Origin of the sequence: Roseobacter sp. HKCCD7870 (assembly GCF_037830315.1) — a bacterium.
Lineage (GTDB): Bacteria > Pseudomonadota > Alphaproteobacteria > Rhodobacterales > Rhodobacteraceae > M30B80.
Genome location: NZ_JBBLYO010000001.1, coordinates 1,141,243 through 1,198,311 on the forward strand (window position 1 = coordinate 1,141,243; position 57,069 = coordinate 1,198,311).

At 56.1% G+C, this 57,069-nt stretch carries 56 protein-coding genes, 2 tRNA genes and 1 riboswitch (2 of these 59 cut by a window edge); of the genes, 27 read left to right on the forward strand and 31 right to left on the reverse strand.

Annotation, left to right across the window (positions count from 1 at the left end):
- On the forward strand, positions 1-24 hold the 3' portion of the coding sequence (locus AAC637_RS05755) for an HIT family protein (RefSeq protein WP_340303157.1). Its footprint begins 150 nt before the window's first position; only the last 24 of its 174 coding nucleotides appear in the window; its start codon lies beyond the left edge, outside the window; the stop codon is at positions 22-24.
- Positions 25-225: 201 nt separating this feature from the next.
- On the opposite strand, the gene AAC637_RS05760 is transcribed toward AAC637_RS05755, so the two are convergent.
- Positions 226-315, reverse strand: a tRNA-Ser gene (locus AAC637_RS05760).
- 145 nt (positions 316-460) lie between these two features.
- On the opposite strand from AAC637_RS05760, the gene AAC637_RS05765 reads away from it, so the two are divergent.
- Genes AAC637_RS05765 through AAC637_RS05780 form a run of 4 tightly spaced genes read left to right on the forward strand, consistent with a single transcriptional unit; the run spans position 461 to position 1,841 of the window.
- A complete protein-coding gene (locus tag AAC637_RS05765) occupies positions 461-727 on the forward strand; it encodes a hypothetical protein (protein WP_340302696.1) in 267 nt (88 codons plus the stop codon).
- Positions 706-1,086 (forward strand): hypothetical protein, encoded by a 381-nt coding sequence (locus AAC637_RS05770; RefSeq protein ID WP_340302697.1) that lies wholly within the window; start codon positions 706-708, stop codon positions 1,084-1,086. Before AAC637_RS05765 ends, AAC637_RS05770 begins: the two co-directional genes overlap by 22 nt.
- A 25-nt stretch (positions 1,087-1,111) precedes the next feature.
- Positions 1,112-1,369, forward strand: a complete 258-nt coding sequence (locus AAC637_RS05775) for a hypothetical protein (protein WP_340302698.1) — start codon at positions 1,112-1,114, stop codon at positions 1,367-1,369.
- Positions 1,370-1,394: 25 nt separating this feature from the next.
- Positions 1,395-1,841, forward strand: a complete 447-nt coding sequence (locus tag AAC637_RS05780) for a hypothetical protein (protein WP_340302699.1) — start codon at positions 1,395-1,397, stop codon at positions 1,839-1,841.
- On the opposite strand, the gene ychF is transcribed toward AAC637_RS05780, so the two are convergent.
- Positions 1,838-2,935 (reverse strand): redox-regulated ATPase YchF, encoded by a 1,098-nt coding sequence (gene ychF, locus AAC637_RS05785; protein ID WP_340302700.1) that lies wholly within the window; start codon positions 2,933-2,935, stop codon positions 1,838-1,840. The two genes, AAC637_RS05780 and ychF, sit on opposite strands and share 4 nt — an antisense overlap.
- 142 nt (positions 2,936-3,077) lie before the next feature.
- On the opposite strand from ychF, the gene trpA reads away from it, so the two are divergent.
- Both trpA and AAC637_RS05795 read left to right on the forward strand, forming a co-directional pair.
- Entirely contained in the window at positions 3,078-3,872 is a 795-nt protein-coding gene (gene trpA / locus AAC637_RS05790; protein ID WP_340302701.1) for a tryptophan synthase subunit alpha, read from the forward strand.
- Between the two features lie 60 nt (positions 3,873-3,932).
- The gene (locus AAC637_RS05795; protein WP_340302702.1) at positions 3,933-5,096 is read left to right on the forward strand and encodes an alpha-hydroxy acid oxidase; all 1,164 of its coding nucleotides are present in this window, start codon (positions 3,933-3,935) and stop codon (positions 5,094-5,096) included.
- Here AAC637_RS05795 and AAC637_RS05800 read toward each other — a convergent pair.
- Positions 5,093-6,301, reverse strand: a complete 1,209-nt coding sequence (locus AAC637_RS05800) for an MFS transporter (protein WP_340302703.1) — start codon at positions 6,299-6,301, stop codon at positions 5,093-5,095. The two genes, AAC637_RS05795 and AAC637_RS05800, sit on opposite strands and share 4 nt — an antisense overlap.
- A gap of 155 nt (positions 6,302-6,456) precedes the next feature.
- Between AAC637_RS05800 and AAC637_RS05805 the strand changes: the two genes are divergently transcribed.
- From AAC637_RS05805 to AAC637_RS05815, 3 genes are all read left to right on the forward strand, one after another.
- The gene (locus AAC637_RS05805; protein WP_340243467.1) at positions 6,457-7,083 is read left to right on the forward strand and encodes a 50S ribosomal protein L25/general stress protein Ctc; all 627 of its coding nucleotides are present in this window, start codon (positions 6,457-6,459) and stop codon (positions 7,081-7,083) included.
- Positions 7,084-7,192: 109 nt separating this feature from the next.
- Positions 7,193-7,882: an aminoacyl-tRNA hydrolase gene (pth, locus tag AAC637_RS05810; protein ID WP_340302704.1), complete on the forward strand. Its 690-nt coding sequence runs from the start codon at positions 7,193-7,195 to the stop codon at positions 7,880-7,882.
- 66 nt (positions 7,883-7,948) lie between these two features.
- Positions 7,949-8,314 carry a DUF2237 family protein gene (locus AAC637_RS05815; RefSeq protein ID WP_340297668.1) on the forward strand — a complete coding sequence of 122 codons (366 nt, stop codon included), beginning with the start codon at positions 7,949-7,951 and terminating at the stop codon, positions 8,312-8,314.
- Positions 8,315-8,360: 46 nt separating this feature from the next.
- On the opposite strand, the gene trpB is transcribed toward AAC637_RS05815, so the two are convergent.
- The 6 genes from trpB to AAC637_RS05845 all read right to left on the reverse strand — a co-directional run bounded on the left by trpB (position 8,361) and on the right by AAC637_RS05845 (position 11,657).
- Positions 8,361-9,587, reverse strand: coding sequence for a tryptophan synthase subunit beta (trpB, locus tag AAC637_RS05820; protein ID WP_340302705.1), 1,227 nt, complete (start codon positions 9,585-9,587; stop codon positions 8,361-8,363).
- A gap of 74 nt (positions 9,588-9,661) precedes the next feature.
- On the reverse strand, positions 9,662-10,303 hold the full coding sequence (locus AAC637_RS05825; RefSeq protein ID WP_340302706.1) for a phosphoribosylanthranilate isomerase: 642 nt from the start codon (positions 10,301-10,303) through the stop codon (positions 9,662-9,664).
- A gap of 6 nt (positions 10,304-10,309) precedes the next feature.
- Positions 10,310-10,684, reverse strand: a complete 375-nt coding sequence (locus tag AAC637_RS05830; RefSeq protein WP_340302707.1) for a LapA family protein — start codon at positions 10,682-10,684, stop codon at positions 10,310-10,312.
- Between the two features lie 23 nt (positions 10,685-10,707).
- The gene (gene ihfB / locus AAC637_RS05835; protein WP_317656384.1) at positions 10,708-10,986 is read right to left on the reverse strand and encodes an integration host factor subunit beta; all 279 of its coding nucleotides are present in this window, start codon (positions 10,984-10,986) and stop codon (positions 10,708-10,710) included.
- Positions 10,987-11,208: 222 nt separating this feature from the next.
- A tRNA-Arg gene (locus AAC637_RS05840) sits at positions 11,209-11,285 on the reverse strand.
- Positions 11,286-11,345: 60 nt separating this feature from the next.
- Positions 11,346-11,657 carry an ETC complex I subunit gene (locus AAC637_RS05845; RefSeq protein WP_340303158.1) on the reverse strand — a complete coding sequence of 104 codons (312 nt, stop codon included), beginning with the start codon at positions 11,655-11,657 and terminating at the stop codon, positions 11,346-11,348.
- Between the two features lie 444 nt (positions 11,658-12,101).
- Here AAC637_RS05845 and uvrB point away from each other — a divergent pair, with 444 nt between their 5' ends.
- Both uvrB and AAC637_RS05855 read left to right on the forward strand, forming a co-directional pair.
- Entirely contained in the window at positions 12,102-14,291 is a 2,190-nt protein-coding gene (gene uvrB, locus AAC637_RS05850) for an excinuclease ABC subunit UvrB (protein ID WP_340303159.1), read from the forward strand.
- A gap of 170 nt (positions 14,292-14,461) precedes the next feature.
- Entirely contained in the window at positions 14,462-15,718 is a 1,257-nt protein-coding gene (locus AAC637_RS05855) for a lytic murein transglycosylase (RefSeq protein WP_340302708.1), read from the forward strand.
- Here AAC637_RS05855 and AAC637_RS05860 read toward each other — a convergent pair.
- Positions 15,710-16,198: a tRNA (cytidine(34)-2'-O)-methyltransferase gene (locus AAC637_RS05860; RefSeq protein WP_340302709.1), complete on the reverse strand. Its 489-nt coding sequence runs from the start codon at positions 16,196-16,198 to the stop codon at positions 15,710-15,712. The two genes, AAC637_RS05855 and AAC637_RS05860, sit on opposite strands and share 9 nt — an antisense overlap.
- Entirely contained in the window at positions 16,191-16,787 is a 597-nt protein-coding gene (locus tag AAC637_RS05865) for a carboxymuconolactone decarboxylase family protein (RefSeq protein WP_340302710.1), read from the reverse strand. The genes AAC637_RS05860 and AAC637_RS05865 overlap by 8 nt, the downstream gene beginning before the upstream one ends.
- An 82-nt stretch (positions 16,788-16,869) precedes the next feature.
- Here AAC637_RS05865 and AAC637_RS05870 point away from each other — a divergent pair, with 82 nt between their 5' ends.
- Positions 16,870-17,349 carry a pyridoxamine 5-phosphate oxidase gene (locus tag AAC637_RS05870; RefSeq protein ID WP_340302711.1) on the forward strand — a complete coding sequence of 160 codons (480 nt, stop codon included), beginning with the start codon at positions 16,870-16,872 and terminating at the stop codon, positions 17,347-17,349.
- A gap of 113 nt (positions 17,350-17,462) precedes the next feature.
- Here AAC637_RS05870 and AAC637_RS05875 read toward each other — a convergent pair whose 3' ends face one another.
- The 3 genes from AAC637_RS05875 to AAC637_RS05885 all read right to left on the reverse strand — a co-directional run bounded on the left by AAC637_RS05875 (position 17,463) and on the right by AAC637_RS05885 (position 19,809).
- Positions 17,463-17,627: a hypothetical protein gene (locus tag AAC637_RS05875; RefSeq protein WP_340302712.1), complete on the reverse strand. Its 165-nt coding sequence runs from the start codon at positions 17,625-17,627 to the stop codon at positions 17,463-17,465.
- A gap of 95 nt (positions 17,628-17,722) precedes the next feature.
- Positions 17,723-18,157 (reverse strand): DUF4864 domain-containing protein, encoded by a 435-nt coding sequence (locus AAC637_RS05880; protein ID WP_340302713.1) that lies wholly within the window; start codon positions 18,155-18,157, stop codon positions 17,723-17,725.
- Positions 18,158-18,228: 71 nt separating this feature from the next.
- A complete protein-coding gene (locus AAC637_RS05885; protein ID WP_340302714.1) occupies positions 18,229-19,809 on the reverse strand; it encodes a lysine--tRNA ligase in 1,581 nt (526 codons plus the stop codon).
- A gap of 116 nt (positions 19,810-19,925) precedes the next feature.
- Between AAC637_RS05885 and AAC637_RS05890 the strand changes: the two genes are divergently transcribed.
- On the forward strand, positions 19,926-20,345 hold the full coding sequence (locus AAC637_RS05890) for a tellurite resistance TerB family protein (RefSeq protein WP_340302715.1): 420 nt from the start codon (positions 19,926-19,928) through the stop codon (positions 20,343-20,345).
- 35 nt (positions 20,346-20,380) lie between these two features.
- Positions 20,381-21,646, forward strand: coding sequence for a SulP family inorganic anion transporter (locus tag AAC637_RS05895; protein ID WP_340302716.1), 1,266 nt, complete (start codon positions 20,381-20,383; stop codon positions 21,644-21,646).
- A gap of 3 nt (positions 21,647-21,649) precedes the next feature.
- Here AAC637_RS05895 and dacB read toward each other — a convergent pair whose 3' ends face one another.
- Both dacB and AAC637_RS05905 read right to left on the reverse strand, forming a co-directional pair.
- Positions 21,650-23,131 (reverse strand): D-alanyl-D-alanine carboxypeptidase/D-alanyl-D-alanine endopeptidase, encoded by a 1,482-nt coding sequence (dacB, locus tag AAC637_RS05900; RefSeq protein ID WP_340302717.1) that lies wholly within the window; start codon positions 23,129-23,131, stop codon positions 21,650-21,652.
- A 62-nt stretch (positions 23,132-23,193) separates the two neighbouring features.
- A complete protein-coding gene (locus AAC637_RS05905; RefSeq protein WP_340302718.1) occupies positions 23,194-23,814 on the reverse strand; it encodes a nicotinate-nucleotide adenylyltransferase in 621 nt (206 codons plus the stop codon).
- Positions 23,815-23,943: 129 nt separating this feature from the next.
- On the opposite strand from AAC637_RS05905, the gene ettA reads away from it, so the two are divergent.
- Together ettA and AAC637_RS05915 are read left to right on the forward strand one after the other, a co-directional pair.
- Positions 23,944-25,599, forward strand: coding sequence for an energy-dependent translational throttle protein EttA (ettA, locus tag AAC637_RS05910; protein WP_340302719.1), 1,656 nt, complete (start codon positions 23,944-23,946; stop codon positions 25,597-25,599).
- A 523-nt stretch (positions 25,600-26,122) separates the two neighbouring features.
- Positions 26,123-26,650 carry a DUF4329 domain-containing protein gene (locus tag AAC637_RS05915; RefSeq protein ID WP_340302720.1) on the forward strand — a complete coding sequence of 176 codons (528 nt, stop codon included), beginning with the start codon at positions 26,123-26,125 and terminating at the stop codon, positions 26,648-26,650.
- Positions 26,651-26,653: 3 nt separating this feature from the next.
- Here the strand turns inward: AAC637_RS05915 and gcvP are convergent, their stop codons facing one another.
- The 10 genes from gcvP to AAC637_RS05965 form a co-directional block, all read right to left on the reverse strand.
- Positions 26,654-29,494 (reverse strand): aminomethyl-transferring glycine dehydrogenase, encoded by a 2,841-nt coding sequence (gcvP, locus tag AAC637_RS05920; RefSeq protein ID WP_340302721.1) that lies wholly within the window; start codon positions 29,492-29,494, stop codon positions 26,654-26,656.
- Between the two features lie 22 nt (positions 29,495-29,516).
- Positions 29,517-29,879, reverse strand: a complete 363-nt coding sequence (gcvH, locus tag AAC637_RS05925) for a glycine cleavage system protein GcvH (RefSeq protein ID WP_340302722.1) — start codon at positions 29,877-29,879, stop codon at positions 29,517-29,519.
- Between the two features lie 17 nt (positions 29,880-29,896).
- Positions 29,897-31,000, reverse strand: coding sequence for a glycine cleavage system aminomethyltransferase GcvT (gene gcvT, locus AAC637_RS05930; protein WP_340302723.1), 1,104 nt, complete (start codon positions 30,998-31,000; stop codon positions 29,897-29,899).
- A gap of 135 nt (positions 31,001-31,135) precedes the next feature.
- A riboswitch (glycine riboswitch) is annotated at positions 31,136-31,227 on the reverse strand.
- A gap of 93 nt (positions 31,228-31,320) precedes the next feature.
- Positions 31,321-32,073, reverse strand: coding sequence for a LamB/YcsF family protein (locus AAC637_RS05935; protein ID WP_340302724.1), 753 nt, complete (start codon positions 32,071-32,073; stop codon positions 31,321-31,323).
- Positions 32,070-33,086: a 5-oxoprolinase subunit C family protein gene (locus AAC637_RS05940; protein WP_340302725.1), complete on the reverse strand. Its 1,017-nt coding sequence runs from the start codon at positions 33,084-33,086 to the stop codon at positions 32,070-32,072. The genes AAC637_RS05935 and AAC637_RS05940 overlap by 4 nt, the downstream gene beginning before the upstream one ends.
- Entirely contained in the window at positions 33,083-33,862 is a 780-nt protein-coding gene (locus tag AAC637_RS05945; protein WP_340302726.1) for a 5-oxoprolinase subunit B family protein, read from the reverse strand. Before AAC637_RS05945 ends, AAC637_RS05940 begins: the two co-directional genes overlap by 4 nt.
- Before the next feature lie 50 nt (positions 33,863-33,912).
- The gene (gene gltX, locus AAC637_RS05950; protein WP_340302727.1) at positions 33,913-35,238 is read right to left on the reverse strand and encodes a glutamate--tRNA ligase; all 1,326 of its coding nucleotides are present in this window, start codon (positions 35,236-35,238) and stop codon (positions 33,913-33,915) included.
- A gap of 90 nt (positions 35,239-35,328) precedes the next feature.
- Positions 35,329-35,880 (reverse strand): 2OG-Fe(II) oxygenase, encoded by a 552-nt coding sequence (locus tag AAC637_RS05955; RefSeq protein WP_340244704.1) that lies wholly within the window; start codon positions 35,878-35,880, stop codon positions 35,329-35,331.
- 105 nt (positions 35,881-35,985) lie between these two features.
- Entirely contained in the window at positions 35,986-37,515 is a 1,530-nt protein-coding gene (locus AAC637_RS05960) for a cryptochrome/photolyase family protein (RefSeq protein WP_340302728.1), read from the reverse strand.
- A complete protein-coding gene (locus AAC637_RS05965; protein ID WP_340302729.1) occupies positions 37,509-38,189 on the reverse strand; it encodes an SDR family NAD(P)-dependent oxidoreductase in 681 nt (226 codons plus the stop codon). The genes AAC637_RS05960 and AAC637_RS05965 overlap by 7 nt, the downstream gene beginning before the upstream one ends.
- 323 nt (positions 38,190-38,512) lie before the next feature.
- On the opposite strand from AAC637_RS05965, the gene AAC637_RS05970 reads away from it, so the two are divergent.
- From AAC637_RS05970 to AAC637_RS06000, 7 genes are all read left to right on the forward strand, one after another.
- Positions 38,513-40,078: a 2-isopropylmalate synthase gene (locus AAC637_RS05970; protein WP_340302730.1), complete on the forward strand. Its 1,566-nt coding sequence runs from the start codon at positions 38,513-38,515 to the stop codon at positions 40,076-40,078.
- Between the two features lie 161 nt (positions 40,079-40,239).
- A complete protein-coding gene (locus tag AAC637_RS05975; RefSeq protein WP_445322713.1) occupies positions 40,240-41,304 on the forward strand; it encodes a rod shape-determining protein in 1,065 nt (354 codons plus the stop codon).
- 61 nt (positions 41,305-41,365) lie between these two features.
- Positions 41,366-42,313, forward strand: a complete 948-nt coding sequence (gene mreC, locus AAC637_RS05980) for a rod shape-determining protein MreC (protein ID WP_340302731.1) — start codon at positions 41,366-41,368, stop codon at positions 42,311-42,313.
- Complete coding sequence (locus AAC637_RS05985) at positions 42,310-42,837, forward strand: rod shape-determining protein MreD (RefSeq protein ID WP_340302732.1); 528 nt, start codon at positions 42,310-42,312, stop codon at positions 42,835-42,837. Before mreC ends, AAC637_RS05985 begins: the two co-directional genes overlap by 4 nt.
- Before the next feature lie 2 nt (positions 42,838-42,839).
- The gene (gene mrdA, locus AAC637_RS05990; protein ID WP_340302733.1) at positions 42,840-44,807 is read left to right on the forward strand and encodes a penicillin-binding protein 2; all 1,968 of its coding nucleotides are present in this window, start codon (positions 42,840-42,842) and stop codon (positions 44,805-44,807) included.
- Complete coding sequence (gene rodA, locus AAC637_RS05995) at positions 44,804-45,943, forward strand: rod shape-determining protein RodA (protein WP_340252593.1); 1,140 nt, start codon at positions 44,804-44,806, stop codon at positions 45,941-45,943. The genes mrdA and rodA overlap by 4 nt, the downstream gene beginning before the upstream one ends.
- 74 nt (positions 45,944-46,017) lie before the next feature.
- Positions 46,018-46,959: a 2-hydroxyacid dehydrogenase gene (locus AAC637_RS06000; protein ID WP_340302734.1), complete on the forward strand. Its 942-nt coding sequence runs from the start codon at positions 46,018-46,020 to the stop codon at positions 46,957-46,959.
- Positions 46,960-47,033: 74 nt separating this feature from the next.
- Here AAC637_RS06000 and odhB read toward each other — a convergent pair whose 3' ends face one another.
- The 5 genes from odhB to mdh all read right to left on the reverse strand — a co-directional run bounded on the left by odhB (position 47,034) and on the right by mdh (position 54,854).
- Positions 47,034-48,506, reverse strand: a complete 1,473-nt coding sequence (gene odhB / locus AAC637_RS06005) for a 2-oxoglutarate dehydrogenase complex dihydrolipoyllysine-residue succinyltransferase (RefSeq protein ID WP_340302735.1) — start codon at positions 48,504-48,506, stop codon at positions 47,034-47,036.
- 5 nt (positions 48,507-48,511) lie between these two features.
- Positions 48,512-51,472 carry a 2-oxoglutarate dehydrogenase E1 component gene (locus AAC637_RS06010; protein ID WP_340302736.1) on the reverse strand — a complete coding sequence of 987 codons (2,961 nt, stop codon included), beginning with the start codon at positions 51,470-51,472 and terminating at the stop codon, positions 48,512-48,514.
- 62 nt (positions 51,473-51,534) lie between these two features.
- Entirely contained in the window at positions 51,535-52,416 is an 882-nt protein-coding gene (gene sucD / locus AAC637_RS06015; RefSeq protein ID WP_340302737.1) for a succinate--CoA ligase subunit alpha, read from the reverse strand.
- A 4-nt stretch (positions 52,417-52,420) separates the two neighbouring features.
- The gene (gene sucC, locus AAC637_RS06020; RefSeq protein WP_340302738.1) at positions 52,421-53,614 is read right to left on the reverse strand and encodes an ADP-forming succinate--CoA ligase subunit beta; all 1,194 of its coding nucleotides are present in this window, start codon (positions 53,612-53,614) and stop codon (positions 52,421-52,423) included.
- A 277-nt stretch (positions 53,615-53,891) separates the two neighbouring features.
- On the reverse strand, positions 53,892-54,854 hold the full coding sequence (gene mdh, locus AAC637_RS06025; protein ID WP_340302739.1) for a malate dehydrogenase: 963 nt from the start codon (positions 54,852-54,854) through the stop codon (positions 53,892-53,894).
- Between the two features lie 182 nt (positions 54,855-55,036).
- Between mdh and AAC637_RS06030 the strand changes: the two genes are divergently transcribed.
- From AAC637_RS06030 to AAC637_RS06040, 3 genes are all read left to right on the forward strand, one after another.
- Positions 55,037-55,789, forward strand: a complete 753-nt coding sequence (locus tag AAC637_RS06030; RefSeq protein ID WP_340302740.1) for a sulfite exporter TauE/SafE family protein — start codon at positions 55,037-55,039, stop codon at positions 55,787-55,789.
- Positions 55,790-55,906: 117 nt separating this feature from the next.
- Positions 55,907-56,785 (forward strand): HpcH/HpaI aldolase/citrate lyase family protein, encoded by an 879-nt coding sequence (locus AAC637_RS06035; RefSeq protein ID WP_340302741.1) that lies wholly within the window; start codon positions 55,907-55,909, stop codon positions 56,783-56,785.
- Positions 56,785-57,069, forward strand: the 5' portion of a protein-coding gene (locus AAC637_RS06040; protein WP_340302742.1) for an NnrU family protein. 270 nt of this gene lie beyond the right edge of the window; only the first 285 of its 555 coding nucleotides appear in the window; its start codon is at positions 56,785-56,787; its stop codon lies beyond the right edge, outside the window. The genes AAC637_RS06035 and AAC637_RS06040 overlap by 1 nt, the downstream gene beginning before the upstream one ends.

Below are 57,069 nucleotides of genomic sequence, written 5' to 3' on the forward strand. Positions count from 1 at the left end.
ATTCCGAACAAGCAGAGTTATTGATTGTCGTTAGACGGGTCGGCGGAGACGTGGCCGAGTGGTCGAAGGCGCTCCTGATTCCGAGGTATGTGACCTATACGCAACAACACCGAATAATCCGCCAAAAGACGCTGCCTCAGCAATAGGCATCAGAGGTGGTAAATGTAGGTGGTTTTTCTAACCTTCGGAGCCACAAATAATTTATATTTTAGTTACTTAGGATAGTGGCGGAGACGATGGGATTCGAACCCACGAGACGGTTTCCCGTCTACTCCCTTAGCAGGGGAGCGCCTTCGACCACTCGGCCACGTCTCCGCCGACCCGTCTAACGACATGGGCGCGCAGGGGCAAGGGGGGAAATCGTGAGAAATGCGATAGGGTATTGGCAAAGCCCTTGCCGCGCGCGTGGCGACAGACGTAAGCTGATCCTGCCAAACTAGAATTTATCGGGGTATCGCTTGTGAAGGCTTGGGAAGATTTGGTCGGGGGCGACCTGACGCCCGCAGAGGTGAAGTTGATCCAGGCGTGCCTTGCGGGGCAGCCATGCGGTCTTGGCGAAGACAGGCCTGATGCGCCATCGGATATGACTAAAATCCGCGCACCCGTCCTCAAGGCGCTGATCACAGACAGCCTTCGCGACCAGCCGACCACGGATATCGGGGTGCATCTGGAGGGGCCTATATTAGCGGCCTGCTCAACCTTTGGATGTCCCGCGCCAAGGGCCTGACAGGTCTGTTGAAATGCCGCTTTGACCATGGTCTTGAGGCCATGCAGGCCCAATTTGAGATTCTTAATCTTTCGGGATCCGATCTTCCCGCACTCAACGCCCCAGGCGCGCGGGTGAAGAGCGGTGTTTTCCTCAGCGACAAGTTCCACGCTAAGGGAAAGGTCAGCCTGTCGGGGGCCGAAATCGGCGGGCAGTTGAACTGCGAAGACGGGCGGTTTGAAAACCCCAAAGGGGATGCGCTGAACGCCCAAGGCGCGCAGGTGAGGGATGGGCTTTTCTTTCGCAACGTCGAGGTGACAGGCGGGTTTGTTGATCTGAGCTCTGCCCATGTGGGTACTTTATGTGATGATCTTATCTGATGGCCCGAAGTCGCGCGCGTGATCCTTGAGGGGCGCGTTCCTTGACGGGTTCACCTATGATCGGATCATTGGCGCGCCGACCGATAGCGCGATGCGGTTGCAATGGTTGGAACGCGGGGATCAGATTGGGGGTAATTTCTTCCCCCAACCCTATACCCAACTCGCCAAAACCCTGCGTAATATGGGGCATGAGCGTGGGGCGCGGGATGTTTTGGTGGCGCGAGATCGAAAAATCGCCGCTGCGGAATGGACGCGCGCGCCCAAAATATGGTTGGAGCGGTGACCCTTGGACATTGCTTAAGGCGGTGTTGTCACGCGCTGTCGCCTGTGCCTCTTACCTTCTGATCGACTATGGCCACCGCCCGCTAAAGGCCCTTTGGTCGTTGCTTGCATTGTGGCTGATCGCCACCATGCTTGCCCATTTTGCGTGGAAAGCGGGCGATATGGTGCCCAATTCCGATGTGATCCTGACATCCGAAAATTGGGCGGCGGTGCATGATGCGGATCACCCCGCGATGGCGTGGGAAGCCACCCCCGAAGGGGCGTCTTGGGAAACATTCAACCGCTATGCTTGGGCGGCGTATGTGGTCATCCCGATCCTTGATTTCGGCCAAACGCAGGCTTGGACACCTACCACCGCGCGCGGATGGGCGGGATGCACGCTTTGGTGGGGGAAATGGGTGCTGTCTGCCGCAGGTTGGATCGTCCTTGCCTTCGCCGCCGCAGGGGTCACGGGGGTGGCGAGGCGGGATTAGGCGTTGAAGAGGAAATGCAGCACATCGCCATCTTTAACGATATAGCTTTTGCCCTCGACCCGCATTTTGCCTGCGTCCTTGGCGGCAACCTCGCCGCCCAAGGTGACATAATCCTCATAGGCGATGGTTTCGGCGCGGATGAAGCCGCGCTCGAAATCGCCGTGGATCACGCCAGCGGCCTGTGGCGCGGCGGTGCCGTGGCGGATCGTCCATGCGCGGGCCTCTTTCGGGCCAACGGTGAAAAAGGTTTCCAATGCCAGAAGGTCATATCCCGCACGAATAAGGCGGTCGAGACCTGCCTCCTCTAGCCCCATTTCGCCCAAGAACACGGCGGCATCCTCGGCGGGTAATTGGCTGATTTCTTCCTCAATCGCGGCAGAGATGACGACCGAAGCCGCCCCTTGCGCCTTGGCCATCTCCTCAACCCGCGCGGAGAGGTCATTGCCCGTGGCGGCGGAGGCCTCGTCCACATTGCAAACATATAGCACGGGCTTGGTGGTCAGAAGTTGCAACATCTTCCACGCTTTCGCGTCATCCTCTGCCACCTCGACCATGCGGGCGGGTTTGCCCTGCTCTAGCATGGCCTGCGCCTCTTTCAAAAGGCGCTCTTGCTGCACCGCCTCTTTGTCGCCACCGCGCACTTTTCGGGTCAGGTTTTGCAGGCGTTTCTCGATGCTTTCGAGATCAGCGAGCATCAGTTCGGTTTCGATGGTCTCAGCATCGGCCACGGGGTCAACGCGGCCTTCCACATGGGTCACATCATCATCAATGAAGCAGCGCAACACTTGGGCGATGGCATCGGTCTCGCGAATATTGGCTAAGAATTGGTTGCCCAACCCCTCGCCTTTAGAGGCCCCGCGCACGAGGCCCGCAATATCGACAAAGGTCATGCGGGTTGGAATGATCTGTTTTGAGCCTGATATCGCGGCCAATTTCTCAAGGCGTGGGTCAGGCACGGCAACATCGCCCACATTCGGCTCGATGGTGCAAAAGGGGAAATTCGCGGCCTGTGCGGCTGCGGTTTTGGTCAAGGCATTGAACAGCGTGGATTTCCCAACATTGGGCAGACCCACGATTCCCATTTTGAAACCCATTGCAAGCGACCTCCGTGATGCGCGTTGGCTGCCTTCTAGGGCGAAGTGCGCGGCGGGGCAATGGCCCGAACCCGTCAGGCCCCATTGATTTCCGCCGCTATTTGCCGCAAACCCCAAACGAACGATTTCGCGGGAGGCACCTATGACACGGATCGACACCACTTTTGCGCGGCTGGCCCAAGAGGGCAAGAAGGCCTTTGTCGCCTATGTCATGGCGGGCGATCCTGATTACGACACCTCGCTTGAGTTGATCAAAGCCCTGCCTGCGGCGGGTGTGGATATCATCGAATTGGGCCTGCCCTTTACCGATCCGATGGCGGATGGCTCGACCATTCAGCTTGCGGGACAGCGCGCGCTTGAAGGGGGGCAGACCCTCGACAAAACGCTGCAAATGGCGCGTGAGTTGCGCAAAACCGATAATGACACGCCGATTGTGATGATGGGATATTACAACCCGATTTACAGCCGCGGTGTGGATCGCTTTTTGGAGCAAGCCAAAGAGGCGGGCATTGACGGCTTGATCATCGTTGACTTGCCCCCCGAAGAAGACAGCGAGCTGTGCATTCCCGCGCAAAACGCAGGGTTGAATTTCATCCGTCTGGCGACACCGACCAGTGATGATAAACGGCTGCCCAAGCTGTTGGAAAACACATCGGGCTTTATCTACTATGTTTCGATCACAGGCATCACAGGGGCTGCCAATGCGCAGGCGGGTGATGTTGGGCCAGAGGTGGCACGGATCAAATCGCAGACCGATCTGCCCGTGATTGTAGGCTTTGGGATCAAAACGCCTGAGGCCGCCGAAGCGATTGCCGGCGTTGCCGATGGGGCGGTCGTGGGGTCAGCGATTGTCAGCCTGATTGAGCAGGGAAAATCCGTGCCAGAGATCACCGCCTTTGTGAAATCCTTGGCCGATGGGGCGCATCGCGCCAATTGATTGCGGGCCTTCGCAAGAATTGGTAAGACTTCCTTACCAGCCTTGCGGAGGAGTGCCACCATGCCCGTCATCACCGAAATCGAAGACCTGCGCCGCTTGCATCAAAAGCGCACGCCAAAGATGTTTTACGATTACGCAGAATCAGGCAGTTGGACAGAGCAGACCTTCCGCGAAAACTCATCCGATTTCGACCTGATCCGCCTCCGCCAAAGGGTGGCGGTCGATATGTCAAACCGCAGCACAGCCTCGACCATGATTGGCCATGATGTGGCGATGCCCGTGGCCTTGGCGCCTGTTGGGCTGACGGGTATGCAGCGCGCTGATGGCGAGATCAAAGCGGCGCGTGCCGCAGAAAAATTTGGCGTGCCTTTCACCCTCTCGACTATGTCGATCTGCTCTATCGAAGATGTGGCGGAACATACCAGCAAACCCTTCTGGTTTCAGGTCTACACGCTCAAAGACGATGATTTCATGACGCGGCTGTTTCAGCGCGCGAAAGACGCTAAATGCTCGGCCATCGTAATTACAGTGGATTTGCAGCTTTTGGGTCAACGTCACAAAGACCTCAAAAACGGGCTGTCAGCCCCGCCCAAATTCACTGTGAAATCGGTGGCTGATATGATGACCAAAGTGCAATGGGGCCTTGAGATGCTCGGCACCAAGCGGCGCTTCTTTGGTAATATTGTGGGTCATGTGGCTGGGATTGATGACCCCTCCTCGCTGGGTTCATGGACGGCGCAAGCCTTTGATCAAAGCCTTGATTGGGAACGCATTAAACAATTCCGCAAAATGTGGGATGGCCCTGTGATCATTAAGGGCATTTTGGATGCCGAAGATGCAAAAATGGCCGCAAAGGTCGGCGCGGATGCCATCGTTGTGTCCAACCATGGCGGGCGTCAATTGGATGGGGCCTTATCCTCAATCCGTATGTTGGAGCCGATTTTGGACGCAGTTGGCGACAAGATCGAAGTGCATCTCGACAGTGGCATTCGCTCTGGTCAAGATGTGCTAAAGGCTTTGGCTATGGGGGCAAAGGGCACCTATATCGGGCGCGCCTTCGTCAACGGGCTTGGCGCCATGGGGGAAGCAGGCGTTACCCGCGCCTTGGAAGTGATCCATAAGGAACTGGACAGCACGATGGCGCTCTGCGGCGAGCGTGATGTGAAGGCCCTTGGACGTCACAACCTGCTTGTTCCGAAAAACTTTAATTGCGAGTGGGGCTAAACCCCGGTGATGCGCCCCTCTTGCCCGCCACGCGCAGGTGAGAGGGGGCGGAGAGCACGCGCGCAGATCAGCGGGATGATAAGCAAAATCACCGCAATCATGCCAAAAGCCACCCGCAGGCTGGCCAATTCTGCCATCCATCCCATTGTTACGGGGGCGAGCAAAAACCCCGCAAACCCAATGACCGACACGCGGGCGATGATCCGCGTTCTTCCCCCAGACCCTGCGAGTTGCCCCGCCAAACCAAGCGCCAAAGGAGCGATGATCGACACGCCCAATCCTTGGATGGCAAATCCTGTATAGGCCATCTCGGGCGTCACTGCGAAAGCGGCGATCACCGCCCCCGCCGCCGAAACCAACGCCGCGCGCGAAACCATACGCAGCGTATCATGCTCTTGCGTGAGAAAATGCCCTGCAAGACGGCCAATCCCCATGGTTAAGCCCAACGTGAAGGGGCCAATCGCCCCTTCGACAGCCCGCCCGCCGAGCGAGCGTTCAATATGCAAGGCAGACCAACTTTCCATCGCGGCCTCTGACATAAAGCCAAACATCACCACCAATCCAGGCCAGATCACCAAACCTGGCCAGAAGGGTGCCAAATCAACGCCCTGCTCCGTTGCGCCATCCCGCGAAGCACCGACCAAAAAAGATGGGCTGCGCAAAATGGGCAGTGCCAAAGCAACGATGACCCCTAACCCCAAAAACACCTGCAAGGCTGAGGCATCAAATTCCCGCGCCGTGCCTACACTCAATGCAGCAAGCGCATAGGCGAAAGAAAACATCGCATGATTAAGTGACATAAGCGGACGCTTGTAGGCGGCCTCTGCCTCTGAGACGCGGGCATTGATAATGACATCCGTCAGCCCCGAAGCCGCCCCCGCTAAAACCATCCCAATGCCAAATTCCAATGGTCGGCTTGCCGCACCCAAAACCGCAAACGACAAGGCCAATAGACCCGCGCCGAGGGGCAGCCCCCATTTGCCCAAATGCCGATCCACCCGCGGCGCCAACCACATTGCGGTGACAAGCCCAAAAGCGGACATCAGCAAAAGCGTGCCAAAAAGCCCATCACCTGCCCCAATCTGGGCCTTTATCTGCGGGGCAAGCGCCGCATAAGAGCCCCAAAAGATGCCCAAAACCATAAAGCCAAAGACGGGCCTGATGGTCAGCGAAAGATCCTGTTTGATTTTGGTGAGCGCATGCATGCTGAAATCGCTACCCCGCCGATTGGAATGGCTCAAGCGATATATGAGCAAAATGGCAGATTTAGCTCTGGTCAAAGGCAGAAAATCCTTGTAAGAGCGCGGCTTCACGGGCCCGACACCCTTGGAGGCGGCCCATAACATATGGAGATATAGCTATGGCTGGTGAGATTCCTGATCTTATCGCCGAGGCACGGACGGGGACAGGCAAGGGGGCCGCTCGTCAAGCTCGCCGTGAAGGCAAAGTGCCCGGTATTGTGTATGGCGGTGGGGCTGACCCTCTTGCGATTCAAATCCCCTTTAACCAATTGCTCAAGCGCCTGAAAGAAGGCCGCTTCCTCTCGACTCTGTTCAACCTCAAGGTTGAAGGTCAAGAAGATGTGCGCGTCATTTGCCGTGGCGTGCAGCGCGATGTGGTAAAAGATCTGCCGACCCATGTTGATTTGATGCGCTTGCGCCGCACTTCGCGTGTGAAGCTGTTCATCCCTGTCAACTTCATCAACCACGAAGCCGCACCTGGCATCAAACGCGGTGGCGTTTTGACAGTCGTGCGCGCTGAGGTTGAGCTTTCGGTGATTGCAGGTGACATCCCTGAAGGGATCACTGTTGACCTGACAGGCCGCGGCATTGGCGATGTGATCCACATCTCTGACGTCACCCTGCCAGAAGGCGTTAAGCCAACAATCGACCGCGATTTCGTGATCGCCAATATCACCGCCCCATCGGGTCTGGTAAGTGCAGATAACGAAGCCGCTGCTGAAGGCGAAGAAGAAGCAGCCGAATAATCAGGCCGATCTTCTAACGAATTGATAAAGGCGCGAAGATTTCTTCGCGCCTTTATTTTATCAGACACCACCCTTTCACGGGACGGGCAATCGGGGTATCACAGCAGCTATGAAACTTTGGGTTGGTCTTGGAAATCCCGGCACGAAATATAGCCAGAACCGTCACAATATCGGGTTCATGGCCTTGGATCATATTGCTGCAGATCATGGGTTCTCTCCGTGGCGCAGCAAATTTCAAGGCCAAATCTGCGAAGGGGTTTTGGGCGGCCAAAAGGTGATCTTGCTCAAGCCAGAAACCTATATGAACCGCTCGGGGCAATCCGTGGGCGAGGCAATGCGGTTTTTTAAACTGACCGCGCAAGATGTCACAGTTTTTCATGACGAGCTTGACCTTGCCCCATCGAAACTTCGGCTTAAGTCGTTCGGGGGGCATGCAGGGCATAATGGTCTGCGGTCGCTACACGAGCATATTGGTGAGGCTTATCACCGTGTGCGGCTTGGTATTGGTCATCCAGGCCACAAGGATCGGGTCGCGGCCTATGTTCTGTCTGATTTTTCCAAGGCCGATCAGTCATGGCTAGAGCTGATGTTGCGGGGCATCTCGAATGGGGCCAAAGCCCTTGCCGAGGATAATGGCGCGCAGTTCCAAAATGCAGTGGCCTTACAAACCACCACACCCGCCCGCGAAACAGCGCCGAGGCGCAAATCACGCGACACGGCCCCATCCCCTGCTGAGGCCGTAGAGACACCGCAAGACAGCCGAAGCCCGTTACAAAAGCTGGTTGATCGGTTTCGATAAACATTTAGCGCCTTGGGTGTGCCTATCCCTCTGTCGCAACACCTTTGGCACGTATGAGGATAGACCATGGATGAAAGCGTAAATGTATTTGGTGCGCCGCTGCAAAGCTGCGGCCGCGATCCAATGACGGGCTTCTTTCGCAACGGGTGCTGCGACACCAGCGATGATGATTTCGGCGCGCATACTGTCTGCGCGGTCATGACCCGCGAATTTCTGGCCTTTTCAAAATATGTGGGCAATGACTTAACCACACCCCGCCCCGAATATGGATTTCTTGGCTTAAAGGAGGGCGATCGCTGGTGCCTATGCGCCTCGCGGTTCCTACAGGCTCATGAAGAGGGCGTTGCGCCAAAGGTGAACCTGCACGCAACCCATATGCGCGCGCTCGAAATCATTCCGCTGACCGTATTGGAATTGCACCAGATCGAGTGACACCCGAACCGATGGTTTAGGCGCAGAATGGGGAGAGATGCGGGGATTAGCCCTGCATCTCCCATCCCAAGGCACGGGCCACTGTGAAGATATCCTTATCACCGCGACCACACATATTCATGCAGATCAAATGATCGTTTGGCAGGGTCGGCGCGATTTTCATCACATGAGCCAAAGCATGGCTTGGCTCTAGCGCGGGAATGATGCCCTCTTGATGGCAGCACAGCTGAAATGCCTCCAAAGCTTCGCTATCGGTGATCGAGACATATTCAGCGCGACCAATATCGTGGAGCCATGAATGCTCAGGCCCGATACCAGGGTAATCGAGCCCCGCCGAAATCGAATGACCCTCAAGGATTTGTCCATCTTCGTCTTGCAGCAAATAGGTGCGGTTGCCATGCAGCACACCCGGACGCCCCCCTGTCAGGCTTGCGCAATGCTCCATCTTGTCATTGACGCCTTTGCCACCTGCCTCAACGCCAATGATCTGCACATCCTTGTCATCCAAGAAGGGATAAAACAGCCCCATCGCATTTGAACCGCCGCCAATGGCCGCAATGATCGTATCTGGCAAACGGCCTTCGGCGGCCAACATCTGTTCGCGGGCCTCTTTGCCAATAATCGCTTGGAAATCACGCACCATCGCAGGATATGGGTGGGGGCCTGCGACCGTGCCGATGCAGTAGAATGTATCACGCACATTGGTCACCCAGTCGCGCAAGGCATCGTTCATCGCGTCTTTCAAAGTGCCACGCCCTGACGTCACAGGCACAACCTCGGCCCCAAGCAGTTTCATGCGGAACACATTGGGTGCTTGGCGTTCGACATCATGCGCGCCCATATAGACCACGCATTTCAAGCCAAATTTTGCACAGACTGTCGCCGTGGCCACGCCATGCTGGCCCGCACCTGTTTCCGCAATAATCCGTGTCTTACCCATGCGGCGGGCCAAAATGATCTGACCCAACACATTGTTGATCTTGTGCGCGCCCGTATGGTTTAGCTCATCTCGCTTGAGATAGATTTTTGCGCCGCCCAAATGCTCGGTCAGGCGCTCTGCGAAATAGAGGGGGCTCGGACGGCCGACATAATGCGTCCACAAATCATGCATTTCATCCCAGAAAGATTGATCTGTTTTGGCGCGTTCATATTGGGCTTCCAATTCCAAAATCAGCGGCATCAGGGTTTCTGACACAAACCGCCCGCCGAATTGGCCAAAGCGGCCGCTTTCATCAGGGCCAGTCATAAAGCTGTTCAAGATATCATCGGGCATGGAGGCACCTTTTTTCACATTCGACCCACTGCCTAACGCGGGCGCAAGAATTGAGCAAGAGAAAGGGGCAAGGTTTAGCCCCCGTTCACCACATCGGCAAAAGCATGGATCAGGGTAGGGTCTTTTACCCCTGCCCGACTTTCCACGCCTGATGAAACATCAACCTGCTGCGCGCCTGTCATTTGCACGGCAAGCCGCACATTGTCAGGCGTCAATCCACCAGCCAGCATCCATGGCACAGGCCATCTGCGTCCGGCCAACAACCGCCAGTCAAAAGAAAGACCATTCCCCCCAGGAAGATCAGCATTTTTCGGCGGCTTGGCATCAATCAGCAATTGATCACTGACCGCCGCGTAATCCGCAATCTGCCCCAAATCATCCGCTTCTGCGATACCAATGGCCTTCATCATAGGCAGGCCCGTGCGCGCACGGATTTCCGCCACACGGGTAGGTGTTTCATGGCCGTGCAATTGCAAAATATCAAGCGGCACTTCGGCCAGAAGTTGATCTAGAAAGGCATCCTCTGGATCGACCACCAAACCCACCTTGGCCACGCCAACAGGAACGGCAAGCGCCAAGTCACGGGCCTGTGTCAGGCTAACCGAACGGGGTGATTTTGGGAAAAATACAAAACCCACATAGCGCGCACCCGCCTCGGCCGCAGCCACAATATCGGCAGGCTGAGAAAGGCCACAAAATTTAATGGAAATGCTCATCAGGGATCAACCAAGCCGCAAGGGCTTGTCATCCTCCAACAAGGCAAGAATGTCATCCTGACCCTCTTTCGCCCGTGCCTCGCCCTTGAGGGTTTCCAATTCCCGCGACAGGCGTGTCGCATCACGCTTCGCGCGCGATGCATCCGCACGATGCCGGTGTTCGCGTAGCCATTCCCAAACAAAGCCTAAGACCAACCCTGCGGTAATCGCGCCGAAAATGATCAAGAACAGAGGGAGGGATATAGACAAATCCATCCGCAGCCACAGCGCCAAATCGGCAGGTAACAGATGAATCACCACCGGATCGCGATTGGCAATCGCCAGAACAATCAGAACCACCGCGACACAGAGAATGAAACTCAGCTTTATTATTCGAATCACGCCTTACCCTCGCGCAGTTCTCGTTACGAATTCAATCGGTCACGCAGCAATTTGCCCGCCTTGAAGAAGGGAACATGTTTTTCTTCGACCGATACAGTCTCGCCCGTCCGCGGATTGCGGCCCACGCGTGCATCACGCTTTTTTACCGAAAACGCGCCAAAGCCGCGCAATTCGACCCGATCTCCTCGCGCCATGGCTTCGATGATTTCGTCAAAAATTGCTCCCACAATCCGCTCAACATCGCGCTGATAAAGATGCGGATTTTCCTCCGCGAGTTTTTGCACAAGTTCTGATCTTATCATGTCATGCCTCCCCGCAAGCGCATGTGTGTTGCGAACTGTATAAGCCTTTCATACGCACCTAGGAACCGAAAAGCAGGATTTTTTTAAGGTTTGGCAGCCAGATGCGCGGATATCAGCCCGCAGGCGAGGAAATTCAGCATATCGCAGAGATGTCACATAGACCTCGGCCTGTGCCCTCCATGACGGACACACCGCATGATTCGTGCAAGCGTTACCGAAAAATGGCGATCCCTCGAGGACTCGAACCCCGAACCTGCTGATTAGAAGTCAGCTGCTCTATCCAGTTGAGCTAAGGGACCGCATGCGGGCTGATTACCCAATCTTGGGGCCTTCGTAAACGGGCAAAGGGGGATGTTGGGTTAATGCGTCCAAACCGTGCGGCGGTTGGTGGCGAAATTCTCGCCATAGCCGCCTGCGCGCACATTTGGCTTGCGCGATTTGGGGCGCAACACCACTGCTTCGATCCCATGGGCGCGGGCGTAATCCTCGGCTGCTTCGTGGCTGTCGAAATAAAGGCGCACTTGCGCTTTCGTATCGCCGCTTGATGTCCACCCCATCAGTGGATCAATCTCGCGCGCCCTCTCAGGAACAAATTCTAGAACCCAATCCTTGGTTTTTGCAGTGCCCGAGGACATTGCGGTTCTGGCGGGTTTGTAAATGCGCGCGACCATGGCTTGCTCCGTCATTCTATTGGTTCTGAGCGTTCGGGGGATCGCTCAGCCATCAAAACTGGTTCACATATCGGCAAAACGCGCGGAAGTTGCAAGATGAAGATGAGCGCGGGCAGCAGGAAATACCCCAATATTGAATTGCCGGCCGAGATCTAGGGAGCGAGGGGTGGGTGGTGCTATTCCATACCGACAATCAAATTGCTCCTTGCAAGAAAATGCTACGGAAATTTTCTCTCGGATGCAATCAAAATTTCTCCTTAAAGTTGTATAACTTTGCGACAAATTGTTCTGAGTTGATTAACTTTTCGGAAACCTCACAGCGCCCCAATGAATGAGCCCTCTATCGCTTGTCCTTGGCGCGCAGCGCGATAGGATAGACCCTGCGCACAGACCATGCGTGTGACCTGTGGAAAGGCCAAAATGCATAACAATTCCCCAAGCTCTATGCCCGATTTGCCACGCGCTGCGTCCCCGCGCGAGGGGCGCGCCAATAGCGATCGTTTGGCACGCGAAAAACTCGAAGGCGGCAAGCGCTTTGTGATGCAGACCGAGTTTACCCCCGCGGGCGACCAACCCCGCGCGATTGCCGAGCTTGCAGCCGCCGTAACAGATGGGGATCGCAACCAAGTTTTGTTGGGGGCAACTGGCACGGGCAAGACCTTTACCATGGCCAAGGTGATTGAAGAAACACAACGCCCCGCAATCATACTTGCCCATAACAAGACCTTGGCAGCTCAGCTTTATGGGGAGTTCAAAAACTTTTTCCCCGATAACGCGGTCGAGTATTTCGTCAGCTATTACGATTACTACCAACCCGAAGCCTATGTCCCGCGCACGGACACGTTCATTGAGAAAGAAAGCCAGATCAACGAACAGATTGACCGAATGCGCCATTCCGCCACCCGCGCGCTGTTGGAACGGGACGATGTGATCATCGTGGCATCGGTGTCCTGTATTTACGGCATTGGCTCGGTCGAAACCTATACGGCTATGGCAGTCGATCTATTCGCAGGACAAGACTATGATCAACGGCAGGTCATGGCCGATTTGGTTGCACAGCAATATCGGCGCAATGATCAGGCGTTTCAGCGCGGCTCATTCCGGGTGCGCGGCGACAGTTTGGAAATTTGGCCTGCGCACCTCGAAGATCGGGCATGGCGTCTCTCGTTTTTTGGCGAGGAACTCGAAGGCATCACCGAATTTGATCCGCTGACGGGTCAAAGCACCGATAAATTCGACAAAATCCGTATCTACGCCAATTCGCATTACGTCACCCCACGCCCAACCATGCAACAGGCGGTGAAGGCCATCAAAGAAGAATTGCGCCAGCGCTTGGATCATCTTGTGGCTGACGGGAAACTGCTTGAGGCACAGCGCCTTGAACAGCGCACAAATTTCGACATCGAAATGCTTGAGGCCACGGGCGTTTGCAACGGCATTGAGAACTATTCGCGCTATTTGACAGGCCGCGCCCCGGGCGAGCCGCCCCCCACCTTGTTTGAATATATTCCAGATAACGCCATCGTCTTTGCCGATGAATCGCATGTTACAGTGCCGCAGATCGGGGGCATGTATCGCGGGGACTATCGGCGCAAATTCACCTTGGCCGAACACGGGTTCCGACTGCCCTCTTGCATGGATAACCGACCGCTGAAATTCGAAGAATGGGACGCGATGCGGCCACAATCTATCTTTGTTTCGGCCACCCCTGCTGCTTGGGAATTGGAACAGGCAGGCGGCGTCTTTACCGAACAAGTGATCCGTCCAACGGGCCTGTTAGACCCGCAAATTGAGATCCAGCCAATTGAGACGCAAGTGGATGATCTGTTGGATGAAATCCGCCAAGTCGCGGCCAAGGGCATGCGTGTGCTTGTCACCACATTGACCAAGCGCATGGCCGAAGATTTGACCGAATATCTCCATGAACAAGGCGTCCGCGTGCGCTATATGCATAGCGATATCGACACAATCGAAAGGATCGAGATTTTGCGCGATTTGCGCCTTGGCACCTTTGACGTTCTGATCGGGATCAACCTGTTGCGCGAAGGATTGGACATTCCCGAATGTGGGCTTGTCGCAATTTTGGATGCCGACAAAGAGGGCTTTTTGCGTTCTGAAACCTCGCTCATTCAAACCATCGGACGTGCCGCGCGCAATGCGGATGGCCGTGTCATCATGTATGCTGACCGCATCACAGGCAGCATGGAACGCGCCATTGCGGAAACGGATCGCCGCCGCGCCAAGCAGATCGCTTATAATGAGGAACACGGGATCACCCCCGCGACAGTGAAGAAGAATGTCGAGGATATCTTGTCGGGGCTGTATCAAGGCGATGTGGACATGAGCCGCGTCACCGCAAAGGTCGACAAACCTATGGTCGGTGCAAATCTGGCAGCCCATCTCGATGGGCTGCGCGCGCAGATGCGCAAAGCAGCAGAGAATTTGGAATTCGAAGAGGCCGCGCGCTTGCGCGATGAGGTCAAGCGCCTAGAGGCGGTGGAACTGGCTGTGGCGGATGACCCGCTGGCCCGCCAATCTGCCGTGGATGAAGCGGTCGAGGCGGCAAGCGCCGCAAAAGGGCGCAGCACCGCAGGGCGGCCTGGGCAACGGGGTGGGGTCAAGCGCCGTAGATAGGGCGGCACCCTGCGCGCCCTCACGGCCCAAGCTCGCCTTTTGAACCGCGCAGACAAAGGCCTCTGAAACGGCACATCTGCCAATTTTTGTGGATCATCATCCCGCATTCTTGTCGCCCTTGCGCGAAGAATTTGGTAGAAGGACGCGCATAAGAACAAGAGGCCGCGAGCATGACCCTCACCAGACGCATGATGATGCTAACCACGGGCGCATCCCTGCTTGGCGGATGCGTGCCAAACCCGTTGGATGGCTTGACCCAAGCAGGCCAAAACTTCCTGCGCCCCACCCCGCCTGATCTGCAACCAACCCCAAATGCGGGCTATGCCCAATGGGTGGCCAATTTCAAATCCCGCGCCGAGGCACGGGGAATACACCCCGTCACCATTTCGCAAGCTTTCCGTGGCACAGGCTATTTGCCAGGTCTCGTGACCCGCGACCGCAATCAGGCAGAATTCTCTCGCAGTTTCGAGGATTATTTGAATCTTGTCGCCTCTGAGGCCAAGGTGACTTCGGGCCGCGCAGCCTTTACCAATCAATCGCGCCTCTTGCGCCGCATCGAAGACCAATATGGCGTCCCACGCGAAGTGGTGGCGGCGATTTGGGGCGTTGAAAGCGAGTTTGGTGCAAAGCGCGGGGATATTCCCGTGATCTCAGCCACATCGACCCTTGCCTACGACGGACGGCGCGCGGCCTTTTTCGAGGCGCAGCTTTTTGCTGCTCTGCGGATTTTACAGCAAGGCCATACAACCGCCGAAAAACTCAAAGGATCATGGGCAGGGGCCATGGGGCATACCCAATTCATTCCCACCACCTTTGCGGCCCATGCGGTGGATTTCAATGGTGATGGCAAGAAAGATATTTGGGGCATTGATCCCACAGATGCCTTGGCCTCAACGGCCGCTTATCTGCGCGAAGGGGGCGCATGGCAAAGCCAATTTGGCGTGGGTTGCGAGGTGCGCCTGCCCCAAGGATATTCGGGGCCTTCTGGGCGCGGCGCGCCAAGCGCGCTTGCCACTTGGATTACGCGCGGCGTGGTGCCTGTGGTGACGCCCACCCGCGATTTGGGCAATGCCGCCCTGCTGCTGCCTGCAGGGCCAAACGGGCCTGGGTTCCTCGTTTCGCCCAATTTCAGCGCGCTCTTGCGATATAATGCATCGGATAATTACGCGCTTGGTGTCATCTACCTCGCAGGGCGGCTGACTGGGGCGGGGCCTATATCAACGCCATTCCCACCAGATCAATATGGACTGCTGATCGAAGATCGCCGCGCTATCCAAGGGGGCCTTAAGGCGCGTGGCTATCAGATTGGCACGATTGATGGCGTATTTGGCCGCCAAACCGAAGCCGCCATTCGCGCCTTTGAGGCTGAAAGAGGATGGCCCATCACAGGCCAACCCTCGCAAACCCTGCTGACCGCTTTACGCTAAGGCGTGACTGCGCAAGGCTTGGTAGGCTGCCGCGCAAGCGATATTCGCCAGATTCAAAGAGCGAATATGCGGGGAATACATCGGCAAGGAGACAAGCCGATCCGCATGGGCTGCGATAATCTCAGGAGACAGCCCTGTCGTCTCACGGCCAAAAACCAAATAGGCATCTTGGGGAAATTCGACCTCATAGGCCGATTGCGCCCGATCATTTTCAAAGAGAAACAACTGATCCGCGCGCGGCCTGCGCGCTGCGATAAACGCTTCCCAATCATCATATTCTGTCAGGCGCACATATTTCCAATAATCCAGCCCCGCGCGGCGCACTGATTTCTCCGATAGCTCAAACCCATAGGGTCGGATCAAAATCAATTCCATATCCAAGCCCACGCAAGTGCGCCCAATCGTGCCTGTATTCCCGGGTATCTCGGGTTGGAACAACACGATCTTCATCTGATGCGGGGCTTGGGGGCGCTCAGACATGCTTGCCAACACTCCACCCTGTGGCGTCTTTCAAACGCGCCTCACCTTTGCTGATTGGAAGATCTTCTAGGGCGGATCCCATACTGTCATTCCAACGATTAAGATATCCAAACAGCGCGACAACGGCCATGATCTCGACCACGGCGGCCTCACCCCAATGCGCCTTTAGGCGTGCGCCGATTTCTGGTGTCACCGCATTTGGCACAAGGGTTGCCGCCTGCGCAAAGGCCAAGGCGGCTTTCTCGGCCTCGGTGAAATGGGAGCTATCTTCAAAGGTGAACACATGGTTTAACCGATCTTCTGACGCGCCGAACCGCTCGGAGGCCAAGATCATATGGGCCTGACAATACAGGCAGCCTGATGCCTGACTGGACACATACCCAAGCAGGCGTTTAAATTCAGGCTTGACCGCGCCGTAATCCGTCATGACCGCCACGTTCAAATCGGTAAAGGCCCGCGCGATTGGCGCACGATGTGCCATGGTGCGCACAGAATTTGGGATCACCCCCAACGGCCCTTTGAAAAACTGAACGTGATCTGCCAGATCGCGCTCCATTTCCTCTTCCTCAAGCGGGCGGATCAATGCCATGATGCGGGTCTCCCTTCTTTTCCCTTTGCTGCGCAGACCGTGGCGCGCAGGGGCAAAACTTGCAAGCGAAAGGCGCGGGCCAATGGAAAAAGCGACCAACCCCATACGCCCGACCGATGATGCGGCGCGCGCATTGGCCCGTGGGATAATGGCAGACCATAACTATGCGGCGCTTGGGGTCACTGACCCGCAGACAGGCGCGCCCACCCTCAGCCGTGTCGCCTATGTCTGGCTGCCTGAGACGGCACAAATTCTTAGTCTTGTTTCAGATCTCTCCACGCATAGTCGCGCCTTGGCAGAGCGGCCAAACTGTGGGCTGTTGATCGGCTCTGTGCATGATCGCGGCGACCCCTTGACCCATCCCCGCCTGAGTTTAGAAACCTATGCCCTGCCCTGTGACAAGGCCGAAAAAAAGGCGGCCTATCTGGCCGCCTATCCCAAAGCAAAGCTCTATTTTGATTTTGGCGATTTCCGTATGGTGGAATTCACCGTCAAAGCCGCGTTTTTAAATGGCGGCTTTGGTCAGGCCTTTCATCTTACCCCCGATGATCTGCGGCCTTAGAGTGTGTCACAGCGCGCGGTCAATTGCACTGTGCCACGCACAGGCTGAGGCCAGTTCAGGCGAATTGAGCCGCGCCCAACCCCATGCCGTGTGGTGGCATAGGGGGTGACGTATTAGACAACATTGGCGCTGTTGCGCAACGGCCCCTCAGGCAGGGCAGAGGCCGCAACCCGTGCCTGACCCTCAAAAGGCGGCCAATCGCGCAAATCCACCTCCCGAACCTGCTGCGGGCTGTTTTCCGTTACGGCAAGCGTCACAGGGTTTTGGGTGTCCCGCAAAGCCCTGAACCGAACCTCGCAGAATGTAAAATATTGGTTTGATAGATGCGTTGCGGAGGGGTTCCACGTCAAACGTGTTAAAAACGTCTTAATCCTTAGACCGAGGCGGGCGGCTGCGGCATGTAATGGACACCATTGATCCGCCAATCACCCGCAATCTCGACCATTTCGTAAATCAAAAGATGGCTTTGCCCATCGCGATCAATTACTTCGACCTGCTGAAAAACGCCAGTTTGGGTCATACGCGCCGCACCAAACCGATAGGTCAGCGGATGCCACACCATGGGATAACCTTGCTCGACCATGCGGGCAAATTGATCCTGATCGCCAAATAAATTTTGAATAAGGGGGCTTGCATAGCTCCATGCGCGGGGGATGTCTTGGGCGCGAAAGGCTTCAAGCTGGGCGGCAATGGTCGCTTCAACGCGATTATCAATCTCAGGTGCAGACTGCGCCAGCGCCGAGCGCGGCGCACCGGCCAAGCCCAGCCCCAGAACCAAAATCAAAGTGATGACATAATGACGGATCACGCCTGATGACCTTTGACCTCTACCCCTTGTTGGCAGGAGGTAGGGGTCAAAAGGTAAAGGTCAATTGCGCCTCATGCCACCAAATCGCCGCGCAATCCCGCCTCGATCAGCGCGATTGTCTCGTTCACACCATAAAGCGCGATGAACCCGCCAAAGCGCGGGCCTTGGCTTGCGCCCATCAACACCTCATAAAGTGCGCGGAACCAATCGCGTAGCGGCTCGAACCCATGATCTTTGCCAACCGCAAAGACAAGTGTTTGCAGCGCCTCATCTTCAATCGGCCCATCATAGACCTTGAGCCGTGCAACAAGATCCTCAAGGGCTGCGCGCTCCGTGTCATTGGGCAGACGGAAGGTTTTTTCTGGCTTCACAAAATCATTGTAATACCGCAACGCAAAGCCCGCCGCTTGATCCATATCTAGATTGGTTTCAGGCGAGGCATCAGGCGCATAACGGCGGATGAACCCCCATAGGGTTTCCTTGTCTTCCGCCCCAGCCACAGAGGCAAGATTGAGCAACATCGCAAAACTGACCACCATATCGGAGGCAGGCACAGTGCCGTTATGAATGTGATGTACAGGGTTGGCTAATTTCTGCGCCCAGTCCTGATCAGGATAAGCCCGCAATTGTTGGTGATATTCATCCACGGCCTTGGGGATCACGTCAAAATAAAGCCGCTTGGCAGTTTTGGGTTTGCCAAACATAAAATAGCTTAGGGACTCGGTCGAGGCGTAGCTGAGCCATTCATCAATCGAAATCCCGTTGCCAGACGATTTCGAGATTTTTTGCCCCGTCTCATCCAAGAACAATTCATAGGTGAAATGATGCGGCGCAGGTGCGCCCAAGATTTCACAAATCGCGTCATAAATCGGCGTGTTTGTGGAATGGTCTTTGCCATACATTTCGAAATCAATGCCCAACGCCGCCCAGCGCGCGCCAAAATCAGGCTTCCACTGCAATTTGCAATTGCCGCCCGTCACGGGCAGCGTCCATTCACGCCCATCCTCATCATCAAAGGTGATCGTATGGTTCTGCGCATTCACCTCTTTCATCGGCACATACAGCACGCGGCCCGTTTCAGGGTGGATCGGCAAGAAGATGGAGTACGTCTGTTGGCGTTCTTCGCGCAACGATTTCAACATCACCTTCATGATATCGTCATAGCGCTCCGCAGCACGCTTTAGAACGGTATCAAACTGGCCTGACCGATAGAATTCGGTCGCCGAATAAAACTCATATTCAAAACCAAATGTATCGAGAAACCGCCGCAGCATGGCGTTGTTATGGTCGCCAAAACTGTCAAATTCTTCGAACGGATCAGGCACAGATGTCAACGGCTTTTGTAGATGCTCATGCAGCATGTCTTGGTTAGGCACATTGCCCGGAACCTTACGCATCCCATCAAGATCGTCCGAGAAACAAATGAGTCGCGTTGGAATGTCGCTGATCGCTTCAAAGGCGCGGCGGATCATTGTGGTGCGCAGCACCTCGCCAAATGTGCCGATATGTGGCAAGCCACTGGGGCCGTAGCCCGTTTCAAAAAGCACATAGCCCTTTTCAGGCGGGGCTTTTTCATACCGTTTCAAAATCGCGCGCGCTTCCTCAAAAGGCCAAGCTTTGGAACTGAGGGCGGCATCACGAAAATCAGACATTTGGCTTCATCCATCACAAGCGCGGCATCGGGTGGCCGCATTGCCCCTGCACCTATTGCGGCAACCGAGCGGGGTCAATAATCTAAACCCAAAACAGAACCCTGAAAGGATCCCGCATGAGCTCTGAAACCTCCCTTTCTGCGCAAGACGCGCTCGTTGCGCTCATGATGGCAGTCTCGCTCTCGGATGAGTCAGTCGGCACCGCTGAGCTGGTCACCATCGAGGCCTTAGTGAATAACTTGCCAGTCTTTGCCGATTACGATGCAGATCGGATGCAAAATGTCTCAAAAACTGTGTTCGACCTGTTCGAAGAGGAAGATGGCTTGGATGCGCTGTTTGGTCTAGTGAACCAAGCCTTGCCAGAAAAGCTCCATGAAACCGCATATGCGCTGTGCTGCGATGTGGCCGCCGCAGATGGGTTATTGGGGCAAACGGAACTGCGTATGCTGATGGAAATCCGCTATCAATTGGACATTGATCGTCTTGCGGCGGCAGCGATTGAACGCGGCGCGCGTGCGCGGCATATTACACTTTAAGGCGGCAATTTTCGCCGCGATTCGATGGCAGCACCATGAAACCACAAATCCTAAGCACGTGGCCGGGCTACACGGCAGCGGCAGCAACGCGTGACGTTTTTGCAGGCGTCACTGTGGCGATGGTGGCCATCCCCCTGTGTCTTGCGATTGCGATCGCCTCGGGTGCAGAACCCATTCATGGGCTGATCACCGCGATTGTGGGCGGGTTCCTCATTTCCGCCCTCGGCGGCAGTCATGTGCAAATTGGCGGGCCAACAGGCGCTTTCATCGTTGTGGTCTATGATGTCATCTCTCAACATGGGATGGATGGCCTGGTATTGGCCACGCTGATCGCGGGCGTGATCCTATCGCTCGCTGCACTGTTTCGTGCAGGCAGCCTCATAGCGCATGTACCAGAACCCGTGATCAACGGATTTACCGTTGGCATTGCGGTGATTATCGCCACAAGCCAACTGCCCGATTTTTTGGGAATTCCCTTAAATGATGCGCCCGCGCATTTCTTGGGAAAACTGGCCGCTATTTGGCAAGCGCGTGATCAAATCGCACTGCCAAGCTTTGCGATTGGCCTTGCAACCATGGCGGCCATCGTCTTGTTGCGGCGGTTCTTTCCACGCTTCCCGGGCTTGATTTTAGCTGTCGCGGGGGCGTCTGGACTGGCATTTATGTCCCTACCTGATGTGGCCACAATCGGCAGTCGCTTTGGCACATTACCCACCGAATTCCCGTGGCCGACCCTGCCGCAGATCACCTATGAGCGCGTATTGGAATTGCTGCCCTCTGCCCTCATCATCGCCTTTCTGGCAGGGATCGAGTCGCTTCTATCGGCTATGGTCGCAGATCGGATGACCAAGAATGTGCATCGCCCAAATGCAGAATTGATGTCGCAAGGTGTCGCCAATCTGGCATGTGCGGCCTTTGGATCGCTTCCCGCAACGGGTGCAATTGCACGCACGGCGACCAATATTCGCGCAGGCGGCACAACCCCTGTTGCGGGGATGGTGCATGCGGGGGTCATCTTGTTGGTCTTTCTTTTTGCAGCGCCTTTGGCAAATTACTTGGCCCTGCCCGCTTTGGGTGGGCTTCTATTGCTGACGGCTTGGAATATGTCCGAACCGCATCATTGGCATATCTATGTAACAGCGGGGCCCGTCTCTGATCGTGGCCTCTTTGTGCTGACGTTGGTTTTGACACTCTTAACGGATCTGACCGTTGCAATCGCCACGGGTGTGGCCATCGGCCTTGCGCTGAGACTGAAGCGGCGCAAAGTTCCGCCGCAAGATTGGACGCCGCCTGATCGGTAAATGTCACCCAAAGCCGCGCAGCCATGACACCAGCATATCATTTTGCAATGTGCGGGCGCGACCAATCCATGTCCGCCCACCGGGGGGGCGGTCGCGCTCATCAGGGCCGAGCGCCGCACGGCGGGGCAAATCTGCATTAAAAATAGCGAAGGCCAAGGGCCGATTGGGACCCTCGATATAGCCGGTTAAGGTCGAGACAAAATTCAACGTGCCTGTCTTCGTCACAATCTCGGCCGTGCCAATTTGGGCTTGCACCTCGTCATTCACGCGATGCGCCCGCAACAGGTTTCGCAAGCGCCCCCTTGGCCCCGCTGCCACCAAAGCCTGCACCATTTGCACAGGCGTCATCTGGCTTAAATCCTGCAAGCCAGAATGATCATGTAACTCAGCCCGCCCCGACACATAGCGCCCTTCAAGCCGTGCCGCCATGTGATCGGCAGATTGGCGCAAACTTGGATTGGCCGCCCCCGTTAGGGTCTGTGTTGCGCGCAATCCTACGACCTCAGCCGTGAGATTTGTCGAATAGCGCAGCATAGAGCGCAGCATCGCGTCAAGGGGCGCGCTTGAAATTTCCGAAAGAACCACAGCCTCAGACGGCACGGCCGTTGCGCGCTGCACCCTGCTAAGCACGATGCCAGAGGATCGCGCAAGCGAGGCAAAAACTTCGCCCACATAGGCGGCCGTATTGCGCACAGGCAACCAGCGCCCCCCATCACCCGTAAGGGCAGATCTGGCCACTGACCAGCCCTCGCGCGCCGTTGCCGTTTGCGCGCGGTAGTCCAAAACAGGGGCCGCGCGATCCGCGACCGACAAGCCAATTCCCAAGACCGCAGGGCGCAAGTCATCCGCGCGGGCATCAAGCCCAACCTGTAAGCCATTCGCTCCCTGCTCCCATGCCAGATAGACCCTGTTAAAATTCAAGTTCAGACCCGAGATTGCAGGATTATACCCCGCATAATCGGCCTGTGTCACATCGATGAGGGGAATGGACGGCAGGGATGTATCCACGAGGTGCAGCGCGCCTGTCACCTCGCTCAGACCTATATCGCGCAGGCCCGTGACCAGCGTGACAAGCCCCGTGGTGTCCAAATGGGGATCCCCCTCGCCATACAGCCAAAGATCCCCTTCAAGTCGCCCGTTTCGCAAATTTCCCGTGGCCAAAACCCGCGTTGCAAATCGATATCCTGCCCCAAGGGCGTCCAACGCGTAAAGCGTGGTTAAAACCTTCATCGTACTTGCGGGGGGCAAGTTTGTGCTGGCGTTATGGCCCTGTAATATCTCGCCCGTGCGCGCATCGGCCACAACAGCCGCCACCGCGCCTTGATAGGGGCTTGCAGCAATAAGGTTCTCAAGACCTGCGGCCCCTGCGGGGGTGGGCGCGGTCGGACGCGGCATCGGCACGAGGGAGGACAACGGGGCCTGCCCATAGGCCGCGCTTGCCGCAGCCGAGATACCACCCGCCAAAACCCCGCGCCGCGTGATCATCTGCCCACCTCGTTATCCCTTGCCAATCTTGCCGCACAGTAAGCCAAGCCCGCACGGGTTCCTCAAGACCATACACCCGCTGCGCGCAATTGCGATGAACTTTCACTGCGCAAAGGTAGGGTGACATAAGTCCAAGCTGGGGCTTCGTAATCGGCCAAGCTATAGGCCAATTCAGGCGCCACCCGCGCGGCATCGAACGCGCGCGCAGCTTTCGAGAAGCGGGCAGGCAACCCCGCTTGCGGGCGCGCAAAAACAGCAATCGGTAGGCTTGAGATGATCTCCTGCCAATCCTGCCACAGGTGAAACTGGGCCAAATTATCAGCCCCCATCATCCACACAAACCGCAGCTTTGGATAAAGCGCCTGCATTTGTCGCAAGGTCTGCGCGGTAAACCTTGTGCCAAGCTGCGCCTCAATGCCCGTGACCCGCAGTTTCGGATGGCCCGCTTGCAAGGCCCGCGCAGCATTAATCCGCGCATCAAGGGGCGCAGGCCCGCGACATTTCAACGGATTACCTGGGCTGACCAACCACCAAACCTGATCCAACCGCAGCCGCTTGAGCGCCTCACGACTGATATGCAAATGCCCCGCATGTGGCGGATCAAACGAACCACCAAAGAGGCCAATGCGTGCAGCCTCAGGGGCAAAAGGCAAGGTGTGGCGAAACACAGGGTAAACTTCCACGACAAATCAGACGTCCGCCTTCGCCTCTATCACGAAGCAAAGCCGCAAGGAAAGCAGGCGAACCGATTGCCGAAAGCAGCCATCCCGATTAGAAGAGGACAAAATCTACTCTCAAAGGACAACGCACGCATGGCCTCCTATCAATATGTCTACCACATGGACGGTGTCTCTAAGACCTATTCTGGTGGCAAGAAATGCTTCGAGAATATCCGCCTCAGCTTCTTGCCCGGTGTGAAAATCGGTGTGGTCGGTGTCAACGGCGCAGGTAAATCCACATTGCTGCGGATTATGGCGGGCTGGGACAAGGACTTCTCTGGCGAGGCATGGGCCGCGCAAGGCGCAAAGGTGGGCTATCTGCCCCAAGAGCCACAACTCGATGAAACCCTCACAGTGCGCGAAAACGTCATGCTGGGTGTGGCCGAGAAGAAAGCCAAGCTTGATCGCTTTAACGAATTGGCCATGAACTATTCGGATGAAACCGCCGATGAAATGGCGGCGCTACAAGATGAGATTGACAGCAACAACCTATGGGATCTCGACAGCCAGATTGATGTGGCCATGGAGGCCTTGCGCTGCCCGCCCGATGACGCAATGCCAGAGCATCTTTCAGGCGGGGAACGCCGCCGCGTGGCGCTGTGCAAATTGCTGCTTGAAGCGCCTGATATGCTGCTGTTGGACGAACCGACCAACCACTTGGACGCGGAAACCATCGCTTGGTTGCAGCAGCATTTGATCGACTACAAAGGCACGATTTTGATCGTCACCCATGACCGTTACTTTTTGGACGACATCACGGGCTGGATTCTCGAACTCGACCGCGGCCGCGGCATTCCATACGAAGGCAATTACTCAAGCTGGTTGGAGCAAAAAGCCAAACGCCTCGAGCAAGAAGCCCGCGAGGATAAATCACGCCAGAAAACCCTCGAGCGCGAATTGGAATGGATCAGACAGGGCGCAAAGGCGCGTCAGGCCAAGCAAAAGGCCCGTATCAACGCCTATGAAGAATTGGCGGGCCAATCGGAGCGCGATAAAATCAGCCGCGCACAGATCGTCATCCCCAATGGCCCTCGCTTGGGGCAAAAGGTGATCGAAATCGAAAACCTGACCAAGGCCTATGGCGACAAGCTGTTGATCGAAGATCTCAGCTTTAGCTTGCCTCCTGGCGGGATCGTGGGTGTGATCGGGCCGAACGGCGCGGGTAAATCCACGCTGTTTCGGATGCTGACGGGCCAAGAAGGGCCTGACGCGGGCACGCTTGAATATGGCGATACGGTCAAGCTGTCCTATGTCGACCAATCCCGCGATGCGCTGGATCCAGAAAAAACAGTTTGGGAAGAGGTTTCGGGCGGGGCCGAGATCATTGAACTGGGCGATGCCACGATGAACAGCCGCGCTTATTGCTCGGCCTTCAACTTCAAAGGCGGGGATCAGCAAAAGAAAGTGGGCCTTTTGTCAGGAGGCGAACGCAACCGCGTGCATATGGCCAAGCTTTTGAAATCAGGCGGAAATGTTCTTTTGTTGGACGAACCGACCAACGATTTGGACGTGGAAACCTTGCGCGCGCTCGAAGATGCGCTGACCGATTTCGCAGGCTGCGCGGTGGTGATCAGCCACGACCGCTTCTTCCTTGACCGCATCTGCACCCATATCCTCGCCTTTGAGGGCGAGGCCCATGTGGAATGGTTCGAAGGCGCCTTCTCCGACTACGAAGAAGACAAAAAACGCCGCCTTGGGCCAGACGCGCTTGAGCCCAAACGGGTGAAATACAAGAAATTTGCACGGTGAGAGGAATGTTCATTAAACCTTCTTTTATGGATTGTTCGAATGGTGTATCCTTGGTTTGAAGGTTGGCGAGAGATCCTCAAGGCCTTAAGCCCCTAGCAGGGCTGTGTCGAAAACCTAGCGGTGAGTAGGCTAAGGTGGTTTGGCTGCGGCGATGCTGCAACTGGTCTATCGAATTGCGTGGCCCAAGTGATCATAGGGCAAGGCGAACCGCTGGAATTGGGGCGGTATATAAATACTGAGCGTGTTTTAATTGCTCATCCGGATGGGCATCGCTTAGGAAAATTCCGATGCGATTTTCATTCAAAGTAAAGGTGCTAGTGACTTACTCCGACATTGTTGGGACTTTAAGTTTACTCGTAACAATCACGGGTTTGTTCTTGTGATTGAGGGCGGCGCAAACCGCCCTTTTTCTTTTTTGCTTAGGTTAGGGGGCGTTCAGTAGTATTAGATTACAGAGGCCGCTCATGATAAAGTAACTTCAAAAGCGATCTGGAATTATGTCCAATTGGGATCAGGCTATCAAATGCAACGTGCGGCATACATATTTAGCTTTATAATTTTTGCATTCGGCCTCCCCGCCCACGCGCAAGATGCTGATGAACAGCAATTCGTCATGGCGCTGATGCACTCGATGAACCGCCATTCCATCACCTATAACCGCGAGGTCTGTGGCTATGTCTTTCGCGATCAAGCCGGGCGCTTGTCCAGTTCGAAATCCAGTTGGGGCGGGCGCGACAGTTGCGCGATTATGGATGCGCCTGCGGGGATGCGGATTATCTCGTCTTGGCACACCCATGCGGCTTTTGATCCGCGCTATGATAATGAGGTGCCCTCCATGATTGATGTTGAGGGCGATATGAGCCGTGGCACGAATGGATGGGTCGCCACCCCTGCGGGGCGGTTATGGTTCATTGATGGCGAGACGGGCGTGATGCGTCAGGTCTGCGGCGAGAATTGTCTGCCCGCAGACCCAAATGTTGTCTCAGACCAACATCCCGAAGCGGCCAAAACCTATACGCTCGATCAGCTGTATCGCCGCTTCGGGGGTTAGGGCCTATTCCGCTGCGTCCAGATAATCTGTGACGGGCGGGCAGGTGCAAATCAGATGCCTGTCGCCATATACATTGTCCACGCGGTTCACGGGCGGCCAATATTTATCAACGCGGAAGGCCCCCGCAGGGAAGCAGCCCACCTCGCGGCTATAGGCGCGCTCCCATGGGCCAACCAAATCTTCGACCGTATGGGGCGCATGGCGCAAGGGGCTGTCTGCGGCGGCGATTTTGCCCGCCTCGACATCGGCAATCTCGGTACGAATGGCGAGCATTGCATCACAGAAGCGGTCAATCTCCGCCTTGGTTTCGCTTTCGGTTGGTTCAACCATCAATGTGCCTGCCACAGGCCAACTCATCGTGGGCGCGTGGAACCCGTTATCCATCAGACGCTTGGCGATATCATCGACCGTCACCCCCGCGTCGGCAAAAGGGCGACAATCAAGGATGCATTCATGCGCGATATGCCCGCCCTGCCCCGTGAACAGGATCGGATAGGCATCCGATAGGCGCTTGGCGATGTAATTGGCATTGAGAATTGCGATTTTGGTGGCCTGCGTCAGACCTGCCCCGCCCATCAATTTGATATAGGCATAAGAAATCGGCAAGATCGAAGCTGAACCATAGGGCGCGCCCGACACTGGCCCTTGGTCGCTGTCCAATTCTGGATGTCCCGGCAGATAGGGGGCAAGATGCGCCTTCACGCCAATCGGCCCCATCCCTGGCCCGCCACCACCATGTGGAATGCAGAAGGTTTTGTGCAAATTCAGGTGGCTCACATCTGCCCCGATCTCACCGGGTTTGGACAGGCCCACCATGGCGTTGAGGTTCGCACCATCCAAATAGACTTGGCCCCCATGGGCATGGGTGATCTCACAAATCTCGCGCACCGTGCCTTCAAACACGCCATGGGTGGACGGATAGGTGATCATGCAAGCAGCCAGACGATCACCCGCCGCCTCGGCCTTGGCTCGGAAATCTTCAAGATCAACATCGCCGTTTTCCGCAGATTTGACCACAACCACATCCATTCCCGCCATCTGTGCAGAGGCAGGGTTGGTGCCATGCGCGGAAACAGGGATCAAACAGATCTTGCGGTGATGATCGCCGCGCGCCTGATGATAGGCGGCAATGGTCAAAAGGCCTGCATATTCACCTTGCGCACCCGAATTGGGCTGCATCGACATCGCATCATAGCCTGTGATCTCGCACAGATAATCCGACAGGGCCGCCAGCATTTGCGCATAGCCCTCGGCCTGATCTTGTGGCGCAAAAGGGTGCAGCCCGCCAAATTCGGGCCATGTGATTGGCATCATCTCGACCGCGGCGTTCAGCTTCATCGTGCAAGAGCCAAGCGGGATCATGGCACGATCCAGCGCCAAGTCACGATCCGACAGGCGGCGCATATACCGCATCATCTCGGATTCCGCGCGGTTCATGTGGAAAATCGGATGGGTGAGATACTCTGTTTCCCGCAAGAGCGCGTCAGGGATAGATGGCGCTTCAACCACATCCAAAAGCGGCGTGCCAAACGCCTCACAGACCGCGGCCAAATGGGCTTCGGTTGTCACCTCATCCACGGAAATACCAATCCGATCTTGGCCAACATCACGCAGGTTGATCCCCCGCGCCACAGCCGCCGCCATGATCCGCGATTGTTTGGCCCCGACCTTGACTGTGATCGTGTCAAAATAGGTTTGTGTCAGCGGCGCAAAGCCGCCCGCCTCAAGACTTTTGGCGAGACGCGCTGCGTGCAAATGCACCCGCTGCGCAATCGCGCGCAATCCGCGTGGGCCGTGAAACACCGCATAAAGCGAGGCCATGACGGCCAAAAGCGCCTGCGCGGTGCAGACATTCGAGGTGGCTTTCTCGCGGCGAATGTGCTGCTCGCGCGTCTGCAAGGAGAGGCGATAGGCACGGCGCCCCTGCGCGTCAACCGATACGCCAACAAGCCGACCCGGGATGGCCCGCTTATAGGCCTCGCGACAGGAAAGGAATGCTGCGTGCGGGCCTCCATATCCCGGCGGCACACCAAAGCGTTGCGCTGAGCCCACCGCAATATCTGCGCCGATCGCCCCAGGCTCGCGCAGAACTGTAAGGGCCAACAAATCCGTGCAAACAATCGCCACGGCATTTGCAGCATGCAAGGCCACAACTTGCGCAGATGGATCATAGAGATCACCGAATGTGCCAGGATATTGGAAAATCGCACCAAAGACCGCGCTTGCGTCCATATCCTTCGGATCGCCCACAATCACCTCAATCCCCAAAGGTTCTGCGCGGCGCTGCATGACGGCAATATTTTGCGGATGGCAATTTTGGTCGATGAAGAAACCACGCGCCTTTGATTTTGCAACGCGCTCGGCCATCACCATCGCTTCGGCGCAGGCGGTGGCCTCATCAAGAAGCGAAGCATTGGCAATCTCAAGACCCGTTAAGTCAGCAACCATCGTCTGAAAATTGAGCAGGGCCTCAAGGCGGCCTTGGCTAATCTCGGGTTGATAGGGGGTATAGGCCGTATACCAAGCAGGGTTTTCCAAGACATTGCGTTGGATCGCAGGCGGGGTATGGGTGTTGTAATACCCCTGCCCAATCATCGAAACCATGACCTTATTCTTGGCTGCAATCTCGCGCATATGCGCCAGCAATTCCGCCTCAGACATTGCCGCCCATTCAAGTGGCTTGGTCTGACGAATATCCTTCGGCAATGTTTCATCAATCAGCGCATCCAAATCTGGTGCACCGATCACCTCTAACATCTCTGCCATTTCGGCAGGGGAAGGCCCGATGTGGCGGCGATTGCCAAAATCGGTCGGATCATAGGTTTCACGCATCCATTTTGTCATGTCTCACACCTGCTCGGGGGGCTTATTCGCCAATGAAATCTTTGTATTCATCCTCGGTCATGTAGGCATCGACAGCAGAGAGATCGTCTACCTGCATCTTAAAGAACCACGCCTCACCGGTGGGATCGTCATTGACCAAAGAGGGGTTATCAACCAAGGCGTCATTGACCTCGACAATCTCACCATCAAGCGGGGCCAAGATGTCAGAGGCCGCTTTGACAGATTCAATAACCACCACCTCATCACCCTTCGCGGCTGCAGTCTCAAGCTCTGGCAATTCTACGAAAACCACATCACCCAATTGAGTGGCCGCGTGTTCTGTGATGCCGACCACAACCAGATCACCATCGACCAACAACCATTCATGTTCTTCTGTGAAACGCATTTGGATGTCTCCCTGTCTTATCGTTTGTAGGATGTTTTGAAGAATGGCAGATCAACCTGCCGCATAGGATGTCGTTTGCCGCGCAACTCGCCCCAGATTGGCGCATCTGCATCCGTGTCAGATTGCACCAGCGCCATCGCAATAGGGTGACCTAGGCTTGGGCTAAACCCGCCCGAAGTGATCTCGCCGATTTGTGTTTGGCTTGTCTCTGACAAAAACAGGGGCACGCCGCCGCGCATCGGCGCGCGCCCCTCTGGCACAAGACCGATCCGTTTGCGCGCAGCTTCGCCCGCAAGATGAGAGGCAATTACCCCAACACCCAAATACCCGCCTGCCTTGGCCCCATCGGGGCGGCGTGATTTGGAAATGCCCCAAGACAAGCCAGCCTCAACAGGGGAAATAGTTTCAGAAAGATCGTTGCCATATAGGGGCAGGCCCGCCTCCATCCGTAGACTGTCACGCGCCCCCAAACCAATGGGCGCGACCTCATCCATCGCCAATAGTGCGCGGGCGAAGGCATCGCAGACGGCCACAGGCACGGAAATCTCAAACCCATCCTCGCCCGTATAGCCAGAGCGGCTCAGCCACAGATCGGAACCCTGCCATGTCAATCTGCGCACATCCATAAAGCGCAGTGTCGCCACATCAGGCAGCAGACGCGCAAGCGCGCTTTCGGCCAGTGGCCCCTGCAAAGCCAAAAGGGCACGGTGACTGATGACCTCAAAACCCGCTAAATGTTTCTCAAACAGTGCCAAATCCTCAGCGCGGCGCGCGGCATTGATCACGATAACGAAAGAATCTGCGTAGCGCGCGATCATGAAATCATCGACCAAACCGCCCGCCTCATTGGTAAGGAACCCATAACGCTGGCGGCCTTCTGCGAGGCCTTCAACCTCAATGGGCGCGATCCGCTCAAGTGCCGAAGCTTGATCTAAGGGCAGCCGCACCTGCCCCATATGCGAGACATCAAACAGTCCCGCCTTTTCGCGCGTCCAAAGATGTTCGGCCATCACGCCCGCAGCATATTGCACGGGCATAGAGTAGCCCGCAAAAGGCACGAATTTTCCGCCTAGCTCTGCGTGAAGCCCATTAAGTGGTAGTTCCAAAAGCCCCGTGGTCATCAACCCTCCAACACCCCGAGATATACTCGGAATCGGTTACGCCGAAAAATCGGCTGTCGATGCCCCCTCTGTCCTTTCGCCTGAGATCGTTATCCCTTCGGCGGATGCGCAATACCGCATCACTCTCCAGAGTTTTCTCACATACAGGTTCTTTTGCCTGAGAGTTTACCGGGGCGGTTGCTCCTTCGGCCTTGTGCAAGCGGCACAATGTCTCCCTGCATGTAGTGTTATCATAAGTAATGCCGCGCAGGGCATCAAGAACAATCGCACCATTTACGACTATTGCGCCGCAAAAAACGGCAGAACCTTCGCAGAAGCAATTAAAATTGTCCGATTTGGATTTTCTCCGCCTCAAGGCAACTGCGCAAATTACGGGCAATCTCAACCGCCTGCGGCGTATCCCCATGCAGGCAGATTGTATCAATTTGTGTGGGGATGCGGGTTCCATCCTCGGCAATAATCGCGGCCTCCTGCAACATCGCCAAAATGCGTGCCGCGACCTCCTCTGGATCATGGATCACCGCGCCTGCAATTTTGCGATCTTGCAGGCGGGCATTTGGCAAATAGGCCCGATCCGCAAAAATCTCGCGCGCGATTGGGGCACCGATGGCAAGGGCGGCTTCTTCCTGCTCTGTGCAAGCAATCACCAAAACGATCAGGTCAGGATCAGCCCGCAACGCCCCTTCATAGGCGGCGCGTGCAAGGGTCGCATCATCAGCGGCCATGTTGGCTAAGGCCCCATGCAATTTGACATGGCGCAAGTGCCCCCCCGCCGCGCGCGCCATCGCCATGGCAGCGCCTGTTTGATAGGTCACCATATTGGCCACCTCTGCATAGCTCATCTGCATTGGGCGCCGTCCAAACCCTTGCAAATCAGGAAACCCCGGATGCGCGCCTAGGCCCACGCCACGCGCCACTGCGGCTGACATGGATTTTAGCATCTGATCGGGATCGCCCGCGTGAAAGCCGCAGGCGATATTGGCCGATGAAATCACATCCATCATCGCCGTATCCGCACCCATTGGCCAAGGGCCAAAACCTTCGCCCAAATCGGCATTTAGATCGACCTTCATCCCTCGTCCTCCCCTGCGGTGACACCGCTGATCAATTGCATTGCCAGAAGATCACCCGCCTCGCGCAGGTCACGCAAAACTGGCTTACACATGGCCCCAAGTTGTGCGCGCGCAGCCTGTGCGGCCCGCTCAATCTCTACCGCCTCGCCATGGCTGATCATTTGAAACATGACCTCGGCCCCGCTGGAGAGTTGCGCCAAGCGCGGCAAATCACAAGGCAGAACCTGCGCGATCCGTGGATAGCCCCCGGTCGTCTGGCTTTCGGCCATCAAAACATAAGGTGTTCCATCGCCTGTGATCTGGATATCCCCCTCCATCACAATATCAGAAAGGATATTGCGCGCGGCCTCAGGTGCGAAATTAGGCGCATCGGGCGCGGCTAAGCGCACCCCCATCCGATTGCTGCGCGGGTCGCGCGTGAAACTTGTATTTTGAAACGCCGCCAACAGATCAGCCCCGAACATATCACTTTGTAGGGTCGGCAAAATGCGAATGACACCGCCTGCACTGCGCTCTGCCACATCTAGGGACAGGCCTGCGCGGGTCGCGGAGGATGCGCCAAAGGGCAGTCCCGCCCCCGCGCGAATTGCCGCGCGCAGGCCTGCGGCCAAATGCGTCCCGCGCCCCTGCAAGATCAATGGTGGCTCAAATCCGCCTGATATGTGCAGATACCCATAAACACCGCGCATGACGGGCCCGATCTTCAGTTTCGCGCCCGCAGGCACAGCATGGGTCGCGTTCCATGCCAAAGCACGCCCATCCAAATCCGCGCGCATCTCGGCGCCCGTCAGCGCAATGACGCAGTCGCGGGTCGCACTAAAGACACCGCCGAACCCTGCCATCTCTAACGCCGCAAGGTTGGGTGATTGCCCTAACAAGGCCGCGCCTTCTGCCATCGCCAAAATATCTATCGCCCCGCCGCGCGACACACCTTGGGCGACATAGCCGTACCACCCCAAATCCTGCACAGTCACGGCAGGCCCTACTTGGTGAACAAGAAACGTTGCCGTCATGGCAGCGCCCGCCGCACAGCACCGCCATATGGCGCGGCGGCACATGACGTCTCAAATTCTGCCTCAGAAACAGGCCGAAGTGCAATTTCATCTCCCGCTCGCAACATAAAGGCGGGGTCACGCGCGGGGTCAAACAGGCTAAGACCCGTTTGACCAATATGCAGCCAGCCCGTTGGCGATGGCACAGAAAACAGAACAATCTGGCGGATTGCTGCAACCAACGCGCCTTTTGGCACCTGCGGATTTAGGGTTGCCTGTCTGGGAAAGTTCCAATTGGGTGGCAACTCTCCCAAATAGGGCTGTGACGGCGCAAACCCGATTGCCTGAACCCGAAGCGGGGTTGCACACAACTCTGCAACCGCCTCAGCCTGACTGACACCTGCGAGCGAACAAGCCTGTTCGAATTCTGGGCCATATGCACCGCCAAAACAGGCAGGCACCTCCCAAACTGTGCGCCCCTGAGGCAGGGATGCAGCATACCAATCGCGCTGCGTAAGAGCCGCCGCGAGATCCGCGCGGAGTGCTTCAGGGGATACCAGCAGCGGGTCATACCGCAGAAGGACGGATTGCAGGGCGGTTGAGACCTCCAAAACCCCCGCCAGACCTGCGGCAATCACCTCAGCAGCGAAGGCAAGGCTTGCGCGATTGCCTGCTTCGTTCAATTGATCGCCAAAGCGCACAACCAGTCCAGCATAACCCGTCTGGCAAATCTCGGGGAATTTTGGCGGTTTTGCGGCTTGCGCGTTCACGGGAACCTGAACCTTTCTATTTGCCACCCCAATGGTGATTAGGGTGGCATGAAAAAGGCCGTGCTTTCAACAGGCGCTTACAGCGTGGGCTTGTTTTGCAACAACTGCAAAAGATCGGCCATTTCAGGCCCGCGCTCGCGCCCTGTCACAGCTTTGCGCAGCGGCATGAAAAGGGATTTCCCCTTGCGTCCCGTGGCCTCTTTCACCGCGTTCGTCCAGTTCGACCATGCCTCTGGCCCGTAGGGTGGCTCAGGCAGCAGGGCGAGGGCCTCGGTGATGAATGCTTGATCCTCTGCGTCAACCAATGGGGCCGCACCATCACGGCACAGCTGCCACCACCCCGCCAGATCATGCAGCGTGGTGATGTTTTCACGCGTCACCTGCCAGAATAGGGGCGCGAGATCATCTGGCACCCCCGCCGCCCGCACCGCATCTGCCACCACGCTTAAATCTTGCGCCGCCAGAATGCGTGCGGTCAGCGGATATAAATCATCAACATCAAATTTTGTGGGGGCCGCGCCGAAATGCGCCAAATCAAATCCAGCAGCCAAGTCATCAAGACTGCTTACAATCTCAACAGGTTGGGAGGATCCAAGCCGCGCCATCAAAGACAACAACGCCATAGGATGCACCCCTGCCGCGCGCAAATCGCGCAAGGCCAAAGTGCCAAGGCGTTTCGATAACGCCTCACCCTGCGGGCCTGTCAAAAGTGAATGATGCGCGAAGTTAGGCGCAGCAAAGCCAAGGGCCGCCATAATCTGGATTTGTGTCGCTGTGTTGGTCACGTGATCCGACCCGCGCACGACATGGGTGATGCCCATATCTGTGTCATCGACCACCGAGGCCAATGTATACAAAAACTGCCCATCCTGACGGATCAAAACAGGGTCAGACAGGCTGGCCGCGTCAATCGACAAATCGCCCAAAATACCATCCGTCCACTCGATCCGTTCTTGATCAAGCAAGAACCGCCAAACGCCCATACCACGCTCGGCGCGCAACGCATCGCGCTCGGTCCCGCTCAATTTGAGCGCAGCTCGATCATAGACGGGCGGCTGCCCCATATTCAGTTGTTTTTTGCGCTTAAGGTCGAGTTCTGTGGGCGTTTCAAACGCCTCGTAAAATCGTCCTTTGCCGCGCAAATCTTGGGCCGCGGCCTCGTATCGATCAAGCCGCGCCGATTGGCGCTCCTCCTGATCCCAAGTCAGACCCAGCCACTCCAAATCTTCGCGGATCGCATCCGCATATTCCTGCTTTGAGCGTTCGGGATCCGTATCATCAAGGCGCAAGATAAATTTGCCGCCTGTGCGCCGCGCAATCAGGTGATTGAACAAAGCCGTGCGCAGGTTGCCAACGTGCAAATAGCCAGTTGGGGACGGCGCAAAACGGGTGACTGTTGTCATGCTCAAAACCTCCTGTGTTTCAAGCGCCCCGTGTTTCACAGCCCATCAGATTTGTCCATATCGCTGCGGGTGAGATGTTGCGAAATCCCATTAGCGAAAGCTTGGGCCGTGACACCACAAGGTCAGCGAATGGCGCGTTCCTTTGGTGACGGGCGTCACCCGATGCAACATGAAAGACGGAAACATGACCGCATCCCCACGCCCGCGCGCGGCAGTCACAGTGTGGTTGCTTGGCATGATCTGCAAATCCCCCCCCTGATATCCCGCACCTGCATCAAGTTGGATGACAATGGTTAATTTGCGCCGCGCGGCCAATCGGCCATCCCCAATATCGGAATGCCAATCGAAATGGCCTTCGCGGCTGCTGTCATATCGGGCAACCTGTGGGCTTTCGGAAAAATCGGTGATGTCGAAATCAAACATCTCACGATTGGCCACGCGCACCAGATCAATTGCGCGCTCGGTCACCCATTCGCATCCCTCAACCTCGTCCAACCAAACCAGATCCGCACGGCGCACATTATGGTGCTGCGCTTGTCCCACCAGTTTCGCATCGCGGGTGGGGGTAGACGCGATCTGATCCAAAATACGCAGACATTCAGCCTCGGTGAATGCCGCGGGGGCAGCGTAAACATCAATCATGTCAGAAACCCATTGCACCACCCTGCCCCGACCCCAATGATCGGCAGGCGGCACCATTAAGCTATGTGCAAAATCCTACGGGTTTGGGAAGCCCCAAAATGATCCTCACAATTGATCAAGCCGCGCCAAATTGGCCTCGGCTGTCTCGAGGGTTGCGGCGCGTGTATCGGCATCCATCTTCGCCCAAACGCGATACATTTGCGCCATACGCGGATTTTTTGCGAATTTTTCTTCGTTTTGGATCAAGAAATGCCAATACAACGCATTAAAGGGGCAGGCTTGCGCCCCAATTTTTTCTTTCACCTTATAGGCGCAACGCCCACAATGATTTGACATCTTATGGATATAATTGCCGCCCGAGACATATGGTTTTGAGGCCACAATGCCGCCATCGGCGAATTGGCTCATCCCAATCACATTGGGGGCTTCGACCCATTCAAAGGCATCAGCATAAACCGCCAGATACCATTCATGCACCTCTTTGGGATCAACCCCCGCAAGAAGGGCAAAATTCCCCGTCACCATCAAGCGTTGGATATGGTGCGAATAGGCATGGTCACGCGTTTGCAGGATCGCATCCCGCAGACAGGCCATATCCGTGTCGCCCGACCAGTACAACGCAGGCAAGCTACGGCTATGCCCAAGCGCGTTGCGCGATGTGTAATCTGGCCCCTCAAGGAAATAAATGCCGCGAATGTATTCACGCCATCCAATAATCTGGCGAATGAACCCCTCGACCGAATTTAGGGGTGCCGCTCCTGTGCGGTAGGCAGCCTCAGCCGCCTCACAAATCTCGCGCCAATTCAACAGACCAATGTTCAAATACATCGACAAGATCGAATGGTTCAGAAACGCCTCACCCTGCACCATTGCATCTTGAAACCGCCCAAAATCGGGGAGGCGGTTCTGGATGAAATCCGCTAACGCGACCAAAGCCTCGGCGCGGGTTGTCGCAAACCAAAATGGGCGCAAGCGGCCAAAATGTGCGCCAAATCGCGCCTCAACCAGATCAAGCACCTCAAGGACGATTTCATCTGGTTCAAATTGTGGGGGCATGCGATTGGACAGCCCCTCCTTTGGCGGCTCGCGATTCTCATGGTCGAAGTTCCATTTCCCCCCTTCAGGGTGATCACCCGCCATCAAAATCCCTGTTTTGCGGCGCATTTCGCGGTAAAAAAACTCCATTCGCAATTCTTTACGCCCTTCGGCCCAATCGGCGAATTCTGAGGCATGACACAAAAAACGATCATCAGGAAATTGATGAACGGGGATTGGGCAATCCTCCAAGGCGGCAATCACGCGCCATTCGGCAGGGGCTGTGGCAATCGCCTCTTGTGCGCCGGTTTCAGCAGCGCGGCGGATGACTTCACCCACCAAGGATTGCGCATTTTGCGCATCGTCAAGGCGGGTGTATGCGACAGTCCAGCCATCATTCCGCAATTCTTGCGCGAATTTGCGCATTGCTGCAAAGATCAAGGCAATTTTTTTAGGATGATGCGGCACATAGCTCGCTTCACCCCACACTTCAGCCATGACCACGATGTCGCGGGATTTATCTGCTTCGCGCAACGCCACGATAGCGGGACTTAATTGATCCCCTAAAATCAGGATCAAGCGGGGCGGGGAATTCACCATGGCACAGGCTCGCCTTTCCAATCGAAAAACTGGCCTGTTTGCGCGGGGCCGATCCCTGCCAAAACACGCGCGATATTCGCGGCGGCCTCCTCGGGCGCAACGGCGGGATGGCGCCCAAGATAGTTTTCGGTGAATTTTGTGCGCACTGTGCCAGGATGTAGGGCAATCAAGGCCGCGCCTTTGTGACTGCGCGCCAATTCAATCGCCCCTGTCCGCACGATCTGATTGACCGCAGCCTTTGCCGCCCGATAGCCATACCACCCGCCGGCGCGGTTATCCCCGATCGATCCCACCCGCGCGGACAAGACGGCACAGACGCCCGCGCCCTGCCGATCCATCAAGCGCGGCACATGGCGCAAGATCAAAGCGGGGCCAATGGCGTTGATCGCAAATTGCCGCGCAAGGGCGTCTGCATTGACGTGGCTTAAAGATTTCTCAGGGCCTTTGCCGTCAATCTCAAGCGCCCCTGTCGCGACAACGACCAAATCAAATGGGCCAGTTTGTGCCGCCAAATGGGCCTCGACTGTGGCAGGCGCGGTCAGATCAAAGCCGTCCTCGCGGCGCGACAGGCTAGACACCTCAGCACCGCTTGCGCGATATTGGTTAACCATTGCACGCCCGATGCCACCTGATGCGCCCACAATGAGAACGCGCTGAAATCTATTCTCTTTCATAGGGCGTGATGTAGGGGGCGACGCAGGCGGGGCAAGTTTGACATTGGGGTGAAAAAGGGGGTTTTCATCCCTGATCTTGCGCGGCATAGTCTGCGCATCATGACCAAGAACGCGATACATATCACAGCGATGCACAGCCGCCCAGCAGGCGGCCTAAACGCATTGCTAGCGCTTCTTCGTAGCCGCCTCTGAGCGTGCCAGTCGGCGCGACCGCTCAGGGGGGATTTAGCGCCGAAAGCTTCACCAAAACAAAGCATCATTGATTGACAAGGCCGCTTTGCAGATGCACAGGGCCGCAAAAGACTGGCTGGGGAGAGAACCCAATGACGAACGATAAAAACCGCGTCTTGATTTTTGACACGACATTGCGCGATGGCGAACAAAGCCCAGGCGCGACCATGAGCCATGCTGAAAAGCTCGAGATCGCAGCCCTTCTTGACGAGATGGGTGTTGATATCATCGAGGCAGGCTTTCCAATTGCCTCAGAAGGTGATTTTGCGGCTGTCTCCGAGATTGCCAAGCAAACCCAAAATGCCACGATCTGCGGCCTTGCGCGTGCGAATTTCAAAGACATTGACCGCTGCTGGGAGGCGGTTCGCCACGCCAAAAGCCCGCGCATCCACACTTTTATCGGCACTTCGCCCCAACACCGCGCGATCCCAAACCTTTCGATGGATCAAATGGCCGAGCGCATCCACGAGACAGTCAGCCATGCGCGCAATCTTTGCGACAATATCCAATGGTCGCCGATGGACGCCACCCGCACCGAATGGGAGTATCTCAAGCGCGTTGTAGAAATTGCCATCAAGGCAGGCGCGACTACGATCAACATCCCCGACACAGTCGGCTACACAGCCCCCCGCGAGAGCGCGCGCCTGATTGAGCGCCTTATCGCGGATGTGCCTGGCGCAGAGGATGTCATCTTCGCCACCCATTGTCACAATGACCTCGGCATGGCGACCGCCAATGCCTTGGCCGCAGTGGAAGGCGGGGCGCGTCAGATTGAATGCACCATCAACGGCTTGGGTGAGCGGGCAGGGAACACCGCCCTTGAGGAGGTCGTGATGGCCATGCGCGTGCGCAATGACATCATGCCCTATCACACCCGCGTGGATGCTAAGAAAATCATGCACATCTCGCGCCGTGTCAGCACAGTTTCCGGGTTTGCAGTGCAGTTCAACAAGGCGATTGTCGGCAAAAATGCCTTTGCGCATGAATCGGGCATCCACCAAGATGGAATGCTGAAATCGGCCGATACGTTCGAGATCATGCGCCCCGAGGATATCGGCCTCTCTGGGACATCGCTGCCACTGGGCAAGCACTCTGGTCGCGCGGCCTTACGCGCGAAGCTCAAGGATTTGGGCTTTGAATTGGCCGAAAATCAGCTCAATGATGTATTCGTGCGCTTCAAAGCATTGGCAGACCGCAAGAAAGAAGTGTTTGACGATGATATCATCGCCTTGGTGACAGATGCAGGTGCCATTGATGCCTCTGACCATTTGGAACTGAAATTCCTGCGTGTCATCTGCGGCACCGAAGCCCCCCAGAATGCGGATCTGGTGATCCGTGTGGGCGATGAGGAAAAAACTGTTGTGGCAACGGGTGATGGCCCTGTGGATGCCGCCTTTAATGCGGTCAAACAAGCCTTCCCACATTCGGCCCGTTTGCAACTTTACCAAGTGCATGCGGTGACCGAAGGCACCGATGCGCAGGCCACCGTATCCGTGCGGATGGAGGAAGATGGACGCATTGCAACCGCGCAATCAGCAGATACCGACACCGTTGTGGCAAGCGTTAAGGCCTATATCAACGCGCTCAATCGTCTCATCCTGCGGCGTGGAAAAGCGGGCGGCGACCGCAAGGAAGTTTCCTATCGGGACGCAAACTAAGCCAATCCTAAAATCCGCCCCACATTTGGGGCGGATTTTTGCTACAACCATCGGCGGTTTGGTAAAAACGCCCTTATTGTTCTTTACCTTACCATGGGCCTTTGCCTATATGCGGTTCAGAGGCTGATCGGCTGCTAACGGGTCAACCTCGGCTGCGTAGGATGACTATTTGGGATCGCCACATTATGGCCTTTGGACTTGGACGACTATTCACTGCCGATATGGCGATTGATTTGGGCACCGCAAACACGCTGGTCTATGTGCGTGGCAAGGGCGTTGTTCTTAACGAACCCTCCGTGGTGGCTTATCAAGTCAAGGACGGCCTGAAAAAGGCACTGGCCTTTGGCGAAGATGCTAAGCTGATGCTGGGCCGCACCCCTGGTTCCATTCAGGCGATCCGTCCGATGCGGGACGGGGTGATTGCAGATTTTGATGTTGCGGAAGAGATGATCAAACATTTCATTCGCAAAGTGCATAAAAGCACGACTTTCACTAAGCCAAAGATTATCGTTTGCGTGCCGCACGGGGCCACCCCCGTTGAAAAGCGTGCAATTCGTCAGTCCGTGTTGGGCGCAGGCGCGCGTAAGGCGGGCCTGATCTCAGAACCCATCGCAGCCGCCATTGGCGCAGGGATGCCCATCACAGACCCAACGGGCAACATGGTTGTTGATATTGGCGGTGGCACCACAGAGGTGGCGGTCTTGTCACTTGCAGATGTGGTCTATGCCCGCTCCGTTCGGGTCGGCGGCGACCGCATGGATGAGGCGATCATCTCCTATCTGCGCCGTCAGCATAATTTGCTTGTTGGAGAAAGCACGGCTGAGCGGATCAAAACAACCATCGGCACGGCAGTCATGCCGCGTGATGGCAAAGGGCAAGTTATGGCAATCCGTGGTCGTGACCTTTTGAATGGGGTTCCAAAAGAGATTGAACTGAACCAAGCCCATGTGGCAGAGGCGCTGTCTGAACCTGTGCAACAGATTTGCGAGGCGGTGATGAGCGCGCTTGAAGCGACACCACCAGATTTGGCGGCCGATATCGTAGATCGCGGGGTTATGCTGACAGGCGGCGGCGCGCTCTTGGGCGAATTGGATCTAGCGTTGCGTGAACAGACTGGCCTCGCCATTTCCATTGCGGATGAAAGCCTCAACTGCGTGGCACTTGGCACCGGCAAGGCGCTTGAATATGAAAAGCAACTCCGCCACGCCATTGATTACGAGTCGTGATTGGGTCAGTCTTCTGTCTAAGGGCAGAGAGGCTGAGGCGAGATGACAAGGTTATGCGGATATGGCACGGGATAGACACGAGGAAAATCTCGCCAATCCAACACGCCGCCTTTTGGTGGTCATTCTGATCATCATCCTTTTTGGGTTCATTTTGCTGTGGCGCATTGACAACCCGCGCGCAGAACGCATCCGCGCCGCTGTGGTAGATCGTATCGTTCCAAACATGGAATGGGCCATGGCACCCGTTACTGGGCTTGCGCGGATGGTCGATGATTTCCAATCCTACGCGCGCCTCTACGAACAGAACGAACAGCTGCGCCGCGAGTTGCAACAGATGCGCGCATGGCGCGAGGCGGCGATTCAGCTTGAGCAAGAAAATGCCCGCCTTTTAGATTTGAACCGCGTTCAGCCTGACCCATCGCTGACCTGGATTTCAGGGATTGTTTTGGCTGATAGCGGATCGCCGTTCCGCCGCTCGGTTCTGCTGAACGTGGGCGCGCGCGATGGGGCCGAAGACGGATGGGCCGCCATGGACGGGCTTGGCTTGGTCGGACGGATCGCGGGCCTTGGGGAACGCACAGCGCGCGTTTTATTGTTGACCGATAGCAACAGCCGCGTGCCTGTATTGATTCAACCGTCAGGGCAGCAGGCCCTCCTGACAGGCGACAACAGTGCCGCCCCGCTTATTGATTTCATCGAAACCCCCGAAGACATCGCCGCAGGGGATCGTATCGTGACATCGGGCGCGGACGGATTATACCCTGCGGGGCTGTTGGTTGGCCAAGTGGTCGTTGACCCAGAACGCGACCTGCGCGCACGGCTTGCTGCTGATTTTGGTCGGCTGAATTTCCTGCGGGTCATGCGCAACCCCGATGTTGTGCCGCTCAATGACAGCGACACATTGATCGGCCCCCCCTTGCCAGAAAATGGGGAAACAGAGGATCAGATTGAAGCCGACCCCGTGCCAGAAACCGCCGCAACACAAGACACGGAGGGGGATGGCACATGACCGACCCTTTGACCCTCCGCATATGGATTTATCGGGCTTATTATCTGGCGCTCTGCCTGTTCATCCTTCTATGGCAAATCCTGCCCTTAGGTTTTGACAAAGGCAGTCTGCCAAGCCCTGACATGATCATGGGCCTAACCCTTGCTTGGCTGCTCAGGCATCCCAATGTTGTCCCGCTTGGGGCTATTGCCATCGTTTTCCTGATCTCAGACTTTTTGACCCATGCGCCTGTCGGCTTGGGTGCGCTGCTGATAGTCTTAGCCACCGAAAGTCTGCGCAAACGCCAGCCGCAAATCGAAAACATGACATTTCTCAGCGAGGTCGGCACAGTAACCGCCGTGATCTTGGCTGTTACTTTGGCCGAGCGGGTGCTTTTGACATTGCTTTTGGCGGATCAGCCCCCCTTTGGTGAGGTGGTCTTGCACGCGATTGTGACCATCGCAGCCTACCCCGCGCTGGTTGTGATCTCGAAATATTTGCTCGGTTTGGATAGACTATCCGCCGCAGACCCAAACAATGTTTAACCATGGCCAGCAGTCAGAAACGCAAAAACCAAGATAATAACGCGCAAATGTCTCGCCGCGCGTTGGTTTTGGGTGGGCTTATGAGCACCACCTGCCTCGTGCTGGCAGGGCGCATGCGCTATTTGCAACTTGAGCGGGCTGATGATTTTCGGCTTTTGGCCGAAGAAAATCGGATCAACCTCCGTCTGTTGCCCCCTGCGCGTGGGGTGATCTATGACCGCCATGGAACAGTTCTGGCAGACAACTCGCCCAATTACCGCATCACGATGGTGCGCGAGGATGCGGGGGATGTGGATTTGGTGCTGTCGCGCTTAAGCCGCATTGTGAATATCGACCGCGCGAAACTAGATCGCGCACGTGACGAGATGATGTCCCGCCCGCCCTTCGTGCCTGTCACCATTGCAGATCGTCTATCATGGGAGGAGTTCTCTCTGGTTTCGGTCAATGCCCCCGCACTTCCAGGGATCACGCCTGATGTGGGATTGTCGCGGGATTACCCGCTTGGGGCAGATTTCTCTCACGTTGTGGGCTATGTGGGGCCTGTCTCGGACTATTATCTTGAGACAACAGGGGACACGGATCCCGTGCTGCAAATCCCAGATTTCCAAGTCGGGCGCTACAATGTCGAAGCGCGGCTTGAGGATGTCTTGCGCGGGCGCGCAGGCAGCAAGCGGGTCGAGGTGAACGCCGCAGGTCGCGTGATGCGCGAGCTTGACCGCAGTGAAGCCCAACCTGGTGCGGATGTGCAACTGACGGTTGATGCCTATCTCCAAAACTATGCCGAAGCGCGGCTTGAGGGCGAAAGCGCGGGCGCGGTGGTGATCGACACCCAAAATGGCGACATTCTCGCCTTGGCCTCAGCACCTACCTATGATCCGAACCTCTTTGTGCGCGGCATCCCATCGTCCATCTGGGAAACGCTGAACACCGACCCCTACCGCCCCTTGGCCAATAAAGCCACGCAAGGCCTCTACCCGCCCGGATCGACCTATAAAATGGTCGTGGCCTTGGCCGCGCTAGAGGCAGGGTTAATTGATCCCTCCGACACTGTGTTTTGTGGGGGATCCCTACAGTTGGGCAATCGGCGTTTCCATTGCTGGAAGCGGGGCGGCCATGGTCACATGGATATAGTGCAAAGCATCGCGCAAAGCTGTGACGTCTATTATTACGATCTTGCGCAACGCGTTGGCATTGATGCCATTTCCGCCATGGCCGAAAGGCTGGGCTGCGGCGTGCGCCATGATGTGCCCCTTTCAGGCGTGGCCACGGGCATTGCACCCACGATGGATTGGAAATTATCCAACCGTGGCGAGCCATGGGTGATGGGCGACACGCTCAACGCGTCAATCGGTCAGGGCTTTGTTCTTAACTCACCGTTACAACTGGCTGTAATGACCGCGCGCCTTGCCTCTGGCCTAAACCTTAATCCGCGTCTTATTCGCAGCGTAGACGGGGTAGGACCTGATTACCCTGCTATCACGCCTTTGGATGTAAATCCTGCCAATCTGGTAAAAATTCGCGATGGGATGTTTGAAGTCTCAAATGGCGCACGCGGCACGGCCTTGGGCAGCCGCACGGTTTTGCAGGACTATTTGATTGCGGGCAAAACAGGCACAAGCCAAGTGCGCAATATCACCGCCGCCGAGCGGGCCGCAGGCGTGATCCGCAATGAAGACCTGCCGTGGGAGCGGCGCGATCATGCACTTTTTGTGGGCTATGCCCCCGCCCATGCACCACGCTATGCCATTGCCCTGATTGTGGAACATGGCGGCGGTGGGTCGGCGGCAGCAGCGCCCCTTGCGCGCGACATTTTGCTTTATGCGATGTTTGATGATCTGCCCCCGCTTGACGCATATCCCGCCAACCAACGCGCGGCAGTGCAAGAGCGTCACGCCGCCATGACCCTTTTGCCACGGCGCGGCAGTCCAGATGCCCCAACATCTGGCACCACAGGGACAAGCCGCGCATGAGTTTTTCACTCTACCAGATCAATACGATGCCAAGCGGGTGGCGCAAGGTTCTGTATTTCAACTGGCCGCTTGTGTTGCTTCTGACCCTTGTGGCCTGCATCGGGTTTATGATGCTTTATTCGGTTGCGGGGGGCTCAACACGACCTTGGGTCATTCCGCAAGTGCAGCGTTTCGCGCTCGGCATGGCTGCAATGTTCATCATCGCGCTAATCCCAATTGCCTTTTGGCGGATGGTGTCATGGTTGGGCTATGCGTTCTCGCTTGTGTTGCTGCTCGTGGTCGAGTTTTTCGGCACGGTCGGTATGGGCGCACAACGATGGATTGACCTTGGTGGGTTCCGCTTGCAACCCTCCGAATTGGCGAAAATCACCATCGTGATGGTCTTGGCAGCCTATTATGCGCGCCTCGATACCACGAAGAAATCGCATCCGCTCTATATCCTGCCGCCCCTGCTCTTGATCTTGGTGCCTGTGTTTTTGACCCTCAAGCAGCCCGATTTGGGCACAGCCCTCCTGCTGCTTTTGGGCGGTGGCGCGGTGGTTTTTGCCGCGGGCGTTCACTGGGCCTATTTTGGCGGGTTGATTGCGGCGGGCGTGGGCGCGGTCTTTGCTGTGTTCGCATCACGCGGCACATCATGGCAATTGATCAAAGATTACCAATTCCGCCGCATCGACACCTTCCTCGATCCAACCCAAGACCCGCTTGGCGCCGGATACCACATCACCCAAAGTCAGATCGCGCTTGGATCGGGCGGGTTTTCTGGACGGGGATTTATGGAAGGCACGCAAAGCCGCTTAAACTTTTTGCCCGAAAAACACACCGATTTCATCTTCACGACCTTGGCTGAGGAATTTGGCTTTATCGGTGCATCCTCCCTCCTGTTTATCTATCTACTGATTGTAGCCTTGTGTATTTGGACGGCCCTTTCCACCAAAGATCGCTTTGCCTCGCTGCTTAGCATTGGGATTGCAGCAACCTTTTTCCTCTACTTCGCGATCAATATGGCAATGGTCATGGGGTTGGCCCCCGTGGTGGGCGTGCCTTTGCCGCTCGTCTCTTATGGCGGCTCAGCAATGATGGTGCTTTTAGCAGCGTTTGGTTTGGTGCAATCGGCCCATATCCATCGTCCACGCTAAAGTGAAATTGGCGGGTTTTCCCGCCCTGCGCCCTCTGATAGCCCTAATCGCATCTCATATTTCAGGAGCAGGCCATGCCATCCCCCACCATCCTTTTCGCTGCAAAATCTGAAAAATGGGCGGAATATGAACCCGCACTGCGCAAGGCGTTGCTGAAGGCAGGGGTTGATGCCACGGGCCTAACCACTGAAGCTGACCCAGCTGAGGTGGATTATATCATCTACGCCCCCAATTCGGGGCTACAGGATTTTACCCCCTTCACCCGCGCAAAGGCAGTGCTGAGCCTTTGGGCAGGGGTTGAGGATATTGTCGGCAATGAAACAATCACCATGCCGCTTGCCCGCATGGTCGATTATGGCCTAACGCAAGGTATGCTCGAATTCGTCACGGGTCATGTGCTGCGTTATCACCTCATGATTGACGATTTCCTTGCAGGGCAAGATGGGGTCTGGCGCCCCAATTTGGTGCCGCCCTTGGCGCGGGATCGCAAGGCGACCATCTTGGGTCTTGGTGTATTGGGCGCGGCTGCAGCGCAAAGCCTTGCGCGGATTGGCTTTGATGTCGCAGGCTGGTCGCGAAGCCCCAAATCAATCGAAGGCATCGCCTGCTATCATGGTGAAGACGGGCTTTTCGATGCAATGCGCCATGCCGAGATTTTGGTAACACTTCTGCCCGACACCGCCGCCACGCGCGGGCTGATCAATCAAACCACCCTCGCCGCCCTGCCCCATGGGGCCAAGATCATCAATCCAGGACGTGGCAGTTTGATCGAGGATACCGCGCTTTTGGCCGCCCTTGATACAGGCAAGATCGCAGCGGCCACTTTGGATGTTTTCACCATCGAACCCCTGCCTGCCTCACATCCCTATTGGCGCCATCCACGGGTCACTGTAACCCCGCATATCGCCTCTGCCACAAGGGCCGAGACGGCATCGGAAACCATTGCCGAGAATATCCGCCGTGGTGAGGCGGGCGAGGCCCTCTTGCATCTGGTGGATCGCGCGGCAGGGTATTAGGCAGCAAAAAGCCCCCATCCTATGCAGCCAAAACGGGGGCGTTTCGCGATCGTGTTCTCAGTCGTTTGTGGGGATCAGAGATCCACCAACAAACGGCGTGGGTCTTCCAGTGCATCCTTGACGCGGACAAGGAAGGTCACCGCGCCTTTGCCATCGACAATGCGGTGGTCATAGGACAACGCCAGATACATCATCGGGCGGATTTTGATCTCGCCATTGATGACCATGGGGCGGTCTTGGATTTTATGCATCCCCAAAATACCCGATTGTGGCGGGTTCAAAATGGGCGAGGACATGAGCGAGCCGTAAACCCCACCATTCGAAATGGTGAACGTGCCGCCCTGCATCTCGGCCATAGACAGCTTGCCATCACGCGCGCGCTTGCCCTTTTCGACAATCGCCTTTTCGATTTCGGCAAAAGACATCTGATCGGCGTTACGGATCACTGGCACAACCAGACCCTGCGGCGTGCCTGCCGCGATGCCCATATGAACGAAGTTTTTGTAGACGATGTCGGTGCCATCGATTTCAGCATTCACCTCAGGCACCTCTTTCAAGGCGTGGATACAGGCCTTGGTGAAGAAGGACATAAAGCCCAAACGCGCGCCGTGCTTCTTTTCGAACTCGTCTTTATAGGCGTTGCGCAAGGCCATCACCTCGGTCATGTCCACCTCGTTATAGGTGGTCAGGATCGCTGCGGTGTTTTGCGCATCCTTCAGACGCTTTGCAATCGTCTGGCGCAGACGGGTCATTTTGACCCGTTCTTCACGGGCAGCATCCTCGGCGGCCACAGGCGCACGCGGGGCGGCGGCAGGGGCAGCAGCAGGCGCTGCAGCGGGGGCAATTGCGGCCTTCAAAACATCTTCTTTCATGATGCGTCCATCCTTGCCCGAGCCTTGAACAGCCGCGGGGTCAATGCCTTTTTCCGCCATCAGCTTTTTGGCTGATGGGGCATCTTCTACATCCCGACCGCTGCTTGTCGGTGCAGCGGCAGGGGCGGCGACAGCCGCGCCATCGGTGGAAATGACACCAAGCTGCCCGCCTGCATTTACGGTCGCACCTTCGGCCGCATCAATGCGCGCCAAAACACCTGCAGCGGGGGCGGGAACCTCGACCGACACTTTGTCCGTTTCTAATTCACACAGCATCTCGTCTTGCGCGACCGTATCGCCGATCTGTTTGAACCATGTGGCGATGGTGGCTTCGGTCACAGACTCGCCCAACGCGGGAACCATAATATCGAGCGATGCACCCGAAGACGCAGCGGCCGCTGGCTTTGCGGCAGGGGCCGCAGCAGTGGTGCCTGCACCCGAGGCCGCAATTGTGGCGAGCAAGGCATCAACGCCAACCGTCTCGCCCTCGCCCGCAACGATCTCGCCCAATGTGCCTGCGGCGGGGGCAGGAACCTCAACGGTCACTTTATCGGTTTCCAATTCGCACAGCATCTCATCCTGCGCGACTGTATCCCCTGGTTTTTTGAACCAAGTTGCCACGGTGGCCTCGGTCACGGATTCGCCCAAAGTGGGCACGCGGACTTCTGTCGCCATTGTCTTTACCCTTCGATCGTCAGCGCTTCGTTGATGAGCGCGGTTTGCTGTGCTTTATGTTGTGAGGCTAGGCCAGTCGCAGGCGAAGCCGAAGCGGCGCGGCCTGCATAAGTGGCGCGACTATGGGTTGCCCCAATCCGTGTCAGAACCCATTCAAGATTTGGTTCAACGAATGTCCAAGCCCCTTGGTTTTTCGGCTCTTCCTGACACCAGACAATCTCTGCGGTCTTAAAGCGCTCCAATTCCTTCATTAGCGACATCGCAGGGAATGGGTAGAACTGTTCAAGACGCAAGAGATAGACATCATCCAGACCACGCGCATCGCGCTCTTCAAGCAGGTCATAATAAACCTTGCCTGAACTGATCACGACACGGCGGATTTTGTCGTCTGATTTCAGCTTGAGATCCGAATTACCATATTGGGCATCATCCCACAGCACACGGTGGAAGGAAGACCCTGTTGTGAACTCCTCCGCCCATGAGACGGCCTTTTTATGCCGCAAAAGGGATTTCGGCGTCATCAGAACCAATGGCTTACGGAAGCTGCGATGGATCTGGCGGCGCAAGATATGGAAATAATTGGCGGGTGTGGTGCAATTGGCCACAATCCAGTTGTCTTGACCGCACATTTGCAAGAACCGCTCAAGACGCGCGGAGGAATGTTCGGGGCCTTGGCCCTCAAACCCGTGCGGCAACAGCATCACCAATCCAGACATCCGCAACCATTTGCTTTCGCCCGATGAGATGAATTGGTCAAACATGATTTGCGCGCCATTGGCGAAATCGCCAAATTGCGCTTCCCACATGACCAAGGCATTCGGTTCCGCAAGGCTGTAGCCATATTCAAAGCCAAGCACCGCATATTCGGACAGCATCGAGTCGATGACCTCGTAGCGCGCTTGGCCCTCACGAATGTTATTGAGAGGATAATAGCGTTCCTCGCTCTCCTGATGGATCAGGCCCGAATGGCGCTGGCTGAATGTGCCACGGGTGCTGTCTTGGCCTGCAAGGCGAACTGGATATCCTTCGGTCAGCAAGCTGCCAAAGGCCAAAGCCTCGGCAGTGGCCCAATCAAACCCTTGGCCCGTGTCGAACATCTCTTGTTTCGTTTCCAAAAGACGCGCCACGGTCTTGTGCAGCACGAAGTTCTGGGGCGCGGTCACCAAGGCCTTGCCGATCTCTTTCATCGTCTTGGGCTTAATTGCCGTCTCACCGCGCTGGTAATCCTCGCCCTCACGATTGAGATGGCTCCAACGGCCATCAAGCCAATCCGCTTTGTTGGGCTTATATTCCTTACCTGCCTCAAACTCGTCATTCAGACGGGCTTGGAAGGCCGCCTTCATATCTTCGATTTCACCTTCGGGGATCAGCCCGTCTTGCACCAAACGCTCGGTATAGAGCTGCAAGGTCGTTTTGTGCTTCTTGATGCGGTTATACATCATCGGGTTGGTGAACATCGGCTCATCGCCTTCGTTGTGACCAAAGCGGCGATAGCAGAAGATATCAATCACAACATCTTTGCCGAATTTCTGACGGAATTCCGTAGCAACTTTTGCAGCATGAACAACGGCTTCGGGATCGTCCCCGTTGACATGGAAAATCGGCGCCTCAACCATCAAAGCAATATCTGTCGGATAGGGCGAGGAACGGCTGAAATGGGGCGCAGTGGTGAAGCCGATTTGGTTATTCACCACGATATGGATTGTGCCACCCGTCCGGTGACCGCGCAGGCCCGAAAGCCCCAAGCCTTCTGCAACCACACCCTGCCCCGCAAAGGCCGCATCACCATGCAAAAGGATACCCAAAACTTGGTGACGTTCTGTGTCGCCCAATTGATCTTGCTTGGCGCGCACTTTGCCCAGAACAACGGGGTTAACCGCCTCAAGGTGGCTTGGGTTCGCGGTCAAGGAAAGGTGGACAGTGTTATCATCAAAAGTGCGATCCGAAGACGCGCCCAAGTGATATTTCACATCCCCTGATCCATCGACATCTTCAGGCTTAAAGCTGCCGCCTTGGAATTCGTTGAAAATCGCGCGGTAAGGTTTGCCCATCACATTGGCCAAAACGCTGAGGCGCCCACGGTGGGGCATGCCAATCACGATTTCTTTCACGCCAAGTGCGCCACCGCGTTTGATGATTTGCTCCATCGCGGGGATCAACGCCTCGCCACCATCAAGGCCGAAACGCTTTGTGCCCATATATTTCACATGGAGGAATTTCTCAAAACCTTCGGCCTCGACCAATTTGTTCAAGATGGCCTTACGGCCTTCTCGGGTAAAGGCGATCTCTTTGCCATAACCCTCAATCCGCTCTTTGAGCCAACTGGACTGCTCAGGATCGGAGATGTGCATATATTGCAGCGCGAATGTGCCACAATAGGTGCGCTTCACGATCTCCATGATCTGGCGCATTGAGGCCATTTGCAGGCCCAAAACATTGTCGATGAAAATCGGACGATCCATATCCGCATCGGTGAAACCATAGCTGCGCGGATCAAGTTCTGGGTGGGGGGTCTGGTCACGCATGCCAAGCGGGTCGATATCGGCAATCAAATGACCACGGATACGATAGGCGCGGATGATCATAAGCGCGCGGATACTGTCCAAAACTGCGCGCTGCACCTGTGCATCCGTCAACTCGATGCCTGCATCTGCCGCCTTTTCGCGGATTTTCTTTTCGGCGCCTTTGACTTCGACCGCTGCGGCAGGCCACTCGCCCGTGAGCGCATGGGTCAAATCATCGGCAGGCTGCAGCGGCCAGTCACCACGCGCCCAAGAGGGGCCTGCGGCCTCGGCCTTTGCGTCAGCCGGTGCATCGCCAAGCGAAGCAAAAAACGTCCGCCAACTTTCTTCGACCGAATTTGGGTCTTGCGCATAGCGCGCGTAAAGCTGTTCGAGATATTCGGCATTATGCCCCTGCATAAAGCTAGAGGCGTGGAAGATATCATTCGGGCTTTGTTCAGTCATGACCGCACCTGAGAAATGGAATAGCCCCGCACGATCAAATTGAGCGCGCGAGGCAACTGTGTTTAACCGATTGCTTTGAGAACCGCTTCACCAAGGGTTGCGGGGCTGTCTGCCACCACGATCCCTGCGGATTTCATCGCTTCGATCTTATCTTCTGCGCCACCTTTGCCGCCGGCAACAATTGCGCCAGCATGACCCATACGGCGGCCTTGAGGGGCCGTGCGCCCTGCAATAAAGCCCGCAACAGGCTTCTTGCGGCCACGCTTGGCTTCGTCTTTGAGGAATTGCGCCGCTTCTTCTTCCGCGGAACCACCGATTTCACCGATCATGATAATCGACTGGGTTTCATCGTCCGCCAAGAACCATTCCAACACATCCAAGTGTTCGGTGCCTTTGATGGGGTCACCCCCGATGCCGACACAAGTGGACTGACCCAGACCTACATCTGTGGTTTGCTTCACCGCCTCATAGGTCAAGGTGCCAGAGCGCGACACCACACCAACCGACCCACGGCGATGGATATGACCCGGCATGATGCCGATTTTGCAGGCGTCAGGTGTAATCACACCGGGGCAGTTTGGCCCGATCAACTTGGAGGATGAATTCTCCAAAGCACGCTTGACCTTCATCATATCCAGCACAGGGATGCCTTCGGTGATGCAGATGATCAATTCCATCTCGGCATCAATCGCCTCAAGGATGGAATCAGCCGCAAAGGGCGGTGGCACATAAATCACCGATGCGTTTGCTTCGGTCTTGGCTTTCGCCTCATGCACGCTGTCAAAAACGGGCAGGTTAAGATGGGTCTGACCGCCTTTACCAGGGGTCACACCACCAACCATTTTTGTGCCGTAAGCAATCGCCTGTTCAGAGTGGAACGTGCCTTGGCTTCCCGTGAAACCCTGACAAATGACTTTTGTATTTTCATCGACAAGAACAGCCATAAGCTCAGCCTTTCACCGCTTTAACGATTTTCTGGGCCGCGTCCGACAGATTGTCAGCCGCGATCACATTGAGGCCAGAAGTGTTGATGATCTCCTTGCCCTTCTCCACGTTTGTGCCTTCAAGGCGCACGACCAGTGGCACCTGCAGACCCACCTCTTTCACTGCGGCCACAACGCCTTCGGCGATGATGTCGCAGCGCATAATGCCGCCAAAGATATTCACAAGAATACCTTTTACGTTGGGGTCAGAGGTGATGATTTTGAACGCCTCGGTCACCTTTTCCTTGGTTGCACCGCCGCCCACATCAAGGAAGTTCGCGGGCTCAGCGCCATAGAGCTTGATGATATCCATCGTGGCCATTGCAAGACCCGCGCCGTTGACCATACAGCCAATCTCGCCATCAAGCGCGATGTAGTTCAGGTCAAATTTGTACGCGGCCAATTCTTTGGCGTCTTCTTCGGTCTCATCACGCAGCGCAGCAATATCTGCATGGCGATAAATGGCGTTGCCATCAAAACCAACTTTCGCGTCTAGCACCTTGAGGCTGCCCTCGTCCGTCACGATCAGCGGGTTGATTTCCAACATCTCCATATCCTTCTCAACGAAGGCCTTATAGAGGATGCCCATCAGGCTTACGCATTCTTTGACCTGCTTGCCTTCAAGGCCAAGCGCAAAGGCAATGCGGCGCCCGTGGAAGGCTTGGTATCCAGTGGCAGGATCAACAGCGAAAGACAGGATTTTCTCTGGTGTCTTTGCGGCCACATCTTCGATATCCATGCCGCCCTCAGTGGAGCAGACGAAGGAGATACGGCTCGATTGGCGATCCACCAAAAGGGCGAGGTAAAGCTCGCGCTCAATGCCCGACCCATCTTCGATATAGATGCGGTTCACAACTTTGCCGACTGGGCCAGTTTGATGGGTCACAAGGGTGCGGCCCAACATCTTTTTGGCTTCGGCTGCGGCCTCTTCGACCGACTTGGCAAGGCGTACGCCGCCTTTTTCGCCCGCATCGGATTCTTTGAACTTACCCTTGCCGCGACCGCCTGCGTGGATCTGCGCCTTGACCACCCAAAGCGGGCCATCCAATTCGCCCGCTGCGGTTTTGGCCTCTTCGGCTTTTAGAACAACGCGGCCATCACTGACCGGTGCGCCGTATTGGCGAAGCAAGGCTTTCGCCTGATATTCATGAATGTTCATGAAACTGTCCCGTGTGTTGCTGTCGTTTCACGGCGTGTAAGCACATCCCGCTGCATAAAATAAACGGCAATCTGCCCAACAGCTTAGTTTTAAGCGCAAAATTCGACATTTGTGATCACAGAAAAAATAAGCGTGATCACAAATGGGTTTCCAAGGCAGGGCTGCGGCCTACTCGCCTTAAGAGTGTATTAACTTTGCCGACTCACCATTCATCAAAACCAAAAAAGGCGGCGCAAAGCGCCGCCTTTTAGATAAGCTTTGGAATTCTCCACTTAGATCAAGCGAGGCTCTCATCGATGCCTTTACAAGCATCCACAAGACCCTTCACGGCAGCGACAGAATTGTCGAACATCGCTTGCTCATCTTTGGTCAGCTTGATCTCAACAATGCGCTCAACACCGCCTGCACCGATGACTGTGGGAACACCAACATACATGCCTTTCAGGCCAAACTGGCCATCACAATAGGCCGCGCATGGCAAAACACGCTTCTGGTCTTTGAGGTAGGCTTCGGCCATCTCAATCGCGGATGTCGCAGGCGCATAGAATGCAGAGCCCGTTTTCAAAAGACCCACGATTTCAGCCCCACCATCACGGGTGCGCTGCACGATGGCATCCAAGCGATCCTTCGTTGTCCAACCCATTTCAATCAGGTCAGGCAAAGGGACACCTGCAACTGTTGAGTAGCGCACAGAAGGCACCATCGTGTCACCATGGCCGCCCAAAACAAACGCTGTCACGTCTTTCATGGACACATCAAACTCTTCCGCCAAGAAATGGCGGAAGCGCGCGCTGTCCAAAACGCCTGCCATGCCGCAAACCTTTTCATGCGGCAGGCCAGAAAATTCGCGCAAGGCCCAAACCATCGCGTCCAATGGGTTGGTGATACAGATCACAAAGGCATTGGGCGCATGATCGCGAATGCCTTCGCCAACAGATTTCATGACTTTGAGGTTGATCCCCAAGAGATCATCGCGGCTCATGCCAGGCTTACGAGGAACACCTGCAGTCACAATGCACACATCAGAGCCCGCGATATCGGCGTAATCATTCGTGCCCTTGAGCTTGGCATCGAATTTTTCAGAAGGCCCAGATTCGGCGATATCAAGGGCTTTGCCCTGTGGGGTGCCCTCGGCGATATCAAAAAGGACAACGTCGCCCAATTCTTTTAGCGCCGCGAGATGGGCAAGCGTGCCGCCAATCTGTCCTGCGCCGATCAGTGCAATCTTAGGTCTGGCCATGAGAAATGTCTCCGGATCCGTGTTGAAACTGAAGCGACCCCTACATCCGCCCCTGCCTCGTTGCAAGTCTCTGCGCTGCGGCACAAAGCGCATGACGCACCATATGCGGCCCGAGCATCGGGGGTTCCCCTTCACTCAAAACACTGTATTTTGGTCATAATTCAGCGAACAAAGAGGACAAAATGCTAGAGGGATGGCTATGGCTGCTGGCGGCATTTGCGGTCTTTGTAGCAGGCATGTCAAAGGGCGGATTTGGGTCTGGCATTGGGTTTGTTTCGTCAGCGATTCTCGCTGTCGTGCTGGAGCCAACCCACGCCTTGGCCCTTATGCTGCCCCTTCTGATCATCATGGATTTCTCAGCCCTCAAACCCTATTGGAAGCAATGGGATGGCCCCTCAACCCGGGTGCTTGTGATTGGGTCTGTCTTTGGCTGTATCGCTGGGATCTTACTGTTCAAAATCATCTCAGCTGATGCGCTGCGCCTCATGATTGGGGCGATTGCATTGCTCTTTCCCCTATTTCAACTGGCGCGCGCGCGGGGGTGGATTTCCCCGCAACCGCGCGATTTCTCAAGTCGGGATGGCATCATCGCGGGCATCGCAGCAGGCTTCACAAGCTTTATTTCCCACGCAGGCGGGCCTGCGGTAGCGGTGTTTATGCTGTCGCAACGTAATGTGGGAAAGACATTATACCAAGCGACCACGGTTATTGTGTTTTGGGCAATAAACCTGATGAAATTCGCAAGCTACGCCTATCTTGGCCTCTTCTCATGGGACTTGATGGGCGATGTGGCGCTGCTTGCCCCTGTTGCCATTATCGGCACATGGGTGGGTGTTAAGGCCCATCACGCCATCCCAGAGCGGCTATTTTTCGGCATCACCTATGTCGCATTGGTGCTGACAGGCGTGAAGTTAATTTACGATGGGCTATTCTGACCAGCAAGGCATGCGAAATAAAATTTCTTATAGATGCGTCAAAACGTAACTTGCGGTCGCACGCCCATCCTGCTTTCTATGCTGCAACGCAGAATCAATCAGCCCAAAGGGAGCCATATGTCCGATCCATCCGCACGCAGCACCCGCCCTTATCGCTCCGTTCTCTATATTCCTGCCTCTAAGGAACGTGCCTTGGAGAAGGCGCAGACGCTTCCAACTGATGCGATTATCTTTGATCTTGAGGATGCGGTCGCCCCTGATGAGAAAATAGCAGCGCGTCACATTCTTAAAAATCGCCTGCAACTGGGCGGCTATGGCAAGCGCGCACAAATCGTGCGGATCAACGGCAGCGACACGGTCTGGGGCAAGGATGATCTGGTGGCTCTCGCCGCGATTGGCCCTGAAGCGATCTTACTGCCAAAAGTGAACACCGCCGCGGATATTGAGGCAGTTGCGGCCCTACTCGACACAATACCCGCAGCGCGGGATACCCAGATTTGGGCGATGATGGAAACGCCACTGGGCATCTTGAATGCCGCCGCGATTGCCGCAGCCCCGCGCATGGCCGGTTTCATCATGGGCACGAACGATTTGGCCAAGGATCTAGGATCGCGCACCAGAGGCGCGATGCATTTCGCGCTGCAATCCTGCCTCATGGCCGCACGCGCCCATGGGATTGTCTGTATTGATGGGGTTTATAACGCGTTCAAGGATGAAGATGGTCTTCATGCCGAATGCCTTGAGGGGCGCGATTGGGGCATGGATGGAAAAACCTTGATCCATCCCGCGCAGCTTGAGATTGCTAATAAGGTCTTTTCTCCGTCTGTGCCTGAAATTGACCTCGCCCGACGACAGATAGACGCCTATGATGCCGCCATCGCGCGTGGCGAGGCGGTCGCGGTTGTAGATGGTAAAATCGTTGAAAACCTCCATGTCGAGACAGGCCGTGCCATGCTTGCAAAAGCAGAAGCAATCGCAGAATTGGAGCAAATTTAATGGGCTATCTCCTTCTCATCCCTGGGCTTGTCCTGTTCGCGGGCGGGCATTGGGTCAAACGGCTTGCACCTGATTTTCGTGCCAACATGGGGGATCCTAAAGGTCGGCTGATCCTGACCCTTGCGATGCTTGCAGGTGTTGTGCTGATGATCATCGGCTATCGTGCAGCACCCGTTGTGCAGTTTTGGTCACCCCCAGCCTTCTTCACTCATATCAACAATCTTTTGGTGCTGATCGCGTTTTGGTTGTTCGCGCTTTCGCACATGTCAGGCACCCTCTCGGCC

Coding starts and splice junctions, on each gene's coding strand:
- trpB (WP_340302705.1), bottom strand. CDS start 9,587: ATGCCCGATGATATCTTGAACAGCTTTATGACTGGCCCTGATGAAAGC.
- AAC637_RS05885 (WP_340302714.1), bottom strand. CDS start 19,809: ATGTCTGATTTTCGTGATGCCGCCCTCAGTTCCAAAGCTTGGCCTTTT.
- trpA (WP_340302701.1), top strand. CDS start 3,078: ATGACACGGATCGACACCACTTTTGCGCGGCTGGCCCAAGAGGGCAAG.
- AAC637_RS05955 (WP_340244704.1), bottom strand. CDS start 35,880: ATGATTGATGTTTACGCTGCCCCCGCGGCATTCACCGAGGCTGAATGT.
- AAC637_RS06035 (WP_340302741.1), top strand. CDS start 55,907: ATGTCCGATCCATCCGCACGCAGCACCCGCCCTTATCGCTCCGTTCTC.
- AAC637_RS05860 (WP_340302709.1), bottom strand. CDS start 16,198: ATGTCTGAGCGCCCCCAAGCCCCGCATCAGATGAAGATCGTGTTGTTC.
- AAC637_RS05855 (WP_340302708.1), top strand. CDS start 14,462: ATGACCCTCACCAGACGCATGATGATGCTAACCACGGGCGCATCCCTG.
- AAC637_RS06030 (WP_340302740.1), top strand. CDS start 55,037: ATGCTAGAGGGATGGCTATGGCTGCTGGCGGCATTTGCGGTCTTTGTA.
- sucC (WP_340302738.1), bottom strand. CDS start 53,614: ATGAACATTCATGAATATCAGGCGAAAGCCTTGCTTCGCCAATACGGC.
- AAC637_RS05825 (WP_340302706.1), bottom strand. CDS start 10,303: ATGAGCATTTCCATTAAATTTTGTGGCCTTTCTCAGCCTGCCGATATT.
- rodA (WP_340252593.1), top strand. CDS start 44,804: ATGAGTTTTTCACTCTACCAGATCAATACGATGCCAAGCGGGTGGCGC.
- AAC637_RS05805 (WP_340243467.1), top strand. CDS start 6,457: ATGGCTGGTGAGATTCCTGATCTTATCGCCGAGGCACGGACGGGGACA.
- sucD (WP_340302737.1), bottom strand. CDS start 52,416: ATGGCTGTTCTTGTCGATGAAAATACAAAAGTCATTTGTCAGGGTTTC.
- gcvT (WP_340302723.1), bottom strand. CDS start 31,000: ATGACCACGGGGCTTTTGGAACTACCACTTAATGGGCTTCACGCAGAG.
- mreC (WP_340302731.1), top strand. CDS start 41,366: ATGGCACGGGATAGACACGAGGAAAATCTCGCCAATCCAACACGCCGC.
- mdh (WP_340302739.1), bottom strand. CDS start 54,854: ATGGCCAGACCTAAGATTGCACTGATCGGCGCAGGACAGATTGGCGGC.
- gcvH (WP_340302722.1), bottom strand. CDS start 29,879: ATGCGTTTCACAGAAGAACATGAATGGTTGTTGGTCGATGGTGATCTG.
- AAC637_RS05795 (WP_340302702.1), top strand. CDS start 3,933: ATGCCCGTCATCACCGAAATCGAAGACCTGCGCCGCTTGCATCAAAAG.
- AAC637_RS05800 (WP_340302703.1), bottom strand. CDS start 6,301: ATGCATGCGCTCACCAAAATCAAACAGGATCTTTCGCTGACCATCAGG.
- AAC637_RS05965 (WP_340302729.1), bottom strand. CDS start 38,189: ATGAAAGAGAATAGATTTCAGCGCGTTCTCATTGTGGGCGCATCAGGT.
- AAC637_RS05940 (WP_340302725.1), bottom strand. CDS start 33,086: ATGACGGCAACGTTTCTTGTTCACCAAGTAGGGCCTGCCGTGACTGTG.
- AAC637_RS05815 (WP_340297668.1), top strand. CDS start 7,949: ATGGATGAAAGCGTAAATGTATTTGGTGCGCCGCTGCAAAGCTGCGGC.
- AAC637_RS05985 (WP_340302732.1), top strand. CDS start 42,310: ATGACCGACCCTTTGACCCTCCGCATATGGATTTATCGGGCTTATTAT.
- ychF (WP_340302700.1), bottom strand. CDS start 2,935: ATGGGTTTCAAAATGGGAATCGTGGGTCTGCCCAATGTTGGGAAATCC.
- dacB (WP_340302717.1), bottom strand. CDS start 23,131: ATGATCACGCGGCGCGGGGTTTTGGCGGGTGGTATCTCGGCTGCGGCA.
- AAC637_RS05935 (WP_340302724.1), bottom strand. CDS start 32,073: ATGAAGGTCGATCTAAATGCCGATTTGGGCGAAGGTTTTGGCCCTTGG.
- AAC637_RS05870 (WP_340302711.1), top strand. CDS start 16,870: ATGGAAAAAGCGACCAACCCCATACGCCCGACCGATGATGCGGCGCGC.
- AAC637_RS05865 (WP_340302710.1), bottom strand. CDS start 16,787: ATGGCATTGATCCGCCCGCTTGAGGAAGAGGAAATGGAGCGCGATCTG.
- uvrB (WP_340303159.1), top strand. CDS start 12,102: ATGCCCGATTTGCCACGCGCTGCGTCCCCGCGCGAGGGGCGCGCCAAT.
- ettA (WP_340302719.1), top strand. CDS start 23,944: ATGGCCTCCTATCAATATGTCTACCACATGGACGGTGTCTCTAAGACC.
- AAC637_RS05960 (WP_340302728.1), bottom strand. CDS start 37,515: ATGGTGAATTCCCCGCCCCGCTTGATCCTGATTTTAGGGGATCAATTA.
- gcvP (WP_340302721.1), bottom strand. CDS start 29,494: ATGACAAAATGGATGCGTGAAACCTATGATCCGACCGATTTTGGCAAT.
- odhB (WP_340302735.1), bottom strand. CDS start 48,506: ATGGCGACAGAAGTCCGCGTGCCCACTTTGGGCGAATCCGTGACCGAG.
- AAC637_RS05970 (WP_340302730.1), top strand. CDS start 38,513: ATGACGAACGATAAAAACCGCGTCTTGATTTTTGACACGACATTGCGC.
- pth (WP_340302704.1), top strand. CDS start 7,193: ATGAAACTTTGGGTTGGTCTTGGAAATCCCGGCACGAAATATAGCCAG.
- AAC637_RS05895 (WP_340302716.1), top strand. CDS start 20,381: ATGAAACCACAAATCCTAAGCACGTGGCCGGGCTACACGGCAGCGGCA.
- ihfB (WP_317656384.1), bottom strand. CDS start 10,986: ATGATAAGATCAGAACTTGTGCAAAAACTCGCGGAGGAAAATCCGCAT.
- AAC637_RS06010 (WP_340302736.1), bottom strand. CDS start 51,472: ATGACTGAACAAAGCCCGAATGATATCTTCCACGCCTCTAGCTTTATG.
- mrdA (WP_340302733.1), top strand. CDS start 42,840: ATGGCCAGCAGTCAGAAACGCAAAAACCAAGATAATAACGCGCAAATG.
- AAC637_RS05975 (WP_445322713.1), top strand. CDS start 40,240: ATGACTATTTGGGATCGCCACATTATGGCCTTTGGACTTGGACGACTA.
- AAC637_RS05890 (WP_340302715.1), top strand. CDS start 19,926: ATGAGCTCTGAAACCTCCCTTTCTGCGCAAGACGCGCTCGTTGCGCTC.
- AAC637_RS05915 (WP_340302720.1), top strand. CDS start 26,123: ATGCAACGTGCGGCATACATATTTAGCTTTATAATTTTTGCATTCGGC.
- AAC637_RS05770 (WP_340302697.1), top strand. CDS start 706: ATGTCCCGCGCCAAGGGCCTGACAGGTCTGTTGAAATGCCGCTTTGAC.
- AAC637_RS05845 (WP_340303158.1), bottom strand. CDS start 11,657: ATGGTCGCGCGCATTTACAAACCCGCCAGAACCGCAATGTCCTCGGGC.
- gltX (WP_340302727.1), bottom strand. CDS start 35,238: ATGACAACAGTCACCCGTTTTGCGCCGTCCCCAACTGGCTATTTGCAC.
- AAC637_RS06000 (WP_340302734.1), top strand. CDS start 46,018: ATGCCATCCCCCACCATCCTTTTCGCTGCAAAATCTGAAAAATGGGCG.